This window comes from Paraburkholderia strydomiana (genome assembly GCF_046030495.1).
Lineage (GTDB): Bacteria > Pseudomonadota > Gammaproteobacteria > Burkholderiales > Burkholderiaceae > Paraburkholderia > Paraburkholderia strydomiana_A.
Genome location: NZ_JAQQCJ010000009.1, coordinates 170,353 through 227,559, shown reverse-complemented (window position 1 = coordinate 227,559; position 57,207 = coordinate 170,353). Strand labels below are relative to the sequence as shown.

48 protein-coding genes, 1 tRNA gene and 2 pseudogenes (1 of these 51 only partly in view) are annotated in these 57,207 nt (G+C 64.5%); 29 read left to right on the top strand and 22 right to left on the bottom strand.

Annotated elements, in window-relative coordinates:
* Nucleotides 1–28: 28 nt before the first annotated feature.
* A complete protein-coding gene (locus PQQ53_RS14710; RefSeq protein ID WP_408141563.1) occupies nt 29–448 on the bottom strand; it encodes a PaaI family thioesterase in 420 nt (139 codons plus the stop codon).
* A gap of 228 nt (nt 449–676) precedes the next feature.
* On the opposite strand from PQQ53_RS14710, the gene PQQ53_RS14705 reads away from it, so the two are divergent.
* The gene (locus PQQ53_RS14705; RefSeq protein ID WP_408141564.1) at nt 677–1,315 is read left to right on the top strand and encodes a nucleotide-binding protein; all 639 of its coding nucleotides are present in this window, start codon (nt 677–679) and stop codon (nt 1,313–1,315) included.
* A 188-nt stretch (nt 1,316–1,503) separates the two neighbouring features.
* On the opposite strand, the gene panD is transcribed toward PQQ53_RS14705, so the two are convergent.
* The 4 genes from panD to PQQ53_RS14685 form a co-directional block, all read right to left on the bottom strand.
* Nucleotides 1,504–1,890, bottom strand: a complete 387-nt coding sequence (gene panD / locus PQQ53_RS14700; RefSeq protein ID WP_012432059.1) for an aspartate 1-decarboxylase — start codon at nt 1,888–1,890, stop codon at nt 1,504–1,506.
* Between the two features lie 43 nt (nt 1,891–1,933).
* The gene (panC, locus tag PQQ53_RS14695) at nt 1,934–2,767 is read right to left on the bottom strand and encodes a pantoate--beta-alanine ligase (RefSeq protein WP_408324593.1); all 834 of its coding nucleotides are present in this window, start codon (nt 2,765–2,767) and stop codon (nt 1,934–1,936) included.
* A 211-nt stretch (nt 2,768–2,978) separates the two neighbouring features.
* Entirely contained in the window at nt 2,979–3,854 is an 876-nt protein-coding gene (locus tag PQQ53_RS14690) for a segregation and condensation protein A (RefSeq protein WP_408141566.1), read from the bottom strand.
* A gap of 16 nt (nt 3,855–3,870) precedes the next feature.
* Nucleotides 3,871–4,056: a DUF3460 family protein gene (locus PQQ53_RS14685; RefSeq protein WP_168664913.1), complete on the bottom strand. Its 186-nt coding sequence runs from the start codon at nt 4,054–4,056 to the stop codon at nt 3,871–3,873.
* Nucleotides 4,057–4,283: 227 nt separating this feature from the next.
* Between PQQ53_RS14685 and PQQ53_RS14680 the strand changes: the two genes are divergently transcribed.
* Both PQQ53_RS14680 and PQQ53_RS14675 read left to right on the top strand, forming a co-directional pair.
* The gene (locus PQQ53_RS14680) at nt 4,284–6,119 is read left to right on the top strand and encodes an autotransporter assembly complex protein TamA (RefSeq protein WP_408141734.1); all 1,836 of its coding nucleotides are present in this window, start codon (nt 4,284–4,286) and stop codon (nt 6,117–6,119) included.
* 28 nt (nt 6,120–6,147) lie between these two features.
* The gene (locus PQQ53_RS14675) at nt 6,148–10,563 is read left to right on the top strand and encodes a translocation/assembly module TamB domain-containing protein (protein ID WP_408324591.1); all 4,416 of its coding nucleotides are present in this window, start codon (nt 6,148–6,150) and stop codon (nt 10,561–10,563) included.
* Between the two features lie 137 nt (nt 10,564–10,700).
* On the opposite strand, the gene metG is transcribed toward PQQ53_RS14675, so the two are convergent.
* The gene (gene metG, locus PQQ53_RS14670; RefSeq protein ID WP_408324589.1) at nt 10,701–12,836 is read right to left on the bottom strand and encodes a methionine--tRNA ligase; all 2,136 of its coding nucleotides are present in this window, start codon (nt 12,834–12,836) and stop codon (nt 10,701–10,703) included.
* A 367-nt stretch (nt 12,837–13,203) separates the two neighbouring features.
* Nucleotides 13,204–13,857 carry a YiaD family glycine zipper/OmpA-like lipoprotein gene (locus tag PQQ53_RS14665; RefSeq protein WP_175158612.1) on the bottom strand — a complete coding sequence of 218 codons (654 nt, stop codon included), beginning with the start codon at nt 13,855–13,857 and terminating at the stop codon, nt 13,204–13,206.
* A gap of 339 nt (nt 13,858–14,196) precedes the next feature.
* Between PQQ53_RS14665 and apbC the strand changes: the two genes are divergently transcribed.
* The 5 genes from apbC (at nt 14,197) to PQQ53_RS14640 (ending at nt 19,882) form a co-directional block, all read left to right on the top strand.
* Nucleotides 14,197–15,285, top strand: coding sequence for an iron-sulfur cluster carrier protein ApbC (gene apbC / locus PQQ53_RS14660; protein ID WP_408141569.1), 1,089 nt, complete (start codon nt 14,197–14,199; stop codon nt 15,283–15,285).
* Nucleotides 15,286–15,404: 119 nt separating this feature from the next.
* Nucleotides 15,405–15,938 carry a superoxide dismutase family protein gene (locus PQQ53_RS14655; protein ID WP_408141570.1) on the top strand — a complete coding sequence of 178 codons (534 nt, stop codon included), beginning with the start codon at nt 15,405–15,407 and terminating at the stop codon, nt 15,936–15,938.
* Nucleotides 15,939–16,211: 273 nt separating this feature from the next.
* Nucleotides 16,212–16,781, top strand: coding sequence for a dCTP deaminase (dcd, locus tag PQQ53_RS14650; protein WP_095417209.1), 570 nt, complete (start codon nt 16,212–16,214; stop codon nt 16,779–16,781).
* A gap of 87 nt (nt 16,782–16,868) precedes the next feature.
* Nucleotides 16,869–19,154 (top strand): Orn/Lys/Arg family decarboxylase, encoded by a 2,286-nt coding sequence (locus PQQ53_RS14645; protein ID WP_408141571.1) that lies wholly within the window; start codon nt 16,869–16,871, stop codon nt 19,152–19,154.
* A 2-nt stretch (nt 19,155–19,156) separates the two neighbouring features.
* Nucleotides 19,157–19,882, top strand: a complete 726-nt coding sequence (locus PQQ53_RS14640; RefSeq protein ID WP_408141572.1) for a lysozyme inhibitor LprI family protein — start codon at nt 19,157–19,159, stop codon at nt 19,880–19,882.
* A gap of 30 nt (nt 19,883–19,912) precedes the next feature.
* Here the strand turns inward: PQQ53_RS14640 and PQQ53_RS14635 are convergent, their stop codons facing one another.
* The 4 genes from PQQ53_RS14635 to zwf all read right to left on the bottom strand — a co-directional run bounded on the left by PQQ53_RS14635 (nt 19,913) and on the right by zwf (nt 25,304).
* Nucleotides 19,913–20,839, bottom strand: coding sequence for a bestrophin family protein (locus PQQ53_RS14635; protein WP_408141573.1), 927 nt, complete (start codon nt 20,837–20,839; stop codon nt 19,913–19,915).
* A 193-nt stretch (nt 20,840–21,032) separates the two neighbouring features.
* A complete protein-coding gene (locus PQQ53_RS14630) occupies nt 21,033–22,949 on the bottom strand; it encodes a bifunctional transcriptional regulator/glucokinase (protein WP_408141574.1) in 1,917 nt (638 codons plus the stop codon).
* Nucleotides 22,927–23,658, bottom strand: a complete 732-nt coding sequence (pgl, locus tag PQQ53_RS14625) for a 6-phosphogluconolactonase (RefSeq protein ID WP_408324587.1) — start codon at nt 23,656–23,658, stop codon at nt 22,927–22,929. Before pgl ends, PQQ53_RS14630 begins: the two co-directional genes overlap by 23 nt.
* A gap of 182 nt (nt 23,659–23,840) precedes the next feature.
* On the bottom strand, nt 23,841–25,304 hold the full coding sequence (gene zwf / locus PQQ53_RS14620; RefSeq protein WP_408141576.1) for a glucose-6-phosphate dehydrogenase: 1,464 nt from the start codon (nt 25,302–25,304) through the stop codon (nt 23,841–23,843).
* A 551-nt stretch (nt 25,305–25,855) separates the two neighbouring features.
* Here zwf and PQQ53_RS14615 point away from each other — a divergent pair.
* The 4 genes from PQQ53_RS14615 (at nt 25,856) to PQQ53_RS14600 (ending at nt 30,311) form a co-directional block, all read left to right on the top strand.
* Nucleotides 25,856–27,103 (top strand): ABC transporter substrate-binding protein, encoded by a 1,248-nt coding sequence (locus tag PQQ53_RS14615; RefSeq protein WP_168666398.1) that lies wholly within the window; start codon nt 25,856–25,858, stop codon nt 27,101–27,103.
* Nucleotides 27,104–27,297: 194 nt separating this feature from the next.
* Complete coding sequence (locus PQQ53_RS14610; protein WP_408141577.1) at nt 27,298–28,236, top strand: carbohydrate ABC transporter permease; 939 nt, start codon at nt 27,298–27,300, stop codon at nt 28,234–28,236.
* The gene (locus tag PQQ53_RS14605) at nt 28,226–29,083 is read left to right on the top strand and encodes a carbohydrate ABC transporter permease (protein ID WP_175158601.1); all 858 of its coding nucleotides are present in this window, start codon (nt 28,226–28,228) and stop codon (nt 29,081–29,083) included. The genes PQQ53_RS14610 and PQQ53_RS14605 overlap by 11 nt, the downstream gene beginning before the upstream one ends.
* A gap of 112 nt (nt 29,084–29,195) precedes the next feature.
* The gene (locus PQQ53_RS14600) at nt 29,196–30,311 is read left to right on the top strand and encodes an ABC transporter ATP-binding protein (RefSeq protein WP_408324585.1); all 1,116 of its coding nucleotides are present in this window, start codon (nt 29,196–29,198) and stop codon (nt 30,309–30,311) included.
* Between the two features lie 96 nt (nt 30,312–30,407).
* Here PQQ53_RS14600 and PQQ53_RS14595 read toward each other — a convergent pair whose 3' ends face one another.
* From PQQ53_RS14595 to trxB, 5 genes are all read right to left on the bottom strand, one after another.
* The gene (locus PQQ53_RS14595) at nt 30,408–31,325 is read right to left on the bottom strand and encodes a LysR family transcriptional regulator (RefSeq protein ID WP_408141579.1); all 918 of its coding nucleotides are present in this window, start codon (nt 31,323–31,325) and stop codon (nt 30,408–30,410) included.
* Nucleotides 31,326–31,570: 245 nt separating this feature from the next.
* Nucleotides 31,571–32,230, bottom strand: coding sequence for a glutathione S-transferase family protein (locus PQQ53_RS14590; RefSeq protein ID WP_408324583.1), 660 nt, complete (start codon nt 32,228–32,230; stop codon nt 31,571–31,573).
* 240 nt (nt 32,231–32,470) lie between these two features.
* Entirely contained in the window at nt 32,471–33,091 is a 621-nt protein-coding gene (locus tag PQQ53_RS14585; RefSeq protein WP_408141735.1) for a trimeric intracellular cation channel family protein, read from the bottom strand.
* A gap of 13 nt (nt 33,092–33,104) precedes the next feature.
* Nucleotides 33,105–33,863, bottom strand: coding sequence for a Smr/MutS family protein (locus PQQ53_RS14580; RefSeq protein WP_408324582.1), 759 nt, complete (start codon nt 33,861–33,863; stop codon nt 33,105–33,107).
* A 328-nt stretch (nt 33,864–34,191) separates the two neighbouring features.
* Complete coding sequence (gene trxB / locus PQQ53_RS14575) at nt 34,192–35,193, bottom strand: thioredoxin-disulfide reductase (RefSeq protein WP_408141582.1); 1,002 nt, start codon at nt 35,191–35,193, stop codon at nt 34,192–34,194.
* A gap of 333 nt (nt 35,194–35,526) precedes the next feature.
* On the opposite strand from trxB, the gene PQQ53_RS14570 reads away from it, so the two are divergent.
* Nucleotides 35,527–37,833 carry a DNA translocase FtsK gene (locus tag PQQ53_RS14570; RefSeq protein ID WP_408141583.1) on the top strand — a complete coding sequence of 769 codons (2,307 nt, stop codon included), beginning with the start codon at nt 35,527–35,529 and terminating at the stop codon, nt 37,831–37,833.
* A gap of 225 nt (nt 37,834–38,058) precedes the next feature.
* A complete protein-coding gene (lolA, locus tag PQQ53_RS14565) occupies nt 38,059–38,793 on the top strand; it encodes an outer membrane lipoprotein chaperone LolA (RefSeq protein WP_408324581.1) in 735 nt (244 codons plus the stop codon).
* 110 nt (nt 38,794–38,903) lie between these two features.
* Here lolA and PQQ53_RS14560 read toward each other — a convergent pair whose 3' ends face one another.
* Nucleotides 38,904–39,824: a LysR family transcriptional regulator gene (locus PQQ53_RS14560; RefSeq protein WP_408324579.1), complete on the bottom strand. Its 921-nt coding sequence runs from the start codon at nt 39,822–39,824 to the stop codon at nt 38,904–38,906.
* 171 nt (nt 39,825–39,995) lie between these two features.
* Between PQQ53_RS14560 and speB the strand changes: the two genes are divergently transcribed.
* Nucleotides 39,996–40,985 (top strand): agmatinase, encoded by a 990-nt coding sequence (gene speB, locus PQQ53_RS14555; RefSeq protein ID WP_408141586.1) that lies wholly within the window; start codon nt 39,996–39,998, stop codon nt 40,983–40,985.
* A 98-nt stretch (nt 40,986–41,083) separates the two neighbouring features.
* On the opposite strand, the gene cytX is transcribed toward speB, so the two are convergent.
* On the bottom strand, nt 41,084–42,400 hold the full coding sequence (gene cytX, locus PQQ53_RS14550; protein ID WP_408324577.1) for a putative hydroxymethylpyrimidine transporter CytX: 1,317 nt from the start codon (nt 42,398–42,400) through the stop codon (nt 41,084–41,086).
* Between the two features lie 330 nt (nt 42,401–42,730).
* Here cytX and PQQ53_RS14545 point away from each other — a divergent pair, with 330 nt between their 5' ends.
* The 3 genes from PQQ53_RS14545 to PQQ53_RS14535 all read left to right on the top strand — a co-directional run bounded on the left by PQQ53_RS14545 (nt 42,731) and on the right by PQQ53_RS14535 (nt 45,770).
* Nucleotides 42,731–44,044 carry a replication-associated recombination protein A gene (locus PQQ53_RS14545; RefSeq protein ID WP_408141588.1) on the top strand — a complete coding sequence of 438 codons (1,314 nt, stop codon included), beginning with the start codon at nt 42,731–42,733 and terminating at the stop codon, nt 44,042–44,044.
* A 156-nt stretch (nt 44,045–44,200) separates the two neighbouring features.
* Nucleotides 44,201–45,496, top strand: a complete 1,296-nt coding sequence (gene serS, locus PQQ53_RS14540; protein ID WP_408141589.1) for a serine--tRNA ligase — start codon at nt 44,201–44,203, stop codon at nt 45,494–45,496.
* Nucleotides 45,497–45,680: 184 nt separating this feature from the next.
* A tRNA-Ser gene (locus tag PQQ53_RS14535) sits at nt 45,681–45,770 on the top strand.
* Between the two features lie 158 nt (nt 45,771–45,928).
* On the opposite strand, the gene PQQ53_RS14530 is transcribed toward PQQ53_RS14535, so the two are convergent.
* Nucleotides 45,929–46,669 carry a hypothetical protein gene (locus tag PQQ53_RS14530; RefSeq protein ID WP_408152874.1) on the bottom strand — a complete coding sequence of 247 codons (741 nt, stop codon included), beginning with the start codon at nt 46,667–46,669 and terminating at the stop codon, nt 45,929–45,931.
* 824 nt (nt 46,670–47,493) lie between these two features.
* Here PQQ53_RS14530 and PQQ53_RS14525 point away from each other — a divergent pair.
* The 9 genes and pseudogenes from PQQ53_RS14525 to PQQ53_RS14485 all read left to right on the top strand — a co-directional run.
* Nucleotides 47,494–47,724: pseudogene (locus PQQ53_RS14525) on the top strand (hypothetical protein); the annotation flags it as partial.
* 130 nt (nt 47,725–47,854) lie between these two features.
* Nucleotides 47,855–48,040 (top strand): annotated as a pseudogene (locus tag PQQ53_RS14520) (SAM-dependent methyltransferase); the annotation flags it as partial.
* 82 nt (nt 48,041–48,122) lie between these two features.
* A complete protein-coding gene (locus tag PQQ53_RS14515; RefSeq protein WP_408141591.1) occupies nt 48,123–48,290 on the top strand; it encodes a hypothetical protein in 168 nt (55 codons plus the stop codon).
* A 318-nt stretch (nt 48,291–48,608) separates the two neighbouring features.
* Nucleotides 48,609–49,394 (top strand): type I methionyl aminopeptidase, encoded by a 786-nt coding sequence (gene map / locus PQQ53_RS14510; RefSeq protein WP_168665121.1) that lies wholly within the window; start codon nt 48,609–48,611, stop codon nt 49,392–49,394.
* 188 nt (nt 49,395–49,582) lie between these two features.
* A complete protein-coding gene (locus PQQ53_RS14505) occupies nt 49,583–50,116 on the top strand; it encodes a GNAT family N-acetyltransferase (RefSeq protein WP_408324576.1) in 534 nt (177 codons plus the stop codon).
* A gap of 233 nt (nt 50,117–50,349) precedes the next feature.
* Entirely contained in the window at nt 50,350–51,186 is an 837-nt protein-coding gene (minC, locus tag PQQ53_RS14500) for a septum site-determining protein MinC (RefSeq protein ID WP_408324575.1), read from the top strand.
* 104 nt (nt 51,187–51,290) lie between these two features.
* Entirely contained in the window at nt 51,291–52,106 is an 816-nt protein-coding gene (gene minD / locus PQQ53_RS14495; RefSeq protein ID WP_027799748.1) for a septum site-determining protein MinD, read from the top strand.
* A 14-nt stretch (nt 52,107–52,120) separates the two neighbouring features.
* Nucleotides 52,121–52,375 carry a cell division topological specificity factor MinE gene (gene minE / locus PQQ53_RS14490; RefSeq protein ID WP_008922443.1) on the top strand — a complete coding sequence of 85 codons (255 nt, stop codon included), beginning with the start codon at nt 52,121–52,123 and terminating at the stop codon, nt 52,373–52,375.
* A gap of 372 nt (nt 52,376–52,747) precedes the next feature.
* On the top strand, nt 52,748–53,059 hold the full coding sequence (locus PQQ53_RS14485; RefSeq protein WP_408141594.1) for a hypothetical protein: 312 nt from the start codon (nt 52,748–52,750) through the stop codon (nt 53,057–53,059).
* Between the two features lie 216 nt (nt 53,060–53,275).
* Here PQQ53_RS14485 and PQQ53_RS14480 read toward each other — a convergent pair whose 3' ends face one another.
* Nucleotides 53,276–54,688 carry a chloride channel protein gene (locus PQQ53_RS14480; protein WP_408324574.1) on the bottom strand — a complete coding sequence of 471 codons (1,413 nt, stop codon included), beginning with the start codon at nt 54,686–54,688 and terminating at the stop codon, nt 53,276–53,278.
* Between the two features lie 211 nt (nt 54,689–54,899).
* Here PQQ53_RS14480 and waaC point away from each other — a divergent pair, with 211 nt between their 5' ends.
* Both waaC and PQQ53_RS14470 read left to right on the top strand, forming a co-directional pair.
* Nucleotides 54,900–55,904, top strand: coding sequence for a lipopolysaccharide heptosyltransferase I (gene waaC / locus PQQ53_RS14475; RefSeq protein ID WP_408324572.1), 1,005 nt, complete (start codon nt 54,900–54,902; stop codon nt 55,902–55,904).
* A 636-nt stretch (nt 55,905–56,540) separates the two neighbouring features.
* Nucleotides 56,541–56,672, top strand: a complete 132-nt coding sequence (locus PQQ53_RS14470) for a hypothetical protein (protein ID WP_277873534.1) — start codon at nt 56,541–56,543, stop codon at nt 56,670–56,672.
* A gap of 19 nt (nt 56,673–56,691) precedes the next feature.
* On the opposite strand, the gene PQQ53_RS14465 is transcribed toward PQQ53_RS14470, so the two are convergent.
* Nucleotides 56,692–56,871, bottom strand: coding sequence for a hypothetical protein (locus tag PQQ53_RS14465; protein WP_168665115.1), 180 nt, complete (start codon nt 56,869–56,871; stop codon nt 56,692–56,694).
* Between the two features lie 218 nt (nt 56,872–57,089).
* Nucleotides 57,090–57,207 carry the final stretch of an MFS transporter gene (locus tag PQQ53_RS14460; protein WP_408141597.1) on the bottom strand. 1,190 nt of this gene lie beyond the right edge of the window, so only the last 118 of its 1,308 coding nucleotides appear in the window; the start codon falls outside the window, past its right edge; its stop codon occupies nt 57,090–57,092.

Below are 57,207 nucleotides of genomic sequence, written 5' to 3'. Positions count from 1 at the left end.
CGCAGTGCCCCGGGCCGCGCTCGACCGTTCAATACAACACGATCTGCGTGCAGCGAAACAGCGCCATCGTCTTGCCGTTCGAGTCGGTGACGGTCGCATCCCATACCTGCGTGCTGCGTCCCAGATGCACGCCCCTGGCGACCGCGCGGATCGTCCCTTCGGTCGCCGTGCCGAGAAAATTGCTTTTCAGTTCGATGGTCGTGAAATTGCGCGCTGTCTCCGGCAGGTGCGCGAGGCATGCGTAGCCACACGCGGTATCCGCGAGACCGATCACCGTGGCCGCGTGCAGGAAGCCGTTCGGCGCGAGCAACTCGGGGCGCACGGTCAATTCCGCGGTCAAAACGCTTTCTTCCAGCGATAGCACGCGTACGCCCAGCAAGCCTGGCAGCTTGCCCTGCTGGCGTTCGTGCAGGCGTTCGACGGTGTATTCCGGGCGGAGTTTGCTCATGAGATTCGGGTCCTTGATTGAAAAGAAACGGCAGGGCGAAGCGGTCGATTAGCCCCGATTCGCCATCTGGGGGCTTCGCCGCAGTGCATTTGTCGATATTATCAACGCCTGGATCGGCGGGCGAACCCGAAAACGGTACGGATCGGAACCCGCCGGCGCAAGTCACAGCAATAAGCAATCGCGCGGCAAACCGGCTGGCGGTGACCAGCCTTCTTTCCGGGAGCATTCATGACGGTGATCGTGGTGGCGAATCCAAAGGGCGGCGTGGGTAAGAGCACGCTTTCGACCAATCTGGCCGGCTATTTCGCCGCGGCCGGCGAATGGGTGGCGCTTGCCGACCTGGACAAGCAGCAGTCCGCGCACGCGTGGCTGGCGTTGCGGCCCGACACGTTGCCGGCCATCGAAACCTGGGAAGTCAACCAGGACGCGCCGGCCAAACCGCCGAAGGGCCTGGAGCACGCGGTCATCGACACGCCGGCGGGCCTGCACGGCCATCGCCTGAGCATCGCGCTGGATCTGGCCGACAAGGTGATCGTGCCGCTGCAGCCGTCGATGTTCGACATTCTCGCCACCCAGGAATTTCTCGAACGGCTGGCGAAGGAAAAAGCGGTCAGGAAAGGCGCGATCGAAGTCGGCGTGGTCGGCATGCGCGTCGATGCGCGCACGCGGTCGGCGGAACAGCTGCATCGCTTTGTCGAGGGCTTGAAGCTGCCGGTGCTCGGCTTTTTGCGCGACACGCAGAACTACGTGCAACTGGCGGCCCATGGGCTGACCCTATGGGATGTCGCGAAAAGCCGCGTCGAGAAGGACCTGGAGCAGTGGCAGCCGATCCTCGAATGGACGAATGGAACAGCGCGGAAGGGTTGAGGCGGAGCGGGCTTAAGACGACCGGGCGGCGGTGGCCGCCCGCTCACCGGGCGCTTGCGCAATCGCGGGCGCGTGACGAACGCGCGATTGCGCGTGTCAGTGAAATGAAAACGCGCGTCAAAAAGCAACGCGCGTGCAAAGCAAACCCAAAACCCGACGGCCGAAAAAACGAACGACGACCGCCTCGCTCAGGTCCAGTTCTGCGTCGGCACGTGATCGCGGCTGCCCTTGATCTTGTTGTTGTCGTCGACGAACACCAGGTCCGGCTTCCAGCCCGCTTTCAGTTCCGCTTCATCGACCACCGCGAAGGCGGCGATGATCACCAGGTCGCCCAGTTGCGCACGCCGCGCGGCCGAACCGTTCAGCGAAATCATGCCGCTGCCGCGCTCGCCCTTGATCGCATAGGTCGAGAAACGCTCGCCGTTGTTGATATTCCAGATGTCGATCCGTTCGTTTTCGACGATGTTCGCTGCTTCGAGCAGATCTTCGTCGATCGCGCACGAACCTTCGTAGTGCAGCTCGCAGTGCGTGACCGCGACGCGGTGGATCTTCGACTTCAGCATGTTGCGTTGCATGACCAATCCTGTATGGCTTCAGTGACTGCTTTCGGTGACGGCTTCAGATTTCGAGGTTGTCGATCAGACGGGTCGCGCCGAGCTTGGCTGCGGCCAGCACGACCAGTTCCGCGTTCGCGTCCTGCGCGCCGGGCGGCAGCAAGTCCGAGCGCTTGCGCACCGCGATGTAATCGGGCTGCCAGCCGCGCGCGGCCAGCGCCGCCATTGCCGCCTGTTCGAGTTTCGCGAAGTTGCGCTCGCCCGAGTGCACCGCGTCGCGCACGAGATTGAGCTCGGCGGCCAGCACCGGCGCCTCGGCGCGCTCGGCGGCCTGCAGGTAGCGGTTGCGCGAGCTGAGCGCGAGGCCGTCGGCGTCGCGCACGGTTTCGGCAGCGATGATGTCGGTCGGCAGCGCGAACTGATGGCACATGCGGCGCACGATCATCAGCTGCTGGTAATCCTTCTTGCCGAACACCGCGACGCGCGGTTGCACGCACGACATCAGCTTCATCACCACGGTGCACACGCCCTGGAAGAAGCCGGGCCGGAATTCGCCTTCGAGGATGTCGCCCAGATCATGCGGCGGATGCACGCGATACTCCTGCGGCTCCGGATACAGATCCCGCTCGGTCGGCGCGAACAGCACGTAGACGCCTTCCTTCTGCAGCTTGTCGATGTCGGCTTCGAGCGTGCGCGGGTATTTGTCGAAGTCTTCGTTCGGGCCGAACTGCAGCCGGTTGACGAAAATGCTCGCCACGACCGGGTCGCCGTGCTGGCGCGCGAGGCGCATCAGCGACAGATGACCCTCGTGCAGGTTGCCCATGGTCGGCACGAAGGCCGTGCGATTCTGGCCGCGCAACTGGTCGCGCAATTCATGGATCGAGCTGATGACTTTCATGATCGGACAGGGATTTCCTCGCGCGGCGCGCGACTCGGTTGGCGCAAGACTTCAGGGAATCGCGCGGGCCGCCGTCTCATTGACGATGACGGGTTTGAAGCGCGGGATTGTAGTGGATTTGTGAGCTTGGCGCACCGAAACGAGGCAAGCCCGCGAAGCCGCCGCCGGTGGGCTGGCGCAAGCGGCTCCGACACGCGCGGCAATGGCGGGTTCAGGCCGGCAAATAGGCGAGCCGCACATAGATCGGCGCGAACGGTTCCGCCTGGGTGATTTCGACGAGCGACTCGCGGCACAGTTCGAGCACGGCGATGAAGTTCACCACCACGACCGGCACGCCCTTGCTGGTGTCGAACAGGTCGGAGAACTCGATGAAGCGCGCGTTTTGCAGTTGCCGCAGGATCGAGCTCATATGTTCGCGCACCGACAGCTCCTCGCGCGAAATCTTGTGATGCTGCACGAGTTTCGCGCGCTTGATCACATCGGCCCACGCGCTGCGCAGATCCTCGCTGTTCACGTCCGGGAAACGCGGCGTGATGCTCTGCTCGATGTAGACCTCGGCGCGCAGGAAGTCGCGCCCGAGTTGCGGCAACTGGTCGATGCGTTGCGCGGCGAGCTTCATCTGCTCGTATTCGAGCAGGCGGCGCACCAGTTCCGCGCGGGGATCTTCGGCTTCCTCGCCGCTGTCGGCTTTCTTCACCGGCAGCAGCATGCGCGACTTGATCTCGATCAGCATCGCGGCCATCAGCAGATATTCGGACGCGAGTTCGAGATTGGTCTGGCGCAACTGGTCGACGTAACCGAGGTATTGCACCGTGACGTCCGCCATCGGAATGTCGAGCACGTTGAAGTTCTGCTTGCGGATCAGGTACAGCAGCAGATCCAGCGGTCCTTCGAACGTTTCGAGGAACACCTCGAGCGCGTCCGGCGGGATGTACAGGTCGGTCGGTAGCTTGAAGAGCGGCTCGCCGTACAGGCGCGCGAATGCGATGCCGTCGACCGTGTCGGGCGTCGAATCGGTGGCGGGCGCGGCAAGCGCGGCGTCGGCGGAGGCCGGCGCGGGGCCGTGTGCCTCGTCGGCGTGGGTCATCGCGGCGGCGGGGCGCTTAGAAGTTTTGATAGTACGAGTAAGACGTCTGTTCCACGCGCGAGGCTTTCTGCGCGGCGCGTTCTTCGAGATCGATCGGCTGTTTGTCCCACAGCAGCGCGCGGCCGCGGCGTTGTTCGGCTTCCAGATTGGGCTTCTGTTGCTTGAGCTGGTTCAGGAACTGGGTGATGTCCGATTGATACATGGCTCGACGTCCGTGGGTGGGTGAGTGGGCGGCTGCCCGGCAGGAACCTGGCGGGGCGCAGCGCCGTTAATCCGGAATTTTACCGCATGCGCCGCGCGCGGTCGAAAAACGGCGGCAGCGGCCCTTTTTGAGATCTCGCGGCCCCCGCCGATGTGGTCAAATAGCATGCCATGGCCGCCGCGCGGCCAGGCGGGAAGAAATCATTAATCATGGCTGGGAGGTCCCGTTTGGCGGGAGGTGCGATCGACAAGCCGCGTCTGCGGCGCGGCAGGGCCGGCTCGGAGCGCGGGCGTGCGGCATCCGGGCTGTGCCGGCTGCGCGCGTGGCTGGCCTTCGGCATCGTCATGCTGACGCTGGCGGCCGGCGACGCACACGCCGCGCGCGCGGCGGCGAGCTACAAGGTCGACGTCGTGGCCACGCCGCGCTCGCTGCGCCGGCTGCTCGAAGCGCATCTGGACATTGCCCGCTTCGCCAAACGCCCCGACGTCAGCGACGACCAGTTCGCCTTCCTGATTACCGCCACGCCGCAGCAGGTGCGCGATCTGGCCGCGACGCAGGGCTATTTCACGCCGGTCGTGAGCACGGACGTGCGTACCGTCGACGCCACACGGCGCGTCACGGTGAACGTCGATCCGGGCCCGCAAACCATCGTCAAGTCGGTTACGCTGGCGTTTCGCGGCGCGGTGCTCACCGAAGACCCGGGGCAGGAAAACGCCACGCGCTTCGCGTTTTCGCTGCACGAGGGCGAACCGTTCTCGCAGAGCGCCTGGGACGACGCCAAGAACGCGTCGCTCCGGGTCCTGTCTTCGCGCCGCTATCTGGCCGCGAAGATCTATCACTCCGAGGCGCGGATCGATCCGCGTACGCATGAGGCGGCACTGTCGGTCACCTACGAAAGCGGGCCGACCTTCACGATGGGCGAGCTCGACGTATCGGGCACGCGGCGCTATCCCGAGCGGATCGTCCACAACGTCAATCCGATTTCGCCCGGCGACATTTACGACACGCGCCGTGTCGCCGAATTGCAGCGGCAGTTGCAGAACACGCCGTACTTCGCGAGCGTCGCGATCGACCTGGATAACGACCCGACCAAGCCGGTCAACACACCGGTCCATGTGAAGGTCTCGGAATTTCCATTTCACGGTTTCCGCGGCGGCGTGGGCTACTCGACCGATAACGGCCCCCTCGTCCAGGGTTCGTACACCTATCTGAATACGTTCGGCAAGGCATGGCCGTTCACTGTCGAAGGCCGCGCGGACCAGACCCAGCAATACGGGCAAATCCAGCTCGCGATGCCCCCGGGGCTGCGCGGGTGGACCAACAGCGTGCTGGCGTCCTACACCACCACCGACGTTTCCGACACGCGCATCTACAGCATCCGGGGCGGCGTTCAGCGCGCCCGCACGTCGCAGTTCCTCGACTACAACTACTCGCTGCTGTACTACCAGGACCGGCTCGACCAGAACACGGCCCCGCCTTCCACCGCACGCGCGCTGGTGCCCGCGTGGTCGTGGACCCGACGCGATACCGACGACCCGCTGTTCCCGCGTAGAGGCAATCTGATTCACGCCGAGGCGGGTTTCGCGATCAAGGGCGTGCTGACCGATCAGACCTTTATCCGCGGCTACGCGCGCGGCCAGCAATACGTGCCGATCGGCAAGGACGACATCGTGCTGATCCGCGCCGAGCTCGGCGGCGTGTTCACGAGCGGCCCGTCGAGCGGCATACCGGCGTCGCTGCTGTTTCGGGCGGGCGGATCGAACTCGGTGCGCGGCTACGGTTTCCAGAGCATCGGCAACAACGTCGGCGGTTCGGTGCTGCCCACCAAATATCTCGTGACGGCGGCAGCCGAGTATCAGCACTGGTTCTCGCACGACTGGGGCGCGGCCGCGTTCTTCGACATCGGCACCGCCACCGACACCTGGGGCGAAAAAGTCTTCTATCCGGGCGTCGGCATCGGGGCGCGCTGGCGCAGTCCGGTCGGCCCGGTCAACGTCGATATCGCTTACGGGATCCGCGACAACCGCGTGCGGCCTTATCTGACGCTGGGTATCGCCTTCTGATGAAAACCTGTTTTGACATGATTCGCGCATGACCACGGACGCAGCCGACCCGCCCAACCCGCAGCCGCCCGGCGCCGAGCCGCCCGGACAGCCGCCGCCCGAACCGCCGCCGCGCAGGCATCGGCTCGGCCGCGTGTTGCTGAAAACGTTCGTCTCGACGGTGCTGGTGTTGGTGCTGTTGGTCGGGCTGGCGGTCGGCCTGCTGTATGGCGCGCTGACCACCGAGCGCGGCACCGCCTATGCGTGGCAGGCGGCGCTCAGGCTGCTGGACGGCCGGCTGGGCGGCACGCTGGAGGGCGGCACGCTCGCGAACGGCGTGCAACTGCGGCAGGTACGCTGGCGCGCCCTCGACGGCAGCGGCACCGATATCCAGATCGACCGCGTCGCCGGCCGCTGGGCGCTCGCGCGCGAACCGTGGCGCTTCACGATCGACTACCTGCATGTCGGCACGATCGACGCGCGAATCGGTGCGTCGTCGTCGAGCAGCAGCGAACCGCTGAAGCTGCCGCAGGACTTGCGCTTGCCGATGCAACTCGACATCCGCGACGTGCAGGTCGACAAGCTGCTGCTGCATCAGGGCGCATCGACCACCGAACTGTCGAGCTTCGCATTTCATGGACGCAGCGACGGACTTCATCACGAGGCCGCCATCGAGCGGCTCGATACGCCGTTCGGCGCGGTGACGGCGTCGGCGAAGCTCGACGGCGTGCAACCGTTTCCGCTCACCGGCGAGGTCGGCTATTCGGGCAAGGTCAACAACGAGGCGGTGGAGGTGGGTGGGCATCTGAGCGGCTCGCTCGAACAGCTTGTCGCCGAGCTCGATGCCACCGGTATGAAGCTCGCCGGCCATGCGCGGCTCGAGGCTACGCCGTTCGCCGCGGTGCCCTTGCAACGTGCGACGCTGAGCTTCGACCATGTCAATCCGCAAGCCTTCGCGCCCGGCGCGCCGCTGGCCGATCTGGCCGTGCGCGCGGAGTTGCAGCCCGTGGGGCAGGATGAGGCGGGAGCGCCGGGCGCGAGCGGTGTCGCAGCGGCGAGCGCTGCCAGCGGGACGGTCGCGGGTCGTGCGAGCGGTGCGGCGGATGCCGCCAGCGGCGCGGCGGGCGGCGCACCGGGACAGGCCAGCGCCGTCGTTCCAGGCGGTAGCACGGCTGCGAACCACGCTGCCGGCCACGGCAAGCACGACGCCGCGCAAACCGGCGCCGCAGGCTTCGCGGTCACCGGCCACGTATCGATCGTCAATGCCAAACCCGGTGCGATCGACCAGAACCTGCTGCCGCTGATCGACGCCAATGCCGACGTGCGGCTCGACGCCCAGGCCCAGCACATCTCGAACCTGAACGTGCGGATCGTCCGCAATGCGACGGTCACCGGCGGCGGCGCGTTGACCGGCCGGCGCGGGCAGTTCGATCTGCGCGTAGCGGGGCTCGACCTGAACGCACTGCAAGCGACGGTGCGGCCCACGCAACTCGCCGGGACCATCGGCATCCGCCTGAACGACGACATCCAGAGCCTCACGCTCGATCTCGCCGACCCGCGCGCGGCGCTGCGCGCGCAAGGCAAGGTGACGTTCGATCCCGCCCGGATGAGCTTCAACGACGTGCGCGTCACGTCGGGGCGCGGGCGCATCGATTTGTCCGGCGCGCTCAAGCACGACGCGAATTCCACCTACAACCTGAAAGCGCAACTGACCGATTTCGACCCGCTGACGCTGGCTTCGCAGATGCCGTCGCGCACGCCGGTCGCGGGCCCGGCGCCCGCGGCGAGCGGCGCGCAGCGCGCGCGCACCGCGCAAGCCGCGGCGCAAGCCGGCAGCACGGCCGGCGCAAGAAGCGCGGCGCCGGGCGACCAGGCCGCCGCGATAGCAAAAAACACGGCCAAAGCCGCGGTGCAGACCGAGGTGGTGCAGCGCAGGACGCCCGCGCCGGCTCGCGCCGCCACACACGCCGCGCCTGCCGCGCGCAAGATCGAGGCGCGAGTGAACGGCACGCTCACCGCGGCCGGCGTGCTGGGTCCCGTCTTCACGACCAAGGCCGAGTTCAAGCTGGGCCCGAGCGTCTACGACAACCTGCCGCTGACCGGCGGCGGCACGATTCAGCTGGCCGGCTCGCGAATCCTGCCGAGCCGCGCGAATCTGTCGGTGGCGGGCAACCAGGTCGATTTGCAGGGCAGCTTCGGCGCGAGCGGCGACCGGCTGCGGTTTCGCATCGACGCGCCGCAGCTCGAGCGGCTCGGTTTCGGCCTCGCAGGTCTCATCGCCGCCGATGGCGACGTCACCGGCTCGTTCGCGCACCCGAACGTCACGCTGAGCTACAAGGCCGACAGCGTGGTGTTCGGCAGCAACCGCGTGGGCCATGCGGAAGGCCGCGCCGAACTGCGCGACGGTGCGAACGGCGCGCTCGCCTTCACCACCGACGCGCGCAATCTCAGCGCGGGCGGCGTCGACCTGAGCACGCTCACCGCGCGCCTGTCCGGCACGCGCGCCAATCACACGCTCGAAGCGGCAGCCACCGGCAAGCTGCAGGACCGGCCGCTCGATCTGACGCTCGCCGCCAACGGCAAGCTGACCGAAGCGCGCGACGGCACGCGCTGGGACGGCAGCGTGACGCGTCTGCAGAACCGCGGCACGCCGGCGTTCAATCTCGAGTCGCCGCTTGCGGTGAGCGCCGCACCGAACCGGCTGACACTCGGCGCGACGCGGCTGACGCTCGAAGGCGCGGTGCTGAGTCTGAAGTCGTTCGCATTCGATCACGGCAGGATCCAGTCCGCGGGCAGCCTCACCGATATTTCGGTCACGCGTTTGCAGCAGTTGCGCCACGAGATCACCGGCGAGCCGCCGGCCGTCAGAACCGATCTGGTATTCGACGGCGACTGGGATTTCTCGCTCGGCGCCACGGCGAGCGGCCACATCCAGTTGCGCCGGCGCAGCGGCGACGTCACGGTCGAGATTGGCCGCGGGCTCGCGTCGACCGGCATCTCAGATATAAGCGCGCGCGCCGAATTCAGCGGCGGCAACCGCCTCAACGCGACGCTGCGCGCGCAGGCGAGCCGGCTCGGCGTGATCGACGCCGACGCGCACACCACGCTGGTGATGCGCGACGGCCTGCTGACCTTCAACCCCGAGGGTGCGCTGTCCGGCAGCGTGAACGCGAACGTGCCGTCGCTGAAAACGACCGGCGGCCTGCTCGGCCCGAGCTATCTGCTCGACGGCCATCTCGCGCTCAAGCTCGCGCTCGGCGGCACGGTCGCCAAGCCGAGCCTGACCGGCTCGCTGATCGGCGACGGCCTGTCCGCGACGATGGTCGACCAGGGCGTGCAGTTGAAGGAAGGCGTGGTGCGCATCGCGCTGTCGGAGAATCTGGTTGACTTCCAGCAGGTCGAGTTCCGCGGCGCGAGCGGCACGCTGCGCGCCACCGGGCGCGTGCGGCTGGACGGCGCGGAGCCGGATCTGACCGCGAGCATCGTCGCGGACAAGCTCGAACTGTTCGCGTCGCCGGATCGCAATCTGTCGCTGACGGGCAGCGCGAGCATCGCCAACGGCGGCGCGCAGCGCGGGATGGCGATCAACGGCAAGTTCGTGGTCGATCACGCACTGTTCGATCTGCCGGAGCAGGCCGCGCCGAGTCTCGGCGACGACGTCGTGATCGTGCGCCCGGACGGCACCACCTCAGGTGGCCGGCCACGGCCGGTGGCGGGCGGCACCCAGCCGGTCGGTCCGTTCACGCCGAACGCCAATATCGAGATCAGCCTCGGCAATGACTTCCGCTTCCGCGGGCAGGGCGCGGATCTCGGCCTGACCGGTACGATCACCGCGATGAGCGCGCCGAACACGCCGCTGCGCGCGGTCGGCAACGTGCGCGTCACGCAGGGTTCGACCTATACCGCGTTCGGCCGCAAGCTGACCATCGAAAATGGTTTCTTCACGTTCAACGGTCCGGTGACGAACCCCGGCATCAATATTCTGGCGATGCGCCGCAACCAGCAGGTCGAGGCGGGCGTGCAGGTGACCGGCACGGTTCAGTCGCCGGTGGCGCGGCTGGTGTCGGAGCCGAGCGTGCCGGATAACGAAAAGCTCTCGTGGCTGCTGTTCGGACATGGCACGGATCAGGGCAACAACCTCGGCCAGCAAAGCACGATGACAACCGCGCTCGCGCTGCTCGGCAGCGCGACCGGCAAGCGGATCGCGGAGACGGTTGGGCTCGACGAGTTTTCGATCGGCCGAAGCGATGTCGGGCTGACCGATCCTCAGGTGGTGATGGTGTCGAAGGCGATCAACGAGTGGCTCGTGATCGGCTACGAGCAAGGGCTGCAATCGGCGAGCAATGCGATCAAGGCGACCATCAACCTGACGCGCTACTGGTCAGTGGTCGCTTACGGCGGCACGTTCTATGGAGCCGACGTGCTGTACACGCGCCGCTTCGATCGGTTCAAGTCGTTGTGGTGACGCGTTTGTGCTGATGTCGTGCGATGCGGCTGCGCGCATCACCACCCGGCGAATAAAAAACGGCACGCTTTGAAAGGCGTGCCGTTTTTTTCATGCGAGCCCGCGGCGCCGAACGCCGCGCGCGATGCCGCCGCGCGTTACTTCACGCGCATGCCGGGCTTCGCGCCGCTATCCGGTTCGAGCACGTACAGGCCCGGTTCGGCTTTCTCGTCCGCCGCCGATGCCGCCAGCACCATTCCTTCGGACAGGCCGAACTTCATCTTGCGCGGCGCGAGGTTCGCGACCATCACCGTCAGCTTGCCGACCAGTTGCTCCGGCTGATACGCCGCCTTGATGCCCGAGAACACGTTGCGGGTCTTCTCCTCGCCCACGTCGAGCGTGAGTTGCAGCAGCTTGTCCGAGCCTTCCACCGCCTTGCAGTCGACGATCTTCGCGATGCGCAGGTCGATCTTCGCGAAGTCGTCGATCGAGATCACGCCGGGGATGTCGTCGTGGTTGGCGGCGGCGGCTTTCGCGGCCTTCGCCTTGTTCTTCGCATCGGCCGGTGCCGCCGCTTCCGGCGCGGCTTGCAGCGAATCGCGATTGGCCGCGATCAGCGCTTCGATCTGCTTCGGATCGACGCGCGTCATCAGATGCTTGTACGCGTTGATCGGACGTGCGGAACTGAGCGGCACGTTGGCGTCGGCCCACACCAGCGGCTCGATGCCGAGGAAGGCCTCGACCGCTTCGGCCAGCTTCGGCAGCACCGGCTTCAGCGCGAGCGACAGCAGGCGGAACGCTTCGATACTCACGCTGCAGGTTTCATGCAGCGCGACCGCGTTCGCCGGGTCTTTCGCCTGATCCCACGGCTTGGCGGTGTCGACGTACGCGTTGACCGCGTCGGCCAGTTCCATCGTTTGACGCAGTGCGCGGTTGTACTCGCGCGCCTCGTAGTTCGCGGCGATTTGCGGCACGGCGGCGCGCAGTGTGGCGAGCAGCGGGTGCTGCATCGCGCTGTCCTGCACGCGGCCGTCGAAGCGCTTGATCAGGAAACCGGCCGCGCGGCTCGCGATGTTCACGTACTTGCCGACCAGGTCGCTGTTCACGCGCGCCTGGAAGTCGTCGAGGTTCAGGTCGAGGTCTTCCATCGTGCTGTTCAGCTTGGCCGCGAAGTAGTAGCGCAGCCATTCCGGATTCAGGCCCGTGTCGATCACGCTCTGCGCGGTGATAAAGGTGCCGCGCGACTTCGACATCTTCGCGCCGTCCACGGTCAGGAAGCCGTGCGCGAACACGTTGGTCGGCGTGCGATGGCCCGAGAATTCGAGCATGGCCGGCCAGAACAGCGTGTGGAAGTACAGGATGTCTTTGCCGATGAAGTGGTACTGCTCAGCCTTCGAACCCTGGCGGACCCACGCGTCGAAGTCGAGGCCGCGCTTTTCGGCGAGGTTCTTGAAGCTTGCGTAGTAGCCGACCGGCGCGTCCAGCCACACGTAGAAATACTTGCCCGGCGCGCCCGGGATTTCGAAGCCGAAGTAGGGCGCGTCGCGCGAGATGTCCCAGTCGGCGAGCTTGGCTTCGCCCGCGTCGCCGAGCCACTCGCGCATCTTGTTGGTGGCTTCCGGCTGCGCCAGGCCGCCCACCCACGCGCGCAGGAAATTCTCGCAGCGCGGGTCGGACAGGCGGAAAAAGTAGTGCGTCGAGGTCTTGCGGATCGGCGTGGCGCCGGACACGACCGAATACGGATTGACCAGCTCGGTGGGCAGATACGTCGAACCGCATACTTCGCAGCTGTCGCCGTACTGGTCTTTCGCCCCGCACTTCGGGCATTCGCCCTTGATGAAACGGTCCGGCAGGAACATTTCCTTGATCGGGTCATACGCCTGTTCGATGTCGCGCGCTTCGATCAGGCCCGCTTCCTTGAGCGCCAGATAAACGTTTTCGCTGAGAACGCGGTTTTCTTCGGAATCGGTCGAGTAGTAGTTGTCGAACGAAATGCCGAAGCTGTCGAAATCGCGCTTGTGTTCCTGCCAGACGCGCTCGATCAACTGCTTCGGCGTGAGACCTTCCTTCTCCGCGCGCAGCATGACCGGCGTGCCGTGCGTGTCGTCGGCGCCCACGTAGTAGACCTCGTGCCCGTGCATTCGCAACGTCCGGACCCAGATGTCCGTCTGGATATATTCGACCAGGTGGCCAATATGGATTTGCCCGTTCGCATACGGAAGGGCCGACGTGACGAGAATCTGGCGACGGCCTGACGGCGCGCCTGCGGAGAGATCGGTGGCGGGTGCTGACATAAGGATGGTGGGAGCCTGCGGTGGGACGAAACGTTGATTCTAGCAGGGCGGCCGCCCTGCGCGGGATGGGCCGCGCGGGCGCGGGGCCGGTGGGTCGCGGCGCGCAAGCGCGCAAAAAACCGGGGGGGCCGTGCGCCCAAAAAAAAACCGGGGTGATTAAACCCCGGAGCAACAACGACAAGAGGAGAATGGTGACGCGGCGGCTTCGCCAGCCACGTACCGTAAAGACAGACCGCGGATTTTCTGCAGAGTTCGAAATTTTTTTCGTTCTCGTGCGAGATTTTCTTTCCTCCGCTTTTTACGCCGGGCCGGGCGCCGCTGGCCGAGCCCCGGTGCCCGCTCGCGTCATTCTCCTGAAGCCTCGTCCTTATTGCGGTGCGTGCTGGGCGGTAGCGCGCAGATAGATTTCCACGCGACGGTTCGCCGCCCGGCCGGCTTCGGTGTTGTTGTCGGCGATCGGCTGGTTCTGGCCCATGCCGGTGGCGGACAGGCGCTGCGGCGCGACGCCGCGCTGGCCGAGGTAGCCCGTCACGCTTTGCGCGCGATTGACCGACAGCGTCTGGTTATATTGCGGCGAGCCGGTGCTGTCCGTGTGGCCGACCACCGACGCGACGATCTCCGGATTCTGCTGCATCGTTTGCGCGAGCTGATCCAGCACCGGTGCGAACGACGGCTTGATCGCGTAGCTGCTGGTGTCGAACGTGACCGAGCTCGGAATGTTCAGCTTGAGCGAGCCGTCCGGCTGCTCGGTGATCTCGGTGCCGGTACCCTTGGTGGCGCCCGACATGCGGTTGCGAATGTTTTGCCAGTTGTAGCCCGTGACGCCGCCCACTGCTGCGCCGACGCCGGCGCCGATCGCCGCGCCCTTGCCGCCGCCGAAGATCGCGCCCAGTGCCGCGCCGGTGCCGGCGCCCACGCCCGTGCCAACGGCGGTGTTAGTGCCCTGTTGCGTGGCGCAGCCTGCCAGCACGGAGCCGGCAACGGCGAAAACAGCCAGGCGAGTCATGATTTTTGCATTCATTTTCGATTCCTCTTGATTGAAGCGAATAAACCGGCGAATAGCCGTCAATCTATCTGAGCAACATTACGGCGGTACGGTAGAGCACGCGAAACAGGGAAATCCTACCCTCTCTTCGCTCCGGTCCGACAGTGAAGAAGGGTCTTACGGCAGCGCACGGCGTGAGCCACTACAATAGTGGTTGAAGTCACGCAGTGATGCGACCCCATGGCGTTCCGCCTGCCCGAAGGGTGCCCGGGCCGTCTGGATTTCGCAATCCTGCCTAACAATTTCTTTCAAATTCCGGCGCGTGGCCGAAACTTCGATTCCACCGCGCCGTGCGTGTTCCCCCACGGAGTGTTAATGAGTATCGATCGGGCATTGGTCGACGCTGCCCTCGCAGCCGTCACTGACCCCAACACCGGCTTGCCGTATGCGGCCGCCAAGAACATCCGCAACGTCGCCGTGGAAGCTGACGCCGTCAGCCTCCAGGTGGTGCTCGGCTATCCGGCCATGCGTCAGTTCGAAGCGATTCGCGCCCAGTTCGCCGACGCGCTGCGCGCCGTGCCGGGCGTCGTCCATGCGCGTGTCGAGGTGTCCCAGCAAATCGCCGCGCATACCGTACAGCGTGGCGTGAAACTCCTGCCGAACGTCAAGAATATCGTGGCGGTGGCGTCCGGCAAGGGCGGCGTCGGCAAGAGCACGACCGCCGTGAATCTGGCGCTCGCGCTGGCGAGCGAAGGCGCGTCGGTCGGCGTGCTCGACGCGGACATCTACGGCCCGTCGCTGCCGATGATGCTCGGTATCACCGGCCGTCCCGAGTCGCCCGACGACAAGTCGATGAACCCGATGACCGGCCACGGCCTGCAGGCCAGTTCGATCGGCTTTCTGATCGAGCAGGACAATCCGATGGTGTGGCGCGGCCCGATGGCTACTTCCGCGCTCGAACAGCTGCTGCGGCAGACCAACTGGCACGACCTCGACTATCTGATCGTCGACATGCCGCCGGGCACCGGCGACATCCAGCTCACGCTCTCGCAACGCGTACCGGTGACGGGCGCCGTGATCGTCACGACACCGCAGGACATCGCGCTGCTCGACGCGAAGAAGGGTCTCAAGATGTTCGAAAAGGTCGGCATTCCGATCCTCGGCATCGTCGAGAACATGGGGATGCATATCTGCTCGAACTGCGGCCACGAAGAGCATATCTTCGGCGCCGGCGGCGGCGAGCGGATGGGCAAGGAATACGGCGTGGACGTGCTCGGCAGCCTGCCGCTCGACATCGCGATCCGTGAGCAGGCCGACTCGGGCAAGCCCACTGTCGTGGCGGACCCGAACGGGCGCATCGCGGAGATCTATCGCTCGATCGCGCGCAAGGTGGCGATCCATATCGCCGAGCGGGCTCGCGACATGACGTCGAAGTTTCCCAACATCGTCGTGCAGAACACCTGAGCAGCCATTCGGACAAGGGGCCAAGGCGCCTATTTGCGCCTGGTCTCGCGGTATCATGTCGACTTCACAGGTTCGGCTCGGCGGCCGCAGGGGCGCTCGCCGGCCGGCAAGAGGATCGCATGGGAAAACGAATCGACGGGCAGGCGGTGCATATGTTCATCGTCCTGACTGCCAGCTGTGTGCTGTTGAGCGGCTGCAGCGCGTTCCTGAGACCACAGGAAAAGCGTGCCGACGCGCAGTTGCTGCCCACCGTGGGCAATCAGGCGCGCGGCCTCGTGACGTTTATCGAGCGCTCGGACGGCGTGCAGGTCACCTACAACCTCACGGGCTTGCCGCCCAATAGCGACCACGCATTGCAGGTCCACGAACGCGGCGACTGCAATGCCGCCGACGGCTCCAGCGCGGGCCCGATCTTCTCGCCGGCGGCCGAGCGTCTCAAGGTGGGGGCGCGGGTCGAAGGCGACCTCGCCAACATTCATGCGGATGCAAACGGCGTGGCCACCGGCTTCATCGTCGCGCCGGATGTTTCGCTCGACGGCATCCGTTCGGTGTTGCAGCGCGCCGTGCTGCTGCATCGCGATGCGGCTGATCCCTACGCCTACCCACCGCATGGCGCCGGCTCCGCCATCGCCTGCGGCGTGATTCGCCAGTGAGCGGCGAGCCCTTCAGACATTGCCCACGGCAGCATTCTCGTGATCGCGTAAAATAAGCGCCTTCCGTTGGGGCGCCGGGCAAAAATCCTTAGTGGGAGCCGGTGTCGAGCACCCGGTCCCGGAGCGTGGCAAGGCCCGTTCAGGCGGCGCGCAGCGCAGCCCGCGGACCTCGAAGGTGCCGCGAAGTCAGCGCCCCATTACCCGAAAGTCGCCCGGTTCCGCCGGGTTGTTATCCGTCACACACCTGTCATTCACGTCGAGCAGCGTTCACCTATGACCATCAAATCCGACAAGTGGATCCGGCGCATGGCCGCGTCGCACAAGATGATCGAGCCGTTTGCGCCCGATCAGGTTCGCGTCTCCGAAGACGGCCGGAAGATTGTCAGCTACGGCACGTCGAGCTACGGCTACGACATCCGCTGCGCCGACGAATTCAAGATCTTCACGAACATCAATTCGACCATCGTCGATCCGAAGAACTTCGACGAGAAGTCGTTCGTCGATTTCAAGGGCGACGTTTGCATCATCCCGCCGAATTCGTTCGCGCTCGCGCGCACGGTCGAGTACTTCCGCATTCCGCGCAGCGTGCTGACGGTGTGTCTGGGCAAGTCCACGTACGCGCGTTGCGGGATCATCGTCAACGTGACGCCGTTCGAGCCGGAATGGGAAGGCCACGTCACGCTCGAATTCTCGAATACGACACCTTTGCCTGCGAAAATCTACGCGAACGAAGGCGTCGCCCAGGTGCTGTTTTTCGAAAGCGACGAGATTTGTGAAACGTCGTACGCGGATCGCGGCGGCAAATATCAAGGTCAGCACGGCGTCACGTTGCCCAAGACGTGACGTCGGCAGCGCACTGACCCACTGGATACACAGGGTGACCGCTGCTTTTGACAGAATGCAGCGGTCGTTCTTTTTGGAGAATCGCCCATGAAGTTTCGTTTTCCCGTCGTCATCATCGACGAAGATTTCCGCTCCGAGAACATCTCGGGTTCCGGCATCCGGGCTCTGGCCGAAGCTATCGAGAAAGAAGGCGCGGAAGTGCTCGGGTTGACGAGCTATGGCGACCTGACTTCGTTCGCGCAGCAGTCGAGCCGCGCGTCGTGCTTCATCCTGTCGATCGACGACGACGAGCTGCTGCCCTACGTCGACAACGTGGTCGTGGAAGGCGAGACGCCGGAGCTGGCCGCGGCGATCGTCGCGTTGCGCGCGTTCGTGACGGAAGTGCGCCGCCGCAACGCTGACATCCCCATCTTCCTGTACGGCGAAACGCGCACCTCGCGCCACCTGCCGAACGACATCCTGCGCGAGCTGCACGGTTTCATCCACATGTTCGAGGACACGCCGGAGTTCGTCGCGCGCCACATCATCCGCGAGACGAAGGTGTATCTGGACTCGCTCGCGCCGCCGTTTTTCAAGGAACTGGTGCAGTACGCGGAAGAAGGTTCGTACTCGTGGCACTGCCCGGGCCACTCGGGCGGCGTCGCGTTTCTGAAGAGCCCGCTCGGCCAGATGTTCCACCAGTTCTTCGGCGAGAACATGCTGCGCGCCGACGTCTGCAACGCGGTCGACGAACTCGGCCAGCTGCTCGACCACACCGGCCCGGTGGCGGCCTCGGAGCGCAACGCCGCGCGCATCTTCAGCGCCGACCACGTGTTCTTCGTGACCAACGGCACGTCGACCTCGAACAAGATCGTCTGGCACGGCACGGTAGCGCCGGGCGACATCGTGCTGGTGGATCGCAACTGCCACAAGTCGATTCTCCACGCGATCACGATGACCGGCGCGATCCCCGTGTTCCTCACGCCGACGCGCAACAACTTCGGCATCATCGGCCCGATTCCGCGCAGCGAGTTCGAGCCGGAAAACATCCGCAAGAAGATCGAGGCGAATCCGTTCGCGCGCGAAGCGCTCGCGAAGAACCCGGGCCTCAAGCCGCGCATTCTGACGATCACGCAAAGCACGTACGACGGCGTGATCTACAACGTCGAGATGATCAAGGAGATGCTGGGCGACTGGCTCGACACGCTGCACTTCGACGAAGCCTGGCTGCCGCACGCGGAATTCCACGAGTTCTATCAGGACATGCACGCGATCGGCGCGGGCCGTCCGCGCATCGGCGCGATGGTATTCGCGACGCACTCCACGCACAAGCTGCTGGCCGGCATTTCGCAGGCCTCGCAGATCGTCGTGCAGGACTCGAAGAACAGCCGCTTCGACAAGCACCGCTTTAACGAAGCCTATCTGATGCACACGTCCACGAGCCCGCAGTACGCGATCATCGCGTCGTGCGACGTGGCCGCGGCGATGATGGAAGCGCCGGGCGGCCCGGCGCTCGTCGAAGAGTCGATTGCCGAAGCGCTCGACTTCCGCCGCGCGATGACCAAGGTCGACGCCGAATACGGCGATGACTGGTTCTTCAAGGTGTGGGGCCCGGACCAGTTCGCGGAAGAGGGCATCGGCTCGCGCGAAGACTGGATGCTGCGTCCGAACGACGCGTGGCACGGCTTCGGTCCGCTCGCCGAAGGCTTCAACATGCTCGACCCGATCAAGGCGACCATCGTCACGCCGGGTCTGGACATGGACGGCGGCTTCGGCGAGACCGGCATTCCGGCCGCGATCGTCACGAAGTACCTGGCCGAGCACGGCATCATCGTCGAGAAGACCGGGCTGTATTCGTTCTTCATCATGTTCACGATCGGCATCACCAAGGGCCGTTGGAACTCGATGGTCACCGAACTCCAGCAGTTCAAGGACGACTACGACAACAACCAGCCGCTGTGGCGCGTGCTGCCCGAGTTCGTCGCGCATCATCCGATGTACGAGCGCGTCGGCTTGCGCGATCTGTGCCAGCAGATTCACAGCGTCTACCGCGCGAACGACATCGCGCGCCTGACGACCGAGATGTACCTGTCGAGCATGGAGCCGGCGATGAAGCCGTCCGACGCGTTCGCCAAGCTCGCGCATCGCGAGATCGATCGGGTACCGATCGACGAACTCGAAGGCCGCGTCACGTCGATCCTGTTGACGCCGTATCCGCCGGGCATCCCGTTGCTGATTCCGGGCGAGCGCTTCAACAAGACCATCGTCAACTATCTGCGTTTCGCGCGCGAGTTCAATGAGCGCTTCCCGGGTTTCCATACGGACATCCACGGGCTGGTCGGCGAAATGATCAACGGGCGCATCGAATATTTCGTCGATTGCGTTCGCGCCTGACGATGCGAGCTCTGAAGTCCTGGCTGGGTGCCGCTAGCTGGCGGCGCATCGCCGGCGCGCTGATGCTGGCGTCTGCGGCGCTTGTCGGCGCGCTGTCGCCGGCGGCGCATGCCGAGGTCGCGGCCGCCGATCCGATCGACGCGTCGATGCGCTCGTGTCTCGCGCGCAGCGACATGTCGACGACGGTGGGGCAGGTGCAGTGCATGGACAATGCGCGGATCGGCTGGAAGGCCGCGCTGGACAGCGCGTGGCAGCAGCTTCAGGCGAAGTTGCCCTCCGCTCGGCGCAAGCTGTGGGAAAGGAGCCAGACGAGCTGGCTCGCCTCGCGCGAGGCCGAGAAGCAGTTGCTGGCCGCGGTGTTCGCGACGACGCGCGGCACGATGTACGTGCTGGCCGAAGCCGACATGCAGTTGCAGCCGGTGCGCGACCGCGCGCTCGCGCTGCGCAGCGCGGTGGACAAGGCCAGTGGGCCGCCGCCGCCTCGTCCGCGTGCCTGTAGCGCCGACGCGCAATGCGAGCACGCGATGTTCGATCTGAACCGCTACTACCGCCGCTTGCAGTCGAAGATGCCGGTGCATTCGCGTCCCACGCTCGTGCGCGCGCAAAAAGCCTGGACTGCGTATCTCGCCGCCACCACGCCGGTGGTCGACGAACGCGGGCGCATCGACATCATCGGCGCGCGGGTGGCGACGCTCAAGCGGTTGTCGGAGACGGTCGGCAACGACTGAGTGCGCGCATCGCCTGCGCCTCGCACACGGTCAATCGAACAGATAGTCTTCCGCTTGCCGGCTCGACAACGTGCGTGCCGGCTTGCCGTGCAGATCGCGCAGCGCATCCTCGATCATGGTGGACATCGTGTTGAGTGCGAGGTCGTTGTCGTCGGTGCCGAAGGGTTCTTCGAGCTGCGATGCGATGGCTTCGTGCGCCATGAAGGTATAAGCGACGAATACCGCGAACACCGGCGTGAAAACGCCGATGCTGTCGACCAGCCCGAACGGCAGCGACGCGCAGAAGAAATACACCGTACGGTGAATCATCACCGAGTACGCGAACGGTAGTGGTGTCGAGACGATGCGCTCGCATCCGCCGATCACATCCGAAAGTCCGTTCAGGTTCCGGTCGAGGGCAAGCACCGCCATCGGCTCGATAGCGCCTGCCTGCGCCTGGTGCTGCACCCATTCGCCGAGATAGAGCAGCAAGGTCGCCGGCTTGTAGCGCGAGGCGATGACGCGCTCGAACAGCGGCGCGGGCAAGCGCGCGGCGAGATCGTCGTGGGGATCGCTCTTACGAAGCTGGTGGCGCAGCGCGTGAGGCAGCGCACAGAGCGCGGCGAGAAATGCTTCGAGGTCTTCTTTCGGCAACGGCCGGGACGGCAGCGTGAAGACCTGGCGTGTGAGCGAGCGCGACTCGTTCAGCAGCTGGCCCCACAGCTTGCGGGCTTCCCACCAGCGATCGTAGCTGGCGTTGTTGCGAAAGCCGAGGAACACCGCGAGCGCAATGCCGATCAGCGAGAAGGGCGCGGTCGTGTTGAGGTTCAGCGAAATCGGCAGCAGGTGGTCGTGGGCGGCCAGTGCGACGATCGAGATGCAGAAGATCAGCGCGAGCCGCGGTAGCAACTGCGGAAGGACCGAACCCCGCCACGCGAGCAGCATGCGGAACCAATGGAGATGCGGGCGGATGATCATTGGGTTGAGCCGTCGGTCTCGAGCGATAGGGTGTCTATTATCGCTTGTTGTCCGGACGGCGGTGCCGCGCGGGCACGCGTTTCAGAGGCGGACGTGACGCGATGCGGGCGAATAAGCGGGCAACGAAGAGGATGGCCCACGGCGCGCGCATCACATTCGATACGCACCCCGTGGGCCATTCACATTTACCAGCTCAATCGCGGGCCGACGAGGCCGCGCCGTGGCTCAGCCAGTCCAGCACGGCGGTAGCGTCGTCGTCGGCGCCCTCGCGCGCCTTGGCGACCGTCTCGGCGACATCCGCGGCAGGCACCGCGCGACGAATCGCCACGCCGACCGCGAGAATATCGATCATCACCAGATGCAGGATCCGCGAAATCATCGACAACTGCGACTCGCGAATCTCGATGTGATCGGTTTCGAGCGCAACGGTGGCCCGCTTGGCGAGCGGCGTATTGCTCGACGTGATCGCAATCACCTTCGCGCCGGCCTGCATCGCGACATCCAGCACGCGCAGCAGCTCGGGCGCGCGGCCCGACTTCGAGACCGCCACGATCACATCGCCCTTGCCGAGCAGTGCGGCGGAGGCCGCCTGCATGTACAGATCGCCGTACGCAATGGTCGGGATGCCGAAGCGGAAGAACTTGTAGTGCGCGTCCTGCGCGACGATGTTCGAATTGCCGAGCCCGTAGAACTCGATGCGGCGCGCGCCGTTCAACAGATCGATCGCGCGTTCGACCTGATCGAAGTTCAGATGCTCGCGCAACTGCAGAATCGCCGACACGGTGTTGTCCAGCACCTTCGCGCCGAAGTCCGTCGCCGTGTCGCCGAGATGCACCTGGCTGTGGCTCACCGGAATCGTGCCGGTCAAACCGGTCGCGAGCTTCAGCTTGAAATCGGACAGACCCTGGCAGCCGAGCGAACGGCAGAAGCGGATCACCGTGGGCTGACTCACGTCGGCCTTGCGCGCGATATCGACGATCGGATCGTTGATGATCGAGCGCGGATGGTTCAACGCGAGATCGGCGACGCGGCGCTCGGCCGGCGTCAGCGCATCGCGCATCTGGCGAATCCGCTCGAACACCGCCGACGAACTGCCGCCCGCGCGATTCGACAACTGCTCGGCGAGAATCGCGGAGACGCCGAGGAAGGCCGGATATTCCGCGGTAATCACATAGGTCGGCACGCTTTGCAGATACGCCTCGAAGCGGCCCTTCGCTTCGAAGCGCTGGCGAAACGACGAGCGCGCGAAGAATTCGCCGAGGCGCGGCACGACGCCGCCGCCGATGTAGATGCCGCCCAGCGCGCCCAACGTCACCGCGATGTTGCCCGCGAAGGTGCCGAGAATGCCGCAGAACACGTCGACCGATTCGGCCGCGAGCGGCTCGCCGTCCAGCGCGCGCTTGACGATCTCAATCGTGTCGACGTTGGCCGCCACGCGCTTCTTGTCGCGGCCCGCGAGCGCGCGATAAATCACTTCGATGCCGGGTCCCGCGGCCACGCGTTCGAACGACACGTGCGACCACTTCTTGCGCGCGTACTGCAGCACGATGTCTTCACGTTCGTCGGCGGGTGCGAAGGTGGCGTGGCCGCCTTCGCTGCCGAGCGCGATCCAGCGGTCGTCGGCGGGAATCAGGCCCGATACGCCCATGCCGGTGCCCGGCCCGAGCAGGCCGATCACGCTGTTCGGACGACGCGCGCCGCCGCCCACCTGGACGCGTTGAGCGTCGGTGAGGCCCGGCAGCGCCATCGCCAGCGCGGTGAAGTCGTTCACCACCAGCAGCGTGTCGAAGCCGAGCGCGCGGCGCGTCGCTTCGATCGAAAAGCTCCAGTCGTGATTCGTCATGCTCACCTGATCGCCGTCGACCGGGTTGGCAATCGCGATCGCCGCATGATTCACGCGGCCGATTTTGGTGTCCTTCAGATACTTCTTGATGACGTCGGCGACGCCCGGATAGTCCGCACACGGATAGACCTGCACCGAGGCGATTTCGCCCGGGCCCGTCTCCAGCGCGAAGCGCGCATTGGTGCCGCCGATGTCGGCCAGAAGCCTCGGTCCGTCGGCGTGCTGGCCCGCGCCCGGTACAGCCTTAGTTTGCACACCAGTAGACATCGAGTCTCACTCCCTTGTCGTTTGCCAACTGCGAGATGGCATTTTTTTGTAGCGAAGCGGCGGCTGCATTGAGCACGTCCATCTTGCGCGGTCCTGCGATCAGCAAAAACAGGTGCTTCACTTCCTTCAGCGCGGAAAGCGACCAGCTCACGCGCGCATGCGGCGCGCTGCCCGGATGCACGGCGACGAAGCGCTCGGCGGTGGTGATCGCGTGATCCCATTCGGGCGCGTCCGCGAAGATCGACGCGGTGTGGCCGTCCTCGCCCATGCCGAGAATCGCGACGTCGGGCACGGCGCTAAAGCGTGCGTCCGCGTTCAGCGCGGCGACGTGCGCGTGCAGATCCTGCGCGGTGTCGACGAGCGGCCAGAAGGTCGCGTCCTTCGCGGCGTTCTGCAACAGCGTCGCGTGCACCAGCTGCGAATTGCTTGCGCTGTCCGTCTCGGGCACCCAGCGGTCGTCGACCAGCGTCACGGCAATGCGCGACCAGTCGAAGGATTGCGTGGACAACGTTTGCAGGAACGGACGCGGACTGCTGCCGCCGGACACTGCAAGCACGGCGGGGCGTGGGCTAGTAGTGGGCGTGCCGGTAGTGGGCGTGCCGGTAGCGGCCGCCTGTGCGGCAAGCGACGCATGTAACGCGTCGCCAACCGCCTTCGCCAACGCGTCGGATTGGGCGCGTTGATCGTCGAAAGCGTGAAGCTCGATCACTTCTCCTCCGTGCTGCTTTTTTGTTAGATCTGCGGAATCCGCCGTACTGCTCTCGCGCGACGCCTGCCAGTGGGATGACTTGCAGGCGCCTTCGCGATACCGGCGCCATTCCGTTCAGTTCGTCGGTGGGTCTTACCTGGGCGTTGCGTGAGCTTCGCGCGAAGCTTGCGCAACGCCGTGCATCAATTCTCTTCTTCGAGCCAGCAGGTGCCGTGCTGCGCGAGCATCGCGCTCGCCGCGGCCGGTCCCCACGTGCCCGCCGCGTACGGCTTGGGCGGCTTGGTCGAGGTCTTCCATTCGTTCAGGATCGGTTCGACCCAGCGCCATGCGGCTTCCTGCTCGTCGCGCCGCACGAACAGCGCGAGGCGGCCGCGGATCACGTCGAGCAACAGGCGTTGATACGCCTCCATCTGCCCTTCGCGGAAGAACTTGTCGAACGCGAGGTCGAGGTGCACGCTCGCGAGGTTCATGCCTTCGCCGGGTTGCTTCGCGAGGCAGTAGAGGCGAATCGTTTCGTTCGGCTGCAGGCGGATCACCAGACGGTTCGCGCCGGCGCGCAGCGCGGAGGCGCCCAGCGCCGAATGCGGCACCGCGCGGAAATTCACCACGATCTCGGCGACGCGGTCGGCGAGGCGCTTGCCGGTGCGCAGGAAAAACGGCACGCCGGCCCAACGCCAGTTCTCGATCTCGACTTTCAGCGCAACGAAGGTTTCGGTCGTGCTGTCCGGCTTCACGCCCGGTTCGGTCGCGTAGCCCGGCACCGCGGTGCCGCGGATACCGCCGGCATGATACTGGCCGCGCACCGCGACCTTGCCGATCTCGTTCGGATCGATCGGCTTCAGCGCGCGCAGCACGCGCAGCTTTTCGTCGCGGACCGAATCCGAGTCCATCGAGTGAGGCGGCTCCATTGCGACGATCGACAGCAACTGCAGCAAATGGTTTTGCACCATGTCGCGCAATGCGCCGGTGTTGTCGTAGAAGTCGCCGCGCGCTTCGACGCCGAGTTCCTCGGCGATCGTGATCTGGATGCTTTCGACCCACTCGCGGCGCCACAGCGGCTCGAACAGCGCATTGCCGAAGCGCAGCGCGAGCAGGTTCTGCACCGGCTCCTTACCGAGGTAGTGGTCGATCCGGTAGATCTGTTCTTCCGCGAAAATTTCGCCGACCGCGTCGTTGATCGCGTTCGACGACTTCAGGTCGTAGCCGAGCGGTTTCTCCAGCACGATGCGCGCGTTCTCGTTGAGCCCCACCGACGCGAGCGCGTGGCAGATCGGCACGAACAGCGACGGACCCGTGGCCAGATAGAACACGCGGATGCCGGGCAAATCCTGAATGGCGTCGCGCAAGTGCACGAAGTCTTCGGGGTTGCCGAGATCGATCTTCACGAACTCGATGCGCGCGAGGAAGCTCGTCCATGCGGCTTCGTCCACACCGTTCTTCGACACATGCGGCTTGACGTGTTCGTTCACCCACTGCAGATACTCGCCGCGATCCGCCGCATGCCGCGCCACCGCGACGATCTTGCCGCTGTCCGCGAGCATGCCGCCCGCACGGTGCGCTTCAAACAGTGCCGGCAGGATCTTGCGCATCGACAGATCGCCGGTTCCGCCGAAGAGAACGAAGGTGAAGCTTGAATCGGTTTGCATGAGTCTCCGTCGATGTCCTGGTGGCCGCCGCGCTGAGCGCGCAGTGTTCGAAAAGGGCGACCGTAGTCCGATAAAATATTTTTTGACACTGAATTGTAGTTTAACTACAATCCAAATCAAGAGGTAGCGCTAATTCGATGAAAAAAGCGTGCGCTGTTTGGCAACTTGCGCGGTTTTTCGAATCGGCGGGCGTCCCTGCATGTTAATGGACATTGCCTGTCGGCACGTGCCAGCCTGCCCGGCGGCCCTTACGGAAATCCGGGTCGTGGAGCGGCTGGCGGGTGGCTGGCCGGGTTGACTTGCAAGGCACCTCGAGTCTGCCGCGCGCGACGCGGGCAGGCAAAAATCAAAAGAGGAGACAGACAGTTGCATCCCAAACCACTCATCTCTTGAGCTTCTAGCGGCCGGACAACGGTCCGCCGGCACATGCCTTGCGCATGCGCCCGACCGTGCTCGATCGCCCAGTGTTTTGCCTGTTTGAACCAACCACAGCACCCTGGCGACATCAGGGGCCATTTGTTTTTTGTTCAGGTGTCTGGAGGAGATAAGCAATGAAATTTCGCGCGATCATGGGCGCTTTGTGCGCTGCGGGTCTGATGTGTGGCGTCTCGGCGGTGCAGGCTGCCGAGTCGGTCGAAGTGTTGCACTGGTGGACCTCGGGCGGTGAATCGAAAGCCGTCGGCGTCCTCAAGGACGACATGACGAAGCAGGGTTACACGTGGAAGGACTTCGCGGTTGCGGGTGGCGCCGGCGCGGCAGCCATGACGGCTCTGAAGACGCAGGTGATCTCGGGCAATGCGCCGAGCGCCGCGCAGATCAAGGGCCCGCTGATCCAGGACTGGGCTTCGCAGGGCGTGCTGGTGCCGATCGACTCGGTCGCGGGCGACTGGAAGAAGAACCTGCCGCCGGAAATCGACAAGATCATGCACGCGGACGGTCACTATGTCGGCGCACCGTTCGGCGTGCACCGCGTGAACTGGCTGTACATCAACAAGGCGGCACTCGAAAAGGCAGGCGGCAAGGTGCCGACCACGTGGCCTGAGTTCTTCGCGGTGGCCGACAAGATGAAGGCCGCAGGCATCCAGCCGGTCGCGATGGGCGGTCAGCCGTGGCAAGACCTGACGCTGTGGGAAGACGTCGTGCTGTCGCAAGGCGCGGACTTCTACAAGAAGGCGATCGTCGACCTCGACGAGAAGACGCTGACGTCGGAGAAGATGATCGGCGTGTTCGACACGGTCCGCAAGATCCAGGGCTACTTCGACGCGGGCCGTACCGGCCGTGACTGGAACCTCGCCACGGCAATGGTCATCAACGGCAAGGCCGGCATGCAGTTCATGGGCGACTGGGCGAAGGGCGAATTCACCAACGCCGGCAAGAAGTCGGGTTCGGACTTCATCTGCGCGGTCGTACCGGGCACCGACAAGGGCTACACGTTCAACGTCGACTCGTTCGTGTTCTTCCAGCAGAAGGGCCAGAAGGCGGCAACGCCGGGTCAGCTCGCGCTCGCGAAGACGATCATGACGCCGGAGTTCCAGGAGCAGTTCAGCCTGAACAAGGGGTCGATCCCGGTGCGTCTCGGTGTGCCGATGGACAAGTTCGACGACTGCGCGAAGAAGTCGTACGCGGATGAACAGGTCGCGATCAAGGCGGGCGGCTATGTGCCGTCGCTGGCTCACGGCATGGCGCAACCGGATGCAGCAGCCGGCGCGATCTCCGACGTGGTCACGAAGTTCATGAACTCGCAGCAGGATTCGAAGAGCGCGGTCCAGGCGCTCGCGAAGGCAGCGAAGACCAAGTAAGCGAAGCGGCACGCCCGGTGGCTTCCTGAGGAAGCGCCGGGCGTGTTCTTCGGGCTGCCGGCTGCCGCGCGTGCGTTGCGTGCGGCTTGCAGGCGGCTTCACCCTGGTTTCATAGAGTCACACCTATGCCGTCGCCGCCTCGCGTCATTCGTGCGCGAGCATCCCGGCGGTACAGTTTCAGCAGGAGTCGAGTAGTGACTGCTTCTATCAGCGGAAACGGGAAAACGGCCAGCGCCGCCCGCCGCGCGTCGCCCATGGCGGCCCTTGCCGATCGCTGGATTCCGAAGCTGGTGCTCGCACCCAGCGTCGTGATCAGCCTGATCTTCGTGTATGGCTTCATCGCAATCACCGGTTTTCTGTCGCTGTCCACGTCCCGGTTGATGCCCAAGTATGAATTCGCCGGTCTCGATCGCTACCGGGAACTGTTCGACAACGACGTGTTCTGGACGTCGGCGGCCAACCTCGGCTGGTTCGGCATTCCGTTCATCGCGATCTGTATCGGCCTGGGTCTCTTTCTCGCGATCCTGCTCGATCAGCAGATCCGCAACGAAGGCGCATTGCGCGCCGTGTTCCTGTACCCGATGGCGCTCTCGTTCATCGTGACGGGTACGGCATGGCAATGGATCATGACGCCGAGCGTCGGCCTCGAAAAGGTGTTCCACGACTGGGGCTGGACGAGCTTCTCGTTCAGTTGGCTCGGCGATCCGGACCGGGCGATTTTCTGCGTCGTGATCGCGGCGGTATGGCAATCCACCGGCTTCGTGATGGCGCTGTTCCTCGCGGGCCTGCGTGGCGTCGACGGTGAAATCTTCAAGGCCGCGCAGATGGACGGCGCGAACCTGCCCACCATCTACCGCAAGATCGTGATTCCGAGTATGCGCCCGGTGTTCTTCTCCGTGCTGCTGATTCTTTGCCACATCACCATCAAGACCTTCGACCTGGTCGTCGCGTTGACCGCGGGCGGTCCGGGCACGTCGTCGTCGCTGCCGGCTATCTTCATGTACACGTTTTCGTTCAATCGCGGGCAGCTCGGCGTCGGCGCGGCATCGTCGATGATGATGCTCGCCACCGTTGTGGCCGTGCTCGTGCCGCTGATGTACCTGGAATCGAGGAGCACCCGCAATGCAGCCTAAGATGACGATCAGCCGTGCCGTCATTTACGCGGCCCTGATTCTGTTCGCCCTGTATTTCCTGTTCCCGCTGTACGTGATGCTGTCGACGTCCTTCAAGGACATCGACCAGCTGCGCACCGGCAACCTGCTCACGCCGCCCACGCACTGGAGTATCGATCCGTGGATCAAGGCATGGAGCGGCGCCTGTACCGGCGTGCGTTGCGACGGTATGCAGCCGTTCTTCATGAACTCGGTGCGCATGGTGATTCCCGCCGTGCTGATCTCGTCGATCATCGGCGCGTTCAACGGTTATGTGCTCACGCACTGGCGCTTTCGCGGCGCGGACCCGATCTTCACGATGCTGCTGGTCGGCTGCTTCATTCCGTTCCAGGCGATCCTGCTGCCGATGGCGCGCTTCGAAGGCATGATGGGCCTGTCGAACACGACGACCGGTCTGGTGCTGGTGCACGTGATCTACGGTATCGCGTTCACCACGATGTTCTTCCGCAACTTCTATGTGAGCATTCCGGCTGAACTCGTGAAGGCGGCGCGCATCGACGGCGCGGGTTTCTTCACGATCTTCACGAAGATCCTGCTGCCGGTGTCGCTGCCGATTTTCATGGTGTGCCTGATCTGGCAATTCACGCAGATCTGGAATGACTTCCTGTTCGGGATCGTGTTCTCCGGCGTCGATTCGATGCCGATCACGGTGGCGCTGAACAACCTCGTGAACACCTCGACCGGCGTGAAGGAATACAACGTGGACATGGCCGGCGCGATCATCGCCGCGTTGCCGACCTTGCTGGTCTACATCATCGCCGGACGCTATTTCGTGCGCGGCCTGACGGCCGGCGCGGTCAAGGGCTAAACCCCGGGCCGCGGGCCAAACCATCCGAGCGCGGCGGCGCTTCAAGAGAAAAGCGCCGCCGTCACCCGACAAGACGTTTTCAGGCAGTACCAGAGACAAGAGGATTCACAGCATGGCAAGCCTTTCCATCCGTGACGTGTACAAGACCTACCCGAACGGGGTGCCGGTTCTGAAGGGTGTCAACATCGACATCGAAGACGGCCAGTTCCTGATTCTGGTCGGCGGCTCGGGCTGCGGTAAGTCGACGCTGCTCAACATGATCGCGGGCCTCGAGACCGTGACCAAGGGCGAGATCCAGATCGACGGCAAGACGGTCAACAACCTGTCGCCGAAAGATCGCGATATCGCGATGGTATTCCAGTCGTACGCGCTGTATCCGTCGATGACGGTGCGCGAGAACATCTCGTTCGGCCTGAACATCCGCAAGGTGCCGAAGCAGGAGCAGGCGCAGATCGTCGATCGCGTGTCGAACACGCTGCAGATCACGCACCTGCTCGACCGCAAGCCGGGTCAGCTGTCCGGCGGCCAGCGTCAGCGCGTGGCGATGGGCCGCGCGCTCGCGCGCGATCCGGTGATGTTCCTGTTCGACGAGCCGCTGTCGAACCTCGACGCGAAACTGCGTATCGAGATGCGTTCGGAAATCAAGCTGCTGCATCAGCGCCTCGGCACGACGATCGTCTACGTGACGCACGATCAGATCGAAGCAATGACGCTCGGCGACCGCATTGCGGTGATGAAGGACGGCATCGTGCAGCAGTTCGGCGCGCCGCAGGAAATCTATGACTCGCCGTCGAATCTGTTCGTGGCCGGCTTCATCGGCGCGCCGCCGATGAACTTCATTCAAGGCAAGCTGGTGGAGCAGGGCGCGGGCGTCGGCATCGAACTGGATACGGGCGTTGCCCGCAAGGTGTTGAACCTGCCGTTCGACTCGGCGAAGGTGAAGTCGCACGTTGGCCGCGAAGTGATTCTCGGCCTGCGCCCGGAGCGCATCACCGACGCGCGCGGCGCGCATGGCGACAACGCGCAACTGCAGCCGATCGAAGTGAAGGTCGACGTGATCGAGCCGACCGGCCCGGACACGCTGGTGTTCGCGCAGGTCAACGGCAAGCGCATCGTGAGCCGTGTGCACCCGGCGTCGAATCCGCAGCCGCTGACGAACACGACGCTGCTGTTCGATACGTCGAAGGCGGTGCTGTTCGATCCGTCGAACGAAGAGCGGATTGCCTGAGGCGAGTGCTTCGCCGCGTAGTCTGACGCTTTAAAAAAAGCCCCATGCGTTTCGTTACGCATGGGGCTTTGTTTTGGGCGCCTGCTTTGTCGCGGCTCACGCGTCCGGGATGCGCAGGTCCGGGTTGTTACGCGACAATTCGCTGACCCAGTCGATGAACGCGCGCAGCCGTGAACTCAGATTGCGGCGGTGCGCGTAGAGGATCGACAGCGGTGTGCCGGGGCTCGTGTAGTTGGTGAGGATCTCTTTCAGCGCGCCTTGCCTGATCAAGTCGGCGACCATGAAGCGCGACGGCTGGATGATGCCGTGGCCGAGCGCGCCCGCGCCGATGTAGACCGAACCGTCGTTGACCGCGAGCACGCTTTTCAGCGTTACCTTGGCGATCTCGCCGTCCACCTGGTATTCGAACGGGAAGGTCCGGCCGGTGCGCGCGGACACGTAGTTGACGGCGCGATGTTCCGCGAGTTCTTCGAGCGTGGTCGGCGTGCCGTACTTCTCCAGATAGGCGGGCGACGCGCACGTGACGATGCGCGCCTCGCCGATGCGTTTCGCGACGAGGCTCGATTCCTCCGGCGTGCCCATGCGGATCACGCAATCCACGCCGTCCTGGATCAGATCGATGTTGCGATCCGCGAGCCCGAGCCGCACGTCGATCTCCGGGTATTGCCGGTAGAAGTCGTCGAGCGCGGGCAGCAGCAGTGCGCGGGCAAGCGTGCCGGACGTATCGACGCGGATCGTGCCGGCCGGATTTTCGCGCTTGTTCGACAGCGACGATTCGGCATCGGCGACTTCGGCGAGGATCTGCACGCAGCGCTCGTAGAACGCCGCGCCATCGTCGGTGACGCTCACCTGGCGCGTCGAGCGATTCAGCAGGCGCACGCCGACGTGCTCCTCCAGCGCCTGGATCGTGCGGCTGACTTTGGCGCGGGGCAGGTCGAGCGATTCGGATACCTTGGTGAAGCTGTTCGCCTCGACCACACGCGTAAATATCTCCATCGCTTCGAAACGGTCCATGGTGTGCCTTATGAGTGATGGCCGGAAGTGGCTTTTGATGTGGAGTTTACAGGGTGGAAATATTGTTGTCGCGATGGGGGGGCGCGGTGTTGCGCGCCTCTGTCGGGGCGGATTCCGGCCGAGGGCCCCGGATGGGCGGGCGAGGCAGCCTGTTCGCGGGTTGCGCCAGGCCGCCTCGCACGGCGCACGGCAGATTGCGCCGGTGCGCGCGCAGGCTCGCGTGCGTGAGTGCCGCTCAGTCGCTGTCAGTCACGCTCGGGCGCGCCGAGCGGAAACAACGGACGATACGGCCGCGCTTCGTCGACCGCGCGTGCGAACGACGGCCTTGCCAGCAGCCGCTGACGGTAGGCCCGCACATGCGCGAAGGCGGGATCGATCGGATGCGTCCAGTCGGCGTAGAAGAGAAACGGTGCGGCGCCGCAGTCGGCGAGGCTGAAGGTGCCGCCGGCGGCCCATTCGCGTTCGGCCATCACCTTGTCGAGCCAGCCGTAGGCAGTGTCGAGCATCGCCCGCGCGTCGGCCACCGCGTGCGGATCGCGCTCCGGCTCGGGGCGCATGTGGTCGTAGACGATCTTTTGCTGCGGCGTCGAGACGTAGTTGTCGAAGAAGCGGTCCATGCTGCGCACTTCCAGCGCGGCGCGGGCGTCGGGGGGCAAGAGCGGCACAGGCCCCGGGTGATACAGGCCGAGATATTCGATGATGATGCTCGCCTCGACCACGGTCCGCTCGCCGTCCACCAGCACCGGAAAGCGCTTGATCGGCCAAAGCGCGGCGAACTCCGCCATGATCGGCGGATCGTCGTGAGCCAGCAGGCGCAGCTCGAACGGTGTGCGGTTTTCGTAAAGCGCCGTCAGGGCCTTCTGGCAGTACGAAGAGAACGGGTGGGCATAAAGCTTCAGGGGCATCGCAGTCACCTTTGACGGTTGCAGGGTGCGCCGTGGCGCAGCGACGGCCAAAAGGGCCGCTTACCTCACGACGAACGACGCGGGTGAAAATCGACAGTCATGGGCGAGGGTTGCGGTGCGGTGGGCGTCGCGGCTGCGCCCGTCACGGTGAGTACCGCAGGTGCGCCGAACGCCACTCACTGCGCGAACGGCCGCTTACGCAGCCACGCTCGACGCCAGAACACCCATCCCGTTTCGCGCTCAATGCGGCAAGCGCACATCGAACCGGTACGTCACCAGCCGTGCGAGCAGAATAAACGCGGTCGCGATCAACACGCTATACACGGTGTCGAGGTTCACATAGTCCAGCAACACGTACAGCCAGCAGCCGACGAACGCACAGGTCGCGTAGGGCCGTGAATCGCGCAGGATCAGCGGCACCTCGTTGCACAGCACGTCGCGGATCACGCCGCCGAACACCCCCGTGAGCACGCCCATCATCACCGACGTGAACCACGGCATTTGCGCGTCGTGCGCGATCGACGTGCCCGCGATACTGAACAGGCCCAGCCCGATGGCATCGGCCACCAGCAGCACCCGCTCGGAGAGCAGGCGCGAGGTCATCTTCAACAGCGTGGGCGCGAACAGGGCCATCACGAAGATCGCGATCAGATAAGCCTGATGCTCGACCCAGTAGAAGGGCCGGCGCTCCAGCAGCACGTCGCGCAACGTGCCGCCGCCGAACGCCGTGGCGATCGCCACGAGGAAGGTGCCTACCGCGTCGAGCCGGCGGCTGCGGGCTTCGATGAACCCGGAAATGGCGTACGCGAAAATAGCCAGCGCCTCCATGATGGTCAGCGCCAGCGTCAGCCTCGGATGGATCACAGTGACTCCGTCAGGGCTTGGCGTGAGGCGGCAACGCGCCCGGCTGCAGCAGCACGACCACCGCGCCGGCGCCGCCGTCGTGCGCACGCGCCTGACAGAACGCGATCACCTCGGACTTCTGCACGAGCCACGCGCGCACCTTGCCCTTCAGCACCGGCTCCTTGCCGATCGATCCCAGGCCTTTGCCGTGAATCACGCGCAAACAGCGCAAGCCCCGTTTCACCGATTCGCGGATGAACTCGGCAAGCGCCTCGCGCGCTTCGTCGCGCCGCATCCCATGCAGGTCGATTTGCGCCTGCACGATCCAGTCGCCGCGCCGCAGTTTGCGCACGACTTCCTGGCTGACGCCGGGTCGGCAATAGGAAAGCGTTTCGTCGGTTTCGAGCAGCACTTCGGGGTCGAACTCGTCGGAAATCGCTTCGTGCAGGACGGCTTCTTCGTCGAGCAGGGTTTGCACCGGCAGCGGCGGCGGGGGATTGCGCGGCAAGCTCGCGCGCGGGGCAGACACGAGCGGGGCCACCGAACCGATCTCGCGGCGAAACAGATCGGCATCCGCTGAGGCTTCGCGCTGCGCCGCCGCAGCCGCCGCGCGTTCGCGCTCGCGGCGTTGCGTATCGACCTTCAATGCGTCGCGCAATGCGCCGAGTCCGGCGAGACCCGCGGCGGGATCGAGCTTCGGCTTGGCAGCGGGGGCGGCCGGCTCGGGCGCGGGCGTGGCGACGGCGCGCGCGCGCTTCGGTTCGCTTGGATGGGGCTGATTCTTCGGCATATCGGTAATACACGCAGAAAATGTGGATCGGTCGCGCGACGGTATTTTTAGGGGCTGCGAAACGGGTAGTGAGCTTGGCGTGCGGTGAAGAGTGGACGCATCAGCGGATGCACTGCAAATCGGGCCGCCGGGCGCGACGCAAACAGGGTGGTGCTGCCGCATTGCAAAGCTTTGCATACCCGCAAGGCAAACCCACCCCCACCCCACCCGCCTGAACGCAAAAAAGGCCGCCGGCTTTTCAGCCGCGGCCTTCTCTGAAGCAAGTGGCCGGGTTACGCCCAGCCGCTATTTTACCGTCGCGCCAAACGTCGCAGTTCGGCGCCGCCGATTAACGCTCGGCTTCCTGGCTCATCGCATGCTCGCCGGCCATCTCGTTGATGGTTTCCAGATAGCGTTGCGCGTCCAGTGCCGCCATACAGCCGGTGCCCGCGCTGGTGATCGCCTGACGGTACACGTGGTCCTGCACGTCGCCCGCGGCGAACACGCCCGGCACGCTGGTGGCGGTCGCGAAACCGTTCAGACCACCCTTGGTGATGATGTAGCCGTTCTTCATCTCCAACTGGCCCGCGAAAATGTCCGTATTCGGCTTGTGGCCGATCGCGACGAACAGGCCTTGCAGTGCGATGTCGGTGGATTCGCCGGTTTGCGTGTGCTTGATGCGCAGGCCCGTCACGCCGGACTGGTCGCCGGTCACTTCGTCGAGCGTGTGGTTCCACTTGATCTCGACGACGCCTTCCTTTTCCTTCGCCAGCAGCCGGTCGATCAGGATCGGCTCGGCGCGGAACTTGTCGCGGCGATGGATCACGGTCACTTTCTTTGCGATGCCGGCCAGGTACAGCGCTTCTTCGACCGCGGTATTGCCGCCGCCGATCACGGCCACGTGCTGCTGCTTGTAGAAGAAGCCGTCGCAGGTCGCGCAAGCCGACACGCCTTTGCCCATGAACGCTTCTTCGGACGGCAGGCCGAGGTACTGCGCCGATGCGCCGGTCGAGATGATCAGCGAGTCGCAGGTATATTCGCCCGAATCGCCGATCAGGCGAATCGGCTTCTCATCCAGCTTGGCCGTATGGATGTGGTCGAAAATGATTTCGGTGTTGAAGCGCTCTGCATGCTCCAGGAAGCGCGCCATCAATTCCGGGCCTTGCACGCCGTTGGCGTCGGCGGGCCAGTTTTCGACGTCGGTCGTGGTCATCAGCTGGCCGCCCTGGGCCAGACCCGTGACGAGCACCGGCGCGAGATTGGCGCGCGCCGCGTAGACCGCAGCCGTGTAGCCGGCGGGGCCGGAACCGAGAATCAGAACCTTGGCGTGTTTCGTTGAAGTTGCGGGCATGATTGAATCCTTGTACGGCGCCGGGCTCGCCCATGCGAGGCCGTGCGACTTAAGCTGTAACTGTAGATGGGTGCCAGTGCGGCATTATAAAGGTCGGGGCGCGAGGCTGCTCCATGAAGCTTTCCGATCGCCGCGATAGCGCCGTGGCCCATTCGGGGTGCCGCTCTGTGGCCAATTGGCCAAGTTACCGTCATTTACAGCCTTGCGCGGGACAGTGCGTTTACAATAGCCCGGATCGACGTTTCCGGTCGCCGGGATCGGACCCGAAGCCACGCTGGGCGTGGCTCTGGCCGCGCTTCCGGTCGGCAACCGGCTACCCACGCAACAGGATCAATGGCAAAAGCTCCCTATTCCGCGAGCGCGCAGGCGTTGCCGCACCGCATGTCGCGCCTTTTCACCGAAATCCGCTGGATCCTGCAGGTGGCGCTCGGCGTGTTCCTGCTCATGGCACTCGTCAGCTACAGCAGGCGCGACCCGAGCTGGACCCACGCCGCGCAGGTCGACCATATCTCCAACTGGGCGGGCCGCGTCGGCGCGTGGACCTCGGACATCCTGCTGCTGCTGTTCGGCCTGTCTGCCTACTGGTGGATCGTGCTGCTCGGCCGCCACATTTCCCGCAACTACAAGCGCATCACGCGTCACGAAGACGAGCAGGACGACGCGCCGCGCGGCGTGAGCTGGCTCGCGGATGCGTTCGCGTTCCTGCTCGTGCTGCTCGCGTGCAACGGCATCGAAGCGCTGCGCATGTGGTCGCTCAAAGTGCAGTTGCCGCGCGCGCCGGGCGGCGTGGTCGGCGAGGCCGTCGCGCGTGGGGTGTCGCATGCGCTGGGCTTTACCGGCGGCACGCTCGCGTTGCTGATCGCGCTCGCAATCGGCTTGTCGCTGTATTTCCGTTTCTCGTGGCTGTCGGTGTCGGAGAAAGTCGGCGAGTCGATCATTTCGGCGGTGACTTTCGCGAAGCTGCGCCGCGAGGCCGGCCGCGACCGCAAGCTCGGCGAAGCGGCGGCGGTGAAGCGCGAAGGCAAGGTCGAGAAGGGCCGTGTGCGGATCGAGGAGCACGAGCCGGTCGTGATCGTGCCGCCGGTCGTCACGCCGGCCAAATCGGAGCGCGTCGAGAAGGAACGGCAAGTGCCGCTCTTCACCGACCTGCCGGGCGACTCCACGTTGCCGCCCATTTCGCTGCTCGACCCCGCGCCCGCCGCGCAGGAATCCATCTCCGCGGACACGCTGGAATTCACGTCGCGTCTGATCGAGAAAAAGCTCAAGGACTTCGGCGTCGAGGTGAGCGTGGTGGCCGCCTATCCGGGGCCGGTCGTCACGCGCTATGAAATCGAACCGGCCACCGGCGTGAAGGGCAGCCAGATCGTCAATCTGGCGAAGGATCTCGCGCGTTCGCTGTCGCTCGTGTCGATCCGCGTGGTCGAAACGATTCCGGGCAAGAACTTCATGGCGCTGGAGTTACCGAACCAGCGCCGCCAGACCGTGAGCCTGTCGGAGATTCTCGGCTCGGCGGTCTATGCGGACGCCGCCTCGCCGCTGACCATGGGTCTCGGCAAGGACATCGGCGGCAAGCCGGTATGCGCCGACCTCGCGAAAATGCCGCACCTGCTGGTGGCGGGCACCACCGGTTCGGGCAAATCGGTGGGCATCAACGCGATGATCCTGTCGCTGCTCTACAAGGCGAGCGCCGAACAGGTCCGCATGATCCTGATCGATCCGAAGATGCTCGAAATGAGCGTCTACGAAGGTATTCCGCATCTGCTGTGTCCGGTCGTGACGGACATGCGCCAGGCCGGCCACGCGCTGAACTGGGCGGTCGCCGAAATGGAGCGCCGCTACAAGCTGATGAGCAAGCTCGGCGTGCGCAACCTCGCCGGCTACAACAACAAGATCGACGAAGCCGCCAAGCGCGAAGAGAAGCTGCCGAATCCGTTCAGCCTCACGCCGGACGAGCCGGAGCCGCTCACGCGCCTGCCGAACATCGTCGTCGTGATCGATGAACTGGCCGACCTGATGATGGTGGTCGGCAAGAAGGTCGAAGAGCTGATCGCGCGGATCGCGCAGAAGGCGCGCGCGGCCGGCATCCATTTGATTCTCGCCACGCAGCGTCCGTCGGTCGACGTGATCACCGGCCTGATCAAGGCCAACGTGCCGACGCGGATGGCCTTCCAGGTATCGTCGAAGATCGACTCGCGGACCATTCTCGACCAGCAGGGCGCGGAATCGCTGCTCGGCATGGGCGACATGCTCTATCTGCCGCCGGGCAGCGGCTTGCCGGTGCGGGTGCACGGCGCGTTCGTCTCGGACGAAGAAGTGCACCGCGTCGTCGACAAACTCAAGGAGCAGGGCGAGCCGAACTACATCGAGGGCATTCTCGAAGGCGGCGTGACCGGCGAGGGCGACGAAGGCTCGGCGGGAACCGGATCTGCCGATGGCGAGTCGGACCCGTTATACGACCAGGCGGTCGACGTGGTGCTGAAGAACCGTCGCGCGTCGATCTCACTGGTGCAGCGGCATTTGCGCATCGGCTACAACCGGGCGGCGCGTCTGCTCGAGCAGATGGAAAACTCAGGCGTGGTGTCGGCGATGTCGTCGAACGGCAACCGCGAGATTCTGGCGCCGGCACGGGAGGCGGAATAGGCGGACGGCGCGATCGCGCAGCGAGCCGGTCCGTGGACAAGTGCTCGCTGCAATAGGTTTGCAACGCGCGTTCAAGCTCGACCGCTCGACGTGTCGGGCAACGCGCCGCGCGCGGATCTGCTCGCCCACGCGTGCTGGCCTGCCACTGGAAGCGGGCAGCGACCATCGCCGTCCTCACCGCCCTTCGCCCCCCGCTCATCGAATTCAATCAAGGGAGAAAACTACATGCAGCTATTCGCGCAGCAGCGCACTCGACAGAGTGCTCAAGCCAGCCGCTTCGGCCAACTCGCGCGGACTATCGTGCGTAGCGTCGGCAGCGTGGCGATCGGCGCATCGATGCTCGTCGCGTCGCAGGCATTCGCGAGCGGCACCGAGCAACTGAAGGCGTTCGTCGCGCAGGTGCACTCCGCGCACGGCACCTTCGTGCAGCAGGAAGTGCGCGCGCCGAGCAAGGCGCAGGGCGCGAGCGGCGCGCTGTCCACCGGCGGCGCGGGCAAGACCGGCACGTCGAGCGGCACCTTTACGTTCGCGCGTCCCGGCAAGTTCATCTGGCAATACGAGAAGCCTTACTCGCAACTGTTGCAGGCGGACGGCGACAAGCTCTACGTGTACGACAAGGATCTGAACCAGGTGACGGTGCGCGCGCTCGGCGGCGCGCTAGGCGCGAGCCCGGCGGCGATCCTGTTCGGCAGCAACGATCTGGACAAGAACTTCATGCTGCGCGACGCAGGCGTGAAGGCCGGCATCGACTGGCTCGAACTGACGCCGAAGGCGAAGGACACGCAGTTTCAACGCGTCGGCATCGGCTTCAAGGACGGCAATCTCGAAGCGATGGAATTGCACGACGTGTTCGGCAATGTGACGCTGCTGACGTTCTCGAACATCCAGAAGAACCCGCCGCTGCCCGCCGATGCATTCAAGTTCACGGTGCCGAAGGGCGCGGATGTGATCAACGGATAAGCTTGCTGATTGACATAGCTTTGCACGCAGGCAACAACAAAGCCGCGCTCCTCGGGCGCGGCTTTTCAATTTCAGGGTGCGCCTCACAAGTACGAGCGCTTGAGGAGGCGCTACTCGTCCCCCATCGGAACTTGTAGCGCATGCGCGGCTTTCATATCGTCGATAAACGCTTCGACGATCTCCGTCCGATGCTGACGCGTGCGCGTGACCATGTGAAACGCGACGCGGTAGCGCATCTGCAGCGGGTTCAACGCGGCGAGCAGCCCTTGCGCGACGAACGGCGCCGCGAAATGCCCCGGCAAATAACCGAGGTGTTGCGATGACAGCACCAGCATCGCAACGGCTTCCATGTTGTCCGCGACCGCGGTGACGTTCTGCGGCGTGGTCGAACTCTCCGCTTCGGGCAACGGATAACTGCGCCACGCCCATTCGTGCTGCGCGGCCTCTTCGGGTGACACGCCGCCCGCCTGCGCGAACAGCGGGTGACCGTTCGCGCAGTAGGCGAACTGGTCCTCGGCGAACACCTCGGTGTATTCGAGCGACGGCACGCGATGCCAGAAATAGCCGATGCCGATCTGAATCCGCCCATTGAGCAGTAGCTCCTCCAGCTCGCCCGGCGAGCGCACCAGAATCGAAAAACGCACCGACTGATCGCGCGCGCGAAAGCGACCGATCGCGTCGCTGATGCGCGCGCTCGCCGACACCGGCGTATGGCCGATCATGCCGATGTCGAGCGTGCCGACCAGCTTGCGGCCCACGTTGCGCGCCTGCATGCCGAAGGTGTCGACGGCCGATAGCAGTGCGCGGGCGGCCTCGATGAACTGCTCGCCGCGCGCGGTCAGACTGAAGCCGCCGCGGCCGCGCTCGCACAGGCGGTAGCCGAGGCGCGTTTCGAGCGTCGCCAGCTGGGTGCTGATGGTCGACTGGCCGATGTTCAGCGTCGCCTGGGCGGGCGAAACCCCGCCCGCGTCGACTATGGCGAGAAAGACGCGGATCAGCCGCAGGTCGAGATCTGTGAGTTGGGAGAACATGCTTCAGCATACATCGCAGAAGATCGATGTGAAGGGTGCGCCGGCGCTATTTAAGTTGGCGGGAAATGGCTCAAGAATCGGAGTTCCTCCGGTGAGACGTGCTTTTCACGCCGCGTTTTGACCGGTTTCCGCAGATTTTCCGCGCCGCGTCTCTTTCATTGCCGAGCCACGATGAATACTTCCTCCTTCATTTCCCCCGAAGCCGGCGAACGGCCGCAGCCGCTGTCCGGCAACGCTATGCCCCGCTGCGGCGGCATCGCGACGATGATGCGGCTGCCGAACGTCGGCTCGGCGGCCGGATTTGACGCGTGCTTCGTCGGCGTGCCGTTCGATCTCGGCACGTCGAACCGCACGGGCGCGCGCTTCGGGCCGCGCCAGATCCGCAGCGAATCGGTGCTGCTGCGCCCGTACAACATGGCGACCCGCGCGGCGCCGTTCGACTCGCTGCGCGTGGCCGATCTCGGCGACGTCGCGATCAATCCGTACAACCTGCACGACTCGATCGCGCGGATCGAAACCGCGTACGACGAAATCCTCCAGCACGACTGCAAGCCGATCACGCTGGGCGGCGATCACACCATCGCGCTGCCGATCCTGCGCGCGATTCATCGCAAGCACGGCAAGGTCGGGCTGATTCACGTCGACGCGCACGCCGACGTCAACGACACGATGATGGGCGAGAAGATCGCGCACGGCACGCCGTTTCGCCGCGCGGTGGAGGAGGGCCTGCTCGATTGCGAGCGGGTCGTGCAGATCGGCTTGCGCGGCACCGGTTATGCGGCGGAAGACTTCGACTGGTGCCGCGATCAGGGCTTCGAGGTCGTGCAGGCGGAGGCCTGCTGGAACCAGTCGCTCGCGCCGCTGATGGCGCGCATTCGCGAGCGGATGGGCGACGGCCCGGTGTACATCACCTTCGACATCGACGGGATCGATCCGGCTTTTGCGCCGGGCACAGGCACGCCGGAGATCGCGGGGCTGACGGTGCCGCAGGCACTGGAGATCATTCGCGGCGCGCGCGGTTTGAACATCGTCGGCTGCGATCTGGTCGAGGTGGCGCCGCCGTATGATCCGTTCGGCACGACCGCGCTGCTCGGCGCGAATCTCGCGTTCGAATTGCTATGCGTGCTGCCGGGTGTCGAGTATCGGGCCGCCGCGCGTTGAAGTGAACTGAACGCACGGAGCGTCATGCGCAAAAAAAGCCTGCAAATGCAGGCTTTTTCTTCGTCAGCGCGACTCGCGTGGACAACGCGCCCGATGCGTCAGGCGTAAGCCGTCTTACGCGCCGACACGAACACGTAGTAGCACACCGCGCCGATCACGAGCGACGGCAAGGTCGCGCCGAGATTCGGCAGCCATTGGTTGATCACCTGATACGAGGCGATGCCGATCGCCCACGCGATGAACGCGCTCAGATGCCATCCGCCCGAGAAGCCGTAACGGCCGCGCACGTCGGCGAGCACGGCCGCCTCGATACGGCGCTTGCGCACGATGAAGTGATCCATCAGCACGACGCCGAACAGCGGTGCGAACACCGAGCCGATCAGCAGCAGGAAGTTCTGATACTTCGCCATCGGCACGAGCAGCGCGATCAGCGTGCACAGCGCGCCGAACGCCGCCGACAGCAAGGGCACGCTGCCGCGCGTCCAGAACGTGCCGGTCGAGACGGCGGCCGAGTGGATGTCGGCGAACGCGTTGTCGATTTCGTCGATCAGGATCAGCAGCAGCGCCAGGCCGCCGCCCGCCTGGGCCAGCGCGTTGGTCAGCAGCGCGTCGCCGCCGCCGGCCGTGAGGCCGTAGACCGCGCCCAGCGCGTAGAACCAGATGTTCGCGATGCCGTAGCCGAGCAGCGTGCCGCGGAAGGTCTCGCCGGGTTGCCGGCCGAAGCGCGTGTAGTCGGCGATCAGCGGCAGCCACGACAGCGGCATCGCCACCACCAGGTCGATCGCGCCGCCGAACGACATCTCGCCGGTGCCCGGACGGCGCATCAGCTCGGCCAGGTTGTGGCGCGCGAGCAGATTCCACGTGAGCCATGCGGCGCCCGCGAGCAGCAGCCAGATGCCCCACTTGCGCAGAAAGCGCCGCACGAACGACAGCGGGCCGCTGATCGCCAGCAGCGTCGCGAGCAGACCGAACACGACGGTCCAGATCAGCGGCATTGAAAGGCCGAACGACTGTTTGGCGAGGGCGTCGGCGGAATCGCGCATCACAATCACTTCGAACGAACCCCAGCCGACCAGTTGCACCGCGTTCAGCACAGCCGGCACCGACGCGCCGCGCACGCCGAGCGTCGGGCGCAGCGACGACATCGCCGCGAGCCCCGTGTCGGTGCCGATCACGCCGGCCAGCGCCAGCAGCACGACGCCGATCACGCTGCCGATCACGATCGCCAGCAGCGCGTGCGGCAGCGACAATCCCGGCACCAGCAGCGCCCCGGCCTGCGCAACCAGCAGGCCGATGCCGAGCGAGAACCAGAGCGCGAACGCGTCGCCGGTGCGGAACGCGCGGCGCGCGTCGGGCACCGGCGTGAGCGGCGCGTAGGTGGAACCGGCGTCGCCGGCAAGTGGATCTTGTGCCATCTGTAGTTGTGTCCCTGTTGGTGTTGCGGTGTTGCTTGCCATGCCGCCTGGCGGCGTGTTTACCGGGTTGCTTGTACTGTTTTATGTTTGCATTTGCCTTTCAGGCCATGGTGGCGTGCGCGGCTGCGGCTTTCACGGCCTAACTTCCGGCGGCCGTTGCCGCCCAAGTCATGCCGCCGCGCCGCGCCGCGCGATCCTCGTCCGCACGCCGTCACTGTCATAATGCGGGACGTTGCCCGCACCTTCATGTGCCGGCTTTGCGCTCATCCGGCAGCACGCCGCCTTCCCACGGACCGCGTCCGGAAAAGCCGAGATTATCCCCAAAACGTCATGTTTGAAGAAACCCGTGCCAATGTTCCGCTCGCCGAACGCCTGCGGCCCCGCAATATCGACGAAGTGATCGGCCAGAAGCACCTGCTTGGCCCGAACAAGCCGTTGCGGGTCGCGTTCGAATCCGGCGAAGCCCATTCGATGATCCTCTGGGGCCCGCCCGGCGTCGGCAAAACCACGCTCGCGCGGCTCATGGCCGATGCGTTTCACGCCGAGTTCATCGCGTTGTCGGCGGTGCTCTCGGGCGTGAAGGATATCCGCGAAGCCGTCGAGACCGCGCAGATCCATCGCGCGAACGGCCATCAGACGCTGGTGTTCGTCGACGAAGTGCATCGCTTCAACAAGAGCCAGCAAGACGCGTTCTTGCCGCACGTCGAGTCGGGGTTGTTCGTGTTCGTTGGCGCGACGACCGAGAATCCGTCGTTCGAGGTGAACAGCGCGTTGCTCTCGCGGGCCGCGGTGTACGTGCTCAAGAGTCTCACCGACGAAGAACAGCGTGAACTGCTCGAGCGCGCGCAGCAGGAACTCGGCGGCCTCACGTTCACCGACGAAGCACGCGACGCGCTGATCGGTTCCGCCGACGGCGACGGCCGCAAGCTGCTGAACAACCTCGAAATCGTCGCGCGCGCGGCCGCGCAGCAAAAGACCACGGAGATCGACGGAGCATTGCTCGGCAGCGCGCTTGCGGAAAACCTGCGCCGCTTCGACAAAGGCGGCGACGCATTCTACGACCAGATCAGCGCGCTGCATAAATCGGTGCGCGGCAGCAGTCCCGACGGCGCGTTGTACTGGTTCTGCCGGATGCTCGACGGCGGCGCGGACCCGCGTTATCTGGCACGCCGCATCGTGCGCATGGCGTGGGAGGACATCGGCCTCGCCGACCCGCGCGCCGCGCGCATCGCGCTCGACGCCGCCGAAACCTACGAGCGCCTCGGCACGCCGGAAGGCGAGCTGGCGCTGGCGCAGGCGATCATCTATCTCGCGGTCGCGCCGAAGTCGAACGCCGGGTACAACGCGTACAACGAAGCGCGCCGCTTCGTCGGCAAGGATCAATCGCGCGGCGTGCCGGTGCATCTGCGCAACGCGCCGACCAGGCTGATGAAGGAGCTTGGCTACGGCCACGAGTATCGCTACGCGCACGACGAGCCCGATGCGTATGCGGCAGGCGAGACCTATCTGCCGGAGAACATGCGCGATCCGCACTGGTACGAGCCGACGCCGCGCGGGCTCGAAGGCAAGATCGGCGACAAGATGGCGCGTCTGGCCGAACTGGATGCGCAATGGCGCAGCGAGAACAAGCGCAAGAAGGGCTGAGGCCTGTCGGTCTTTCCGGCGCCGTGCGTCGCGCCGTGAGTCGCGCCGTCGTGGTCGCCGTGCCTCAATCCGCGCGCGTTGACCACCGAACGCACCGGCCGCGCACGCCGGTGCGCTAAAATCCCACGTTCATACAACGAATACCCGTCCCATCCCATGCTCGACATTCAGCTGCTGCGCAAAGACCTCGACGGCGTCGCCAAGCGCCTCGCCGACCGCGGCTATACCTTCGACGCGGCGGCGTTCACCGCGCTCGAAGCGGAACGCCGCGACACCCAGACCCGCACCGAAGAAATGCAGGCGCGCCGCAACAGCCTGTCCAAGCAGATCGGCGCGATGAAAGGCAAGGGCGAGGACACCTCGGCGGTGATGGCCGAAGTCGGCGGCATCGGCGACGAGATGAAGGCGTCGGCGGCGAAGCTCGACGATATCCAGAAGCGTCTGTCGGACCTGCTGCTCGGCGTGCCGAACCTCGCGCACGAAAGCGTGCCGGTCGGCGACGACGAAGCCGGCAATGTCGAAGTGCGCCGCTGGGGCACGCCGCGCCAGTTCGATTTCGAGGTGAAGGATCACGTGGACGTCGGCACGCCGCTCGGGCTCGACTTCGAGACCGGCGCGAAGCTGTCGGGCGCGCGCTTCACGCTGCTGCGCGGGCAGATTGCGCGGCTGCATCGCGCGCTCGCGCAGTTCATGATCGACACGCACACACAGCAGCACGGCTACACCGAGGTGTACACGCCGTACATCGTGAATCCGGAGATTCTGTACGGCACCGGCCAACTGCCGAAATTCGCCGACGACATGTTCCGCGTCGAGAAGGGCGGGGACGAGAACACGGTCACGCAGTATCTGATTTCCACTTCGGAAATTTCGCTGACGAACACCGTGCGCGAGAGCATCGTCGAAGCGGACGCGTTGCCGATCAAACTGACCGCGCATTCACCGTGCTTCCGCTCGGAAGCGGGCTCGTATGGCCGCGACACGCGCGGCCTGATCCGCCAGCATCAGTTCGACAAGGTCGAGATGGTGCAGATCGTCGCGCCCGAAGCGTCGTATGACGCGCTGGAGCAGATGGTCGGCCACGCCGAGGCGATTTTGCAGAAGCTGGAACTGCCGTATCGCGTGATCACGTTGTGCACGGGCGATATGGGCTTCTCGGCCGCGAAGACCTATGACCTCGAAGTGTGGGTGCCGGCGCAGAACACCTATCGCGAGATTTCGAGCTGCTCGAACACCGAGTCGTTCCAGGCTCGCCGGATGCAGGCGCGTTATCGCAATGCCCAGGGCAAGCCGGAGCTGGTGCATACGCTGAACGGTTCGGGGCTGGCGGTCGGACGCACGCTCGTGGCCGTGCTGGAGAACTTCCAGAATGCCGATGGCTCGGTCACGGTGCCGACGGCATTGCGGCCTTACCTCGGCGGTGTCGAACGGCTGGAAGTGCCGGCGGGCTGATCTGTTTGCTACGGCGATGCGGCCAGGCTCCGCCGCCGGTTGCCACCTTGTTGCCCAACCTCTTTGAAAATTTTTTGACGAGGGACTTGGAAAACGGATTTAGCTGTTCTATAATCTTTCTCTCCCAAGCAACGACCCGCTTGGTTCTGGCGAGGCAGCTTCATCGCTGTGAGCTGGAAAACACGGAAAGGTGGCAGAGTGGTCGAATGCGCTGGACTCGAAATCCAGTGTACCTTTAGGGGTACCGTGAGTTCGAATCTCACCCTTTCCGCCAAATTTAAAACCCCCGCAGAACGGAAGTTCTGCGGGGGTTTTGCTTTGGGAAGTCGAAAACGTTCGCGTGCTTTGCTTCGTATCATTCCTTGCGGGGCACGGCAGTGTCAGTGCTTCGCCTGAATGTCTGAAGCATCAGCATCAGCGCTATTTGCAGATTCATCGAAACCAATGGATTTGCCGGAACATATCCCGCCGCTGATTCACTAGCTGACTTAACGAGACGACTAGCTCCTGCGACGTGTGAGGGTTCCTCGACCCCCGCCTCATCTCTCCCATGTTGCAGCCATCAAAATCGTTTTGATCGGCCGAAAGAGAGAATCCCACCGATTTGAAGGCAATCTCTTTGGGAAGCGCGAGGCTTTTCAAGCGTCCTTCCTGACGGCGGGCGCTGGCAAGCGGGAACGGATTCACCAAAGCATATCCGCCGGTATGCTGAAAATCACCGTTCTCATCCAGCTCATTCGACATGACTGGAATCCGAAGGTATTGCTCAGAAGGCAGTGGCTCTGGTAGTGAAATGTGCACAAGGGCTACGAAAGGAAATCCATCATTGAGCAATCCCAGCGCTTGCTCTCGTCCCATCGAATTGGCGTTGCGTGACGGATTTGCAATCGTCGGCCGCACGATTTTTGCCTCGATCGCTATAGCGTGAGTAAAAAGGGGAACTTCCCTGACGGGAATTACTAGTAGATCAACGTCGCCGGGCTTTTTGCCTGGAGAAAGCCCAACTAATTCACGCGCTACATTCATCCCGACCAGTACATCCTGCCCAAAGGCGTGTTCTGGATAGGGAAACGCGGAATCAAGCGCAAAATGGATCGTATTGGCGAGGTGTTGCACGTCGGACACTATCCGGCGCAGCACTTCACGTTCGGACTTCAGCCACTCTTGTGCCATTTGTTTGCTGAGTAGGGGTGTAGATCCTTAGCGGTGGTGCCGCTGCTCGTTGCCATTGTGATACTCAATGCTTCAACTCGCTGCGTGGGACACTGGCCCTGGCGGCAACGCCACCAGTGATTTGAACGGTTGGCCTGTGACTGCCTTTAGGAGCGTATCTGACGCCGGATGGCATTCGGCCGAGGCTGAACGACGACATGAAATCGCGCACACGCCTCAATCATTCCACTCTTCCGCGCTAATACGTGCTCGCCCGTCAGGCCTGTCCATTTCGAACGCGAAACACCCACTCAAACGAATCCGCGCTTTGGGACAAAGCCCCTTTTGATGGCCGTTGCCGGCAACTATCCTCCACGCTGCTTGCGTAAAAGCAATTGGATGCGACGTCACGCAGCAGTGCGTTGTCCGCTCAAAAGCGTTCGCCCGCATTCACTTATGCACCAGGCGCCGCTTCACTCACGATTCATTTGATGACAAGTATCAAGAAGCGTCTCGCCCCCCCGTGCTCGTTTCGCTGCTTTGCGCGACCCAGGTGCACTCGGAGGCGTTGGATCCGATTCTGCTCAAGTTCATGGGCGTGCATGGACCGCACAGCCAGTTCGCCGAGTCGGCGCATGCGACGTACTTCCCCGGCCTCGTCGCCGAAGTGAATGACGACGTGGACCACTTCGTGATCGGCTTCGAAGGATTCGCGGACTTCCACGGAGGCTCGACGACAAAGAAGGACGGCGGCCTCGACCTGCAGATCGGCACCCCGATTAACGGCAACATCATGCCGTACGTACGCATTGGCTTGACGGCCTCCTGGCCGCACACGCGCCTGCATGACGGCGGCGGCGTCGAATACAAGTTCGCGAAGGCCTGGGGTGTGGCGGGCGAATACGCCGGCGACACCACGCAGTGCCGGGATGGGCCAGGCTATGAAGCGCACTCGCATCGAGCAGCCTGGCAGCGTCGCCACCAACGTCGCCAATCTCGCGCCCGCCGCGTGGCTCCAGAGAGGCCGCGTGATGCACGAGCGGCTACGTCCGAAGCGTCATCGCTTTACTTATCTGGTGTTCTACGTGCGCTGCGATCTGGACCGTCTCGCATCGCTCGACAGTGGCTGTTCGGTATCGACCGTTGGCGGCGGCCCAGTTTCTATCGGCGTGATCACGGCCCGCGCGACGGCAGCGATCTCGCCGCGTGGATGCGCACGCAACTCGCGGCGGCGGGCATCGAAGAAGCGGACGGCAGTCCATCTATTCGAGCGCGCTGTTCGACGGCGATCTTCAATGTTCGCTCGACGACGCACAGCGTGCGAAGTATCAACGCATCACCGATACGCTCGATTTGCGCGCGGGTATGCGGATTCTCGAAATCGGCTGCGGCTGGGGCGGTTTGGCGCTGCACGCGGCGCGCCAGGCTGGTGGCGTGCACGTCACTGGCATTCGGCCGCGATTGCGCGTAGACCTTGCGCCGCCGGCGCGGCGCGTTCGAAGCGCGGCTCCACACGATCCGCGCGCAAGGCTTCGACGAGGTTTTCGTGCGCACGTGGCGGCTGTATCTGGCGTATTGCGAAGCGGGCTTCGACGAAGGGCGCACCGACGTGATGCAGTTCGTGCTCGCGAAAGCCGACTGACATGCGCGCGCTCGCGGCTCTCGTGCCGGCACTGTGGGCGAGCGCCGCGTGTGCCGATTGGCGTGGTGACGGACAGCCCGCGAGACTCGTTGCGCGAAGCGCGGGCGGGCGAGCGCGAGGCATTTCACATGCCGTCCACCGCCACCGCAAAATCGCCCGACTGGCCCGTTCGGGCCATTTTGCCCGGCTCGGGCGGCGATCCTCTGTACAATTGGCCGATCGGTTGTCGGCGTGAGCCTGCTTTTGCCGTGCCGCTTGCGGCGGCCCGGCGTCCCGCGCCGAACCTCGAACCCCATCCGACTCACATCGATTGAATTCATGGCCATTACTTACAAGACTCCCGACGACATCGCCAAACTGCGCATTTCCGGCCGCCTCGCGGCCGACGTGCTGGCGATGATCGGCGAGCACGTCAAGGCCGGCGTATCCACCGACGAACTCGACGCGCTGTGCAACGACTACATCGTCAACACGCAAAAGTCGATTCCGGCCAATGTCGGCTATCTGGGGTTTCCCAAGACCGTGTGCACCTCGGTCAACCAGGTGGTGTGCCACGGCATCCCGAATCGCGGCGAGATTCTGAAGGACGGCGACATCATCAACATCGACGTCGCGATCATCAAGGACGGCTACTTCGGCGACACCAGCCGCATGTATTGCGTGGGTCAGCCGAGCACGGTGGCGCGCCAGCTGATCGACACGACCTACGAGGCGATGCTCGCCGGCATCCGTGAAGTGAAGCCGGGCGCGACGCTCGGCGACGTCGGCTACGCAATCCAGAAAGTCGCGCAGCGCGACGGCTTCTCGATCGTGCGCGACTACTGCGGGCATGGCATCGGCAAGGTCTATCACGAAGACCCGCAGGTGCTGCATTATGGCCAGCCGGGGCAGGGCGTGCGCCTGAAGCCGGGCATGGTCTTCACGATCGAGCCGATGATCAACGCGGGCCGCGCCGGCACCAGCGTGCAACGCGACGGCTGGACGGTGGTCACGAAAGACCGCTCGCTGTCCGCGCAATGGGAGCACATGATCGCCGTCACCGACGACGGTTATGAACTGCTGACGCCGTGGCCGGATGGCACCGGTAGCTACGAAGCGCCGTGAGCACGCTGCGCGCGCAACACCTGGCTGCTTGCCGCTAGCGGCCTGTGCCGCCGGCATGGCATGCCGTGGCTTTGTGCGTGCCGCGTGCGAATACGTCGAGCGATGGCGCGGTCCGGTCAATAATGATTTGACTCGCGCGCCGGTTCGGTTAAAGCTACGCCTTAGGGTTTCAAGGGGTTTTCGTCTGCATGAGTCCGTCATTGACCGTTCGCCGTATCGCCGCTGAACAGGGCGCCGTTTTTCGCGAACTCCGTACTGCGTCGCTACGGGAGGCGCCCTATGCCTTCGGCGCGACGCTCGAAGACGCGTTGTCGGCCGATGCAGCCAGTTTTGACACCTCCGCCGCGGAGCGCGCGGTTTCGTTCTCCGTCGCCACGTTCATCCTCTACACCGAAGGCCATCCGGCCGGCCTGATCGAAGCGCATTTCGACGACACCGCGGCGCGCCGCGCATTCGTTTGCGAGTTGTGGGTGGCGCCGGCCGTGCGTCATCTGCGCGGCGGCGAACTGCTGGTCGACACGGCCGGCCACTGGCTTGCCGGCGAAGGCGCGACAGAAATCTACGCGTGGGTCGCCGACGCCAACCGCAACGCCATGCGCTTTTACGAGGCGCTCGGCTTCGGTCCGACCGGCGAACACCGGCGTGTCGAACGCGCGCCCGAGCAAGTCGAAAGTCTGCTGGTGCGCCACGTGCCGAGCACGTCACAGGCGTTCCAGCAGTGATCTCGCGAGCGGCGCAACAGTCTGCCGCTCGATTCCCTTCCGCGTCAGTCCAGCCATCGTGGCCGGCTCGCCGGTCTTGCGAGCGGCCCGATCGTTGGCCATGGCGCGGCCTGAATGCCCTGTGCGTGGTTGCCGCGATCGAGGTGGTTCGTCGAGGTCGTGCATTCACCGGCAAAAAAGCTGGCCGCGCGCGTGGACGCCTGTAAAATACGCAAAATTTTTTGCCGAACGCTATGTCGCCCAAGAAATCGCCCTTTTTCGAACTCCGCAGTGGCTCGGTCGATACGCTCCTGTTCGTGGTCAAGACCACCGACCTCGATGCCATGCGTGCCGAGCTGACCCGGCGCTTCGAGGCGACCCCCGAGTTTTTCGCTAACGACGTCGTCGCGATCGACGTGCGGCGTCTCGCCGACAACGAACGCGTGCGGCTCGCCGACATCGCGCAACTGCTCGACAGCGTGCGCATGCGTCCGGTCGGCGTGGTCGCCAACGCGCAGCAGAAGTGGGCGGCGGAATCGGCGCTGCCGTTGCTCGAAGCGCGCGATCGTCGCGGCGCGGTGTCGAAGCCGGCCGACGAAGGCGGCACCGACGCGGCGGCCGGCACGACCAGCGCCGCGCCGGCGGCAGACGTACCGGCCCAAGCGAGCCTGCTTCCGCCCGACGTCCCCGAATCCGGCTCCCCCGCTGCGCTCGAGCCGGCAGTCGCGGCCGAACCCGTGCGCCTCGCCACGTCGTCGCAAACGATGGTGGTCGAGAAGCCGTTGCGCTCAGGCCAGCGCATCTACGCAAAGGGCGATCTGGTCGTGCTCGGTCTCGTGAGCTACGGCGCGGAAGTGATCGCGGAAGGCAACATCCATATTTACGCGCCGTTGCGCGGCCGGGCATTGGCCGGCGTGCAGGGCAATCACGACGCGCGCATTTTCTGCACGTGTCTCGAACCGGAACTCATCTCGATCGCGGGCATCTATCGAACGACCGAGAACCCGCTGCCGTCCGATGTACTCGGCAAGCCGGTGCAGATCTGGCTCGAAGAAGAAAAACTGATGATCGAACCGCTGCGGCTCACGTAAGCGTCGGGAAACGGGTGCGGCGCTGAACGAATCCGGCGCGCGGCGTTTCACGGCAAATATGGCCGCACATAATTGATGAATTTGACGAACACAAGGTAAGGGTAATGGCAAAAATCATTGTGGTGACTTCGGGCAAGGGTGGCGTGGGCAAGACGACCACGAGCGCGAGCTTTGCATCGGCCCTCGCACTGCGTGGCAGCAAAACCGCCGTGATCGACTTCGACGTCGGCCTGCGTAACCTCGATCTCATCATGGGCTGTGAGCGCCGTGTGGTGTACGACCTGATCAACGTGATCCAGGGCGAAGCCAACCTGAACCAGGCGCTGATCAAGGACAAGAAGTGCGAGAACCTGTTCATCCTGCCGGCCTCGCAGACACGCGATAAGGACGCGCTGACGATGGAAGGCGTCGAGAAGGTCATCAACGACCTGATCGCGATGGACTTCGAATACATCGTCTGCGATTCGCCGGCCGGTATCGAATCGGGCGCGCTGCTGGCGATGCACTTCGCCGACGAAGCGCTGATCGTGACCAATCCGGAAGTGTCGTCGGTACGCGACTCGGACCGCATTCTCGGCATCCTGTCGTCGAAGACCAAGCGCGCGATCGAAAGCAAGGAGCCGATCAAGGAACACCTGCTGATTACTCGCTACAACCCGAAGCGCGTCAGCGAAGGCGAAATGCTGTCGCTCACCGACATCCAGGAAATCCTGCGCATCGATCTGATCGGCGTGATTCCGGAATCGGAAGCGGTGCTGCACGCGTCGAACCAGGGCCTGCCCGCCGTGCATCTGGACGGCACCGATGTGGCCGAAGCCTATAAGGACGTCGTGTCGCGTTTTCTCGGCGAGCAGAAGTCGCTTCGCTTTACCGATTACCAGAAGCCCGGGCTGCTGCAGCGCCTCTTCGGCACCAAGTAAGGGGAGCGCACGTCATGTCGATTCTTTCGTTTTTGCTGGGCGAGAAAAAGAAGTCCGCGTCGGTAGCGAAGGAACGCCTGCAGTTGATCATCGCGCATGAGCGCGCCGGCGGCCATGCGCCCGCCGATTATCTGCCTGCGTTGCAACGTGAACTGGTAGCCGTGATTTCGAAGTACGTGAAGATTTCCGATGACGATATTCGCGTGAGTCTCGAGCGTCAGGACGATCTCGAAGTGCTCGAGGTCAAGATCGAAATACCGCAGGCCTGATCGGCCGGAAGCGGTTCTGTTCTGCGGCTGGTTTTGGCCGATGTATGCCGCGCGGTGTTGCGTTGAGATGACGCGATGCCGTGCGGTGTGCGCTGCGTGATTAAGTGCGCGGCTTCTCAGTCGCTTCCTTGCAGTTTCATTTCCCTCTCTCGTTTTCTTCGAGCTGTCGCGGGTCTCGCTGCGTCACTGCGCCGAGTCGCGTCCCTCAGCGTCGCGCACGCCTGTCATGACGCTTCCCCATGCGCGGTCCTTGCGTCGAAATAAACCGTTGCACTTCAGCGTGTGCCGTTACACGCCCACCGTCAGCCAGTCGCAGCCCTCGTGCATTAAACGGGTAACGCCGTATCCGGTGTTCAATCACAGAGGGAAATCATGAACAGAACCTTTCGCTTGCTGCTTGCCCATACCGTGTTGATCGCGGCCGGTGCCGCCGCTGTGGCGTCCGCGTCGGCTGCGGAAGTGGTCGTGATCGCGCCGTCCGCGCCGCCGCCTGTGCGTGACGAAGCCGTGCCCGCGGCGCGTGCCGGCTACGTGTGGGATCACGGTCACTGGCGCTGGGATCATGGCCGCTACGTCTGGGTCGCGGGCCACTGGCAGGCCGAACGCGTCGGCTATCACTGGGTGCCGGGCCACTGGGTCTCGCATGGTCCGAACTACCGCTGGGTCCAGGGGCACTGGGCCTAACGCGACAATGTTCGGCCACGCGCGGCGTGTTCGATATCGCTCGCGCCGCCTTCACCAGTTCGACAACACGGGCGCCGCGTAGCGCGCGCCCGTGTCTTCAGGGAAATACGTGATGAAAAAGAATCTGCTTCTGCTCGCCGCGCTTGCGGTCATGCTGGCCGGGTGTGTCATCGTGCCGGTGCGGCCGTTGTATGTGCATGCGCCGCGCGTCGTCGTTTACTGACGCGGCGCGTCGGCGCCGTCTTCGGCAGGCGGCTCGCCGTCGACCGGCTCCGTTGCCGGCTCGGGCACCTCGGGCACTTCGGGCGTTGGTGCGGGCATCGGCTGCGGCAATGGCGCCATATAACGTTGCGCCAGCGACTCGTACAGCGGCGGCGCGAACAGGCGCGATACACGGCTCGCGATCAACGCGGTGGCCATCAGCGAAATCACCAGCGCGTGGCCGTCGATCATCTCCATCACGATCACGAACGACGTAATCGGCGACTGCGTGACGGCGGCGAGATAACCGACCATCGCGAGCGCGATCAGCATCGGCAACTGCATCGAGTCGAACACCATGTGCAGCAGATTGCCGAAGCCCGCGCCGATCGACAGCGACGGCGCGAAGATACCGCCCGGAATGCCGGGCAGGTATGAGCCGATCATCGCGATCATCTTCAGGAACGGATAGAAGACCGACAAGCGCTCATGGCCGTCGAGCAATCCGCGCGCTTCCGCATAACCGCTGCCGAAGGTCGTGCCGCCCGAAATCAGCCCGACCACCGCGATCGTGAAACCGCACAACGCCGCGAACACGACCGGCCGTTCGCCGTGCAATTGACGCAGCGGGGCGGGAATCCAGCGCGCGGTGTTCAACAGCAGCCAGCCGAACGTGCCGCCTGCGATACCGGTGACGACCGCGGTCAGCAGCACCGCGAGCGCGAGCAGGTCGGGGAAGTGCACGCCAATCTGGATGGTGCCGAAATACGTGTAGTTGCCGTTCAACCCAAGCGCGACCACGCCGGCGATGATGATCGCCGTAATCAGCACGCCGCTCGCGCGCGCCTCGAAGCTGCGCGTGAGTTCCTCGATGGCGAACACGATGCCGGCGAGCGGCGTATTGAATGCCGCGGACAAGCCCGCGGCCGCGCCGGCCAGCACCAGTTGCCGCTCGATCTGCGCATTCGAGCGTGGATAGAGCCGCCGCAGATTGAACATGAGCGCCGCGCCGACCTGCACGGTCGGTCCTTCACGGCCGATGGTGAAGCCGCCCAGAATCCCCAGAAACGACACGGCGATCTTGCCGAACAGAATCCGGAACGACAGCAGCCGCTCGCCGTATGGACCGGGTTTCGAATGCAGCGTGGCGATCACTTGCGGAATGCCGCTGCCCTCGGCGCCGCGAAAGAAGGTGCGCGTGAGCCAGACGGCGAGCGCCGCGACCGCGGGCGTGACGATGAGCGGCGCCCATGCGTACCCTTGCTGCAAGGTGCGGAATTCGGCGTAGCCCCAATCGATCAGGCGGGCATACAGCACCGCAATCAGGCCGACGGCGATCGCACCGAGCCAGAAAATGCCGTACTGGCGCCAGAGGCGCCTCGCGCGGCGCAGGACGACGGAAGGATGCAGAGCGAAGAGCTTGGGCATGGCGGGCCGGCGCAAAAGCGTAAAGTATAGAGCGCCCCGCGCGTGCAAACGCGTAGGAAAGTTTTTTTGAAATGCCGCAGAATCGCCGCTCCCAGGCGCGCGATGTAATGCGCGGTATTGCGACTGCGGCGCGCGCACCAAGGCGAATTGGAAAAGAAATTTCAATCGTCGGCTAAAATGGTGTGATTTTTGAACAACTAACAGGTCTTCAATGAAGCGAGTCCTCATCGTCAAGGTCACCTCACTCGGCGATATCGTGCAGGCCCTGCCGGTGGTCGCCGATATCAAGCGCGCGTTTCCGGGCGTTCAGGTCGATTGGGCGGCAGACGAGGCTTTCGCCGAACTCGTGCACTGGAGCGAAAGCGTGGACCGCGTGCTGTGCGCGCCGTTGCGCCGTTTCAAGAAAGCGCGCAACTGGAGCGACCTCAAGGCGATCTGGGCGTCCATCGCCGAGTTGCGCGCGTATCGCTACGATTTCATCATCGACATTCACGGCGTCTACAAGAGCGCGATCATCGCGTTCCTCGCGCGCTCGTCGCGGCGCATCGGCTATCAGTCCCAGGATCTGGGCGAGCGGGGCGCCGCCTTCGCGTACACCGGACGATTCGGCCCGCGCCCGCAGGGCAATGCATGGCACGGCATGCGCATCAGCGCCGGCGAGGCGCTCGACTACGAGGTGAAGGGCCCGCCTGTCTACAACCTGCGCCTGCCCGAACCGGCCAAGCCGCCCTTTGCCTCCGGCAGTGCGCCGGTCGCGGCGTTTTTCCACGCCACTTCCAAAGACGACAAGAAGTGGCCGCTGAGTCATTGGGTCGACGTCGGCCTCGAACTCGCGGGACGCGGCTTTCGCGTGGTCTTGCCGTGGGGCTCGGACGCGGAGCGCGCCGAGGCGGAGAAGATTGCCGCGCAGGTGCCGGGCGCGAGCGTGCTGCCGAAGATGAGCGTGACCGAAATCGCGCAGATGATCGACGCATGCGCGCTGGTGGTCGGCACCGATACGGGCTTCGTGCACCTTGCTCATGCGTTGCAGAAACGCACCGTGATGATCTTCGTGGCGACGTCGCCGTCGCATTGCGGCGTCGAATCGCCGAATCGCTCGATCTCGATTGGCGACGGCCATTCCGTGCCGCCGGTCAGCGCTGCACTCGACGCGATCGACTACGTGCATGGCACGTCTCATGAGCATGCCAACGAGCCGCGTTCAGCCATCGCGTGATCGTGGCGCCGTGGCGTCTTGCCGATGCGCAATCGTTTGCTCAAAAAGAAAAGAGGCGTGACGCGCATCCGCCCAATCAAACAGGCGCTGCCACGTAACGCCTCCGAAAACGCCCGCGTCGGGGAACAGCGGGCGGAGAGGAAATCGTTGCAAAAAATCTGGACTGCATTGGCTGCACGAAGCTGCGTTGCGGCTCACGTTCCGATCTCAAAGTCGATCAGTGTGAGATTCGCGGCGCTCCTCGCACCGCTCCTCACACATTACACGCCTGTTAAATCTGTCGCTTTTCGTTGAGTGCCACATTGCCTGAACGAGGCCGTATTCGCACCGCCCGCGGCTTCAGCCTGGCGTGCGCCACAGTGCAAACCTCGTGCCCACGCGCAATGTCTTGAGCCGCCTGGCCGCGCCGGCAGGGCGCGCACTTCATGAACAACGTTCACCGCAGTATAGGCGCTGTTTTCCGCCGACGTGAACCGATCCTCCCATGCCTCGAAACGAGCGAGCGTCCCGCACCGATCATGTAACGAGGTGGTGATGTTCCCTTACAAATCGCAACGTTCCTGCGGGTCGGCGTCGTGTCCAATCGGGTCATTCGGGGATTTGGCTCGAATGAATCTCGACTCGATGGAGAACAACATGAAACGCTTGATCTTGACCCTCGCCGCCGGCACGCTCCTCGCAACGGCACTCGGCGGCTGCATCGTTGCCCCGGCACCGGGCTACTACGGCGGCGGCTACTACCATCACGGCGGCTATTACTACCGATAAGCCACCACCGGTACGCCGCTCAAGCCATCAGCATTTCGAACGCGACTACCGCGGCAATGGCAGCCGCGTTCGCCGCCACCGCTTCGACGACGATGCCCTTCCATGTCGCCGGACGAAAACGCAACGCGAGCAGCAGCGCACCGAGCAGTGCGAGCGCGATGATCATCACGATATCCGAGTTGTGGAGATGAATGTTCATCCGAGCCTCCCTGCTTGCCTTAGGGTTATTCAAGCTGAGTATAGGCAAGTCAAAAAGGCGCGCAAGGCAAGGATTTACCCAGTGCCCGGTAAACAGAACGAAAGCGAAGCTTGAGCGGAAGGGGCAACGGCCGCCGCCGCGGCGCGTTCATCACGCGCCGGGCGGCGTTGCATTTGAGGCATCGGCAGAGGAGCCGCGCGCCGATGCCGTCTACGGCATTACATCAGGCGCGCGTCGCGCGTTTCGCGCATGCACAGCACGCCGATCAGGCTGACCGCGGCAGCCGCCGACACATACATGCCGACCCACGGCAACCCGCCGTGCGCGGACAGCACC

Bases quoted from the DNA above. Each gene is read 5' to 3' on its own strand.
- PQQ53_RS14465 (WP_168665115.1), bottom strand. From the start codon at position 56,871: ATGAACATTCATCTCCACAACTCGGATATCGTGATGATCATCGCGCTC.
- PQQ53_RS14485 (WP_408141594.1), top strand. From the start codon at position 52,748: ATGAACAGAACCTTTCGCTTGCTGCTTGCCCATACCGTGTTGATCGCG.
- PQQ53_RS14590 (WP_408324583.1), bottom strand. From the start codon at position 32,230: ATGCCCCTGAAGCTTTATGCCCACCCGTTCTCTTCGTACTGCCAGAAG.
- PQQ53_RS14580 (WP_408324582.1), bottom strand. From the start codon at position 33,863: ATGCCGAAGAATCAGCCCCATCCAAGCGAACCGAAGCGCGCGCGCGCC.
- PQQ53_RS14640 (WP_408141572.1), top strand. From the start codon at position 19,157: ATGCGAGCTCTGAAGTCCTGGCTGGGTGCCGCTAGCTGGCGGCGCATC.
- PQQ53_RS14570 (WP_408141583.1), top strand. From the start codon at position 35,527: ATGGCAAAAGCTCCCTATTCCGCGAGCGCGCAGGCGTTGCCGCACCGC.
- PQQ53_RS14665 (WP_175158612.1), bottom strand. From the start codon at position 13,857: ATGAATGCAAAAATCATGACTCGCCTGGCTGTTTTCGCCGTTGCCGGC.
- lolA (WP_408324581.1), top strand. From the start codon at position 38,059: ATGCAGCTATTCGCGCAGCAGCGCACTCGACAGAGTGCTCAAGCCAGC.
- PQQ53_RS14675 (WP_408324591.1), top strand. From the start codon at position 6,148: ATGACCACGGACGCAGCCGACCCGCCCAACCCGCAGCCGCCCGGCGCC.
- PQQ53_RS14690 (WP_408141566.1), bottom strand. From the start codon at position 3,854: ATGACCCACGCCGACGAGGCACACGGCCCCGCGCCGGCCTCCGCCGAC.
- PQQ53_RS14505 (WP_408324576.1), top strand. From the start codon at position 49,583: ATGAGTCCGTCATTGACCGTTCGCCGTATCGCCGCTGAACAGGGCGCC.
- PQQ53_RS14615 (WP_168666398.1), top strand. From the start codon at position 25,856: ATGAAATTTCGCGCGATCATGGGCGCTTTGTGCGCTGCGGGTCTGATG.
- zwf (WP_408141576.1), bottom strand. From the start codon at position 25,304: ATGCAAACCGATTCAAGCTTCACCTTCGTTCTCTTCGGCGGAACCGGC.
- minD (WP_027799748.1), top strand. From the start codon at position 51,291: ATGGCAAAAATCATTGTGGTGACTTCGGGCAAGGGTGGCGTGGGCAAG.
- PQQ53_RS14545 (WP_408141588.1), top strand. From the start codon at position 42,731: ATGTTTGAAGAAACCCGTGCCAATGTTCCGCTCGCCGAACGCCTGCGG.
- panC (WP_408324593.1), bottom strand. From the start codon at position 2,767: ATGAAAGTCATCAGCTCGATCCATGAATTGCGCGACCAGTTGCGCGGC.
- map (WP_168665121.1), top strand. From the start codon at position 48,609: ATGGCCATTACTTACAAGACTCCCGACGACATCGCCAAACTGCGCATT.
- PQQ53_RS14685 (WP_168664913.1), bottom strand. From the start codon at position 4,056: ATGTATCAATCGGACATCACCCAGTTCCTGAACCAGCTCAAGCAACAG.
- metG (WP_408324589.1), bottom strand. From the start codon at position 12,836: ATGTCAGCACCCGCCACCGATCTCTCCGCAGGCGCGCCGTCAGGCCGT.
- trxB (WP_408141582.1), bottom strand. From the start codon at position 35,193: ATGCCCGCAACTTCAACGAAACACGCCAAGGTTCTGATTCTCGGTTCC.
- speB (WP_408141586.1), top strand. From the start codon at position 39,996: ATGAATACTTCCTCCTTCATTTCCCCCGAAGCCGGCGAACGGCCGCAG.
- PQQ53_RS14605 (WP_175158601.1), top strand. From the start codon at position 28,226: ATGCAGCCTAAGATGACGATCAGCCGTGCCGTCATTTACGCGGCCCTG.
- minE (WP_008922443.1), top strand. From the start codon at position 52,121: ATGTCGATTCTTTCGTTTTTGCTGGGCGAGAAAAAGAAGTCCGCGTCG.
- PQQ53_RS14530 (WP_408152874.1), bottom strand. From the start codon at position 46,669: ATGGCACAAGAGTGGCTGAAGTCCGAACGTGAAGTGCTGCGCCGGATA.
- minC (WP_408324575.1), top strand. From the start codon at position 50,350: ATGTCGCCCAAGAAATCGCCCTTTTTCGAACTCCGCAGTGGCTCGGTC.
- PQQ53_RS14630 (WP_408141574.1), bottom strand. From the start codon at position 22,949: ATGTCTACTGGTGTGCAAACTAAGGCTGTACCGGGCGCGGGCCAGCAC.
- PQQ53_RS14635 (WP_408141573.1), bottom strand. From the start codon at position 20,839: ATGATCATCCGCCCGCATCTCCATTGGTTCCGCATGCTGCTCGCGTGG.
- waaC (WP_408324572.1), top strand. From the start codon at position 54,900: ATGAAGCGAGTCCTCATCGTCAAGGTCACCTCACTCGGCGATATCGTG.
- panD (WP_012432059.1), bottom strand. From the start codon at position 1,890: ATGCAACGCAACATGCTGAAGTCGAAGATCCACCGCGTCGCGGTCACG.
- PQQ53_RS14710 (WP_408141563.1), bottom strand. From the start codon at position 448: ATGAGCAAACTCCGCCCGGAATACACCGTCGAACGCCTGCACGAACGC.
- PQQ53_RS14645 (WP_408141571.1), top strand. From the start codon at position 16,869: ATGAAGTTTCGTTTTCCCGTCGTCATCATCGACGAAGATTTCCGCTCC.
- PQQ53_RS14480 (WP_408324574.1), bottom strand. From the start codon at position 54,688: ATGCCCAAGCTCTTCGCTCTGCATCCTTCCGTCGTCCTGCGCCGCGCG.
- PQQ53_RS14705 (WP_408141564.1), top strand. From the start codon at position 677: ATGACGGTGATCGTGGTGGCGAATCCAAAGGGCGGCGTGGGTAAGAGC.
- PQQ53_RS14560 (WP_408324579.1), bottom strand. From the start codon at position 39,824: ATGTTCTCCCAACTCACAGATCTCGACCTGCGGCTGATCCGCGTCTTT.
- apbC (WP_408141569.1), top strand. From the start codon at position 14,197: ATGAGTATCGATCGGGCATTGGTCGACGCTGCCCTCGCAGCCGTCACT.
- PQQ53_RS14655 (WP_408141570.1), top strand. From the start codon at position 15,405: ATGGGAAAACGAATCGACGGGCAGGCGGTGCATATGTTCATCGTCCTG.
- PQQ53_RS14600 (WP_408324585.1), top strand. From the start codon at position 29,196: ATGGCAAGCCTTTCCATCCGTGACGTGTACAAGACCTACCCGAACGGG.
- PQQ53_RS14470 (WP_277873534.1), top strand. From the start codon at position 56,541: ATGAAACGCTTGATCTTGACCCTCGCCGCCGGCACGCTCCTCGCAACG.
- PQQ53_RS14595 (WP_408141579.1), bottom strand. From the start codon at position 31,325: ATGGACCGTTTCGAAGCGATGGAGATATTTACGCGTGTGGTCGAGGCG.
- serS (WP_408141589.1), top strand. From the start codon at position 44,201: ATGCTCGACATTCAGCTGCTGCGCAAAGACCTCGACGGCGTCGCCAAG.
- dcd (WP_095417209.1), top strand. From the start codon at position 16,212: ATGACCATCAAATCCGACAAGTGGATCCGGCGCATGGCCGCGTCGCAC.
- cytX (WP_408324577.1), bottom strand. From the start codon at position 42,400: ATGGCACAAGATCCACTTGCCGGCGACGCCGGTTCCACCTACGCGCCG.